58 protein-coding genes and 3 pseudogenes (2 of these 61 running past the window's edge) are annotated in these 55,792 nt (G+C 69.4%); 31 read left to right on the forward strand and 30 right to left on the reverse strand.

The features are described 5' to 3' along the window. The 5 genes in view from NF20_RS01690 to purD are tightly spaced (at most 30 nt apart) and all read left to right on the forward strand, a layout consistent with a single transcriptional unit that may run on beyond the window. On the forward strand, nucleotides 1-333 hold the 3' end of the coding sequence (locus NF20_RS01690) for an aldehyde dehydrogenase (RefSeq protein WP_033713078.1). The gene continues 1,137 nt to the left of window position 1, outside the view; the window shows 333 of its 1,470 coding nt (coding positions 1,138-1,470); its start codon lies off the left edge, out of view; it ends in the stop codon at nucleotides 331-333. 30 nt (nucleotides 334-363) lie between these two features. Next, complete coding sequence (locus tag NF20_RS01695; protein ID WP_003875764.1) at nucleotides 364-1,113, forward strand: SDR family oxidoreductase; 750 nt, start codon at nucleotides 364-366, stop codon at nucleotides 1,111-1,113. Further along, a complete protein-coding gene (locus NF20_RS01700; protein ID WP_033713080.1) occupies nucleotides 1,110-1,988 on the forward strand; it encodes an NAD(P)-dependent oxidoreductase in 879 nt (292 codons plus the stop codon). Before NF20_RS01695 ends, NF20_RS01700 begins: the two co-directional genes overlap by 4 nt. Beyond that, nucleotides 1,988-2,425 carry a carboxymuconolactone decarboxylase family protein gene (locus NF20_RS01705; RefSeq protein WP_009974886.1) on the forward strand — a complete coding sequence of 146 codons (438 nt, stop codon included), beginning with the start codon at nucleotides 1,988-1,990 and terminating at the stop codon, nucleotides 2,423-2,425. Before NF20_RS01700 ends, NF20_RS01705 begins: the two co-directional genes overlap by 1 nt. Before the next feature lie 22 nt (nucleotides 2,426-2,447). Continuing rightward, nucleotides 2,448-3,716 carry a phosphoribosylamine--glycine ligase gene (gene purD, locus NF20_RS01710; protein WP_033717191.1) on the forward strand — a complete coding sequence of 423 codons (1,269 nt, stop codon included), beginning with the start codon at nucleotides 2,448-2,450 and terminating at the stop codon, nucleotides 3,714-3,716. On the opposite strand, the gene NF20_RS01715 is transcribed toward purD, so the two are convergent. Further along, complete coding sequence (locus NF20_RS01715) at nucleotides 3,713-5,296, reverse strand: gamma-glutamyltransferase family protein (RefSeq protein ID WP_033713083.1); 1,584 nt, start codon at nucleotides 5,294-5,296, stop codon at nucleotides 3,713-3,715. The genes purD and NF20_RS01715 overlap by 4 nt on opposite strands. Nucleotides 5,297-5,371: 75 nt before the next feature. Further along, the gene (locus NF20_RS01720) at nucleotides 5,372-6,292 is read right to left on the reverse strand and encodes an alpha/beta hydrolase-fold protein (protein WP_033713084.1); all 921 of its coding nucleotides are present in this window, start codon (nucleotides 6,290-6,292) and stop codon (nucleotides 5,372-5,374) included. Nucleotides 6,293-6,365: 73 nt separating this feature from the next. On the opposite strand from NF20_RS01720, the gene NF20_RS01725 reads away from it, so the two are divergent. Continuing rightward, nucleotides 6,366-6,983, forward strand: coding sequence for a TetR/AcrR family transcriptional regulator (locus NF20_RS01725; protein WP_010948907.1), 618 nt, complete (start codon nucleotides 6,366-6,368; stop codon nucleotides 6,981-6,983). Here NF20_RS01725 and NF20_RS01730 read toward each other — a convergent pair. Beyond that, entirely contained in the window at nucleotides 6,937-7,728 is a 792-nt protein-coding gene (locus NF20_RS01730; protein ID WP_033713085.1) for a DUF429 domain-containing protein, read from the reverse strand. The genes NF20_RS01725 and NF20_RS01730 overlap by 47 nt on opposite strands. Nucleotides 7,729-7,831: 103 nt before the next feature. Here NF20_RS01730 and purB point away from each other — a divergent pair, with 103 nt between their 5' ends. Then, nucleotides 7,832-9,250, forward strand: a complete 1,419-nt coding sequence (gene purB, locus NF20_RS01735; RefSeq protein WP_023869782.1) for an adenylosuccinate lyase — start codon at nucleotides 7,832-7,834, stop codon at nucleotides 9,248-9,250. After that, a complete protein-coding gene (locus tag NF20_RS01740) occupies nucleotides 9,247-10,494 on the forward strand; it encodes a cytochrome P450 (protein ID WP_033713086.1) in 1,248 nt (415 codons plus the stop codon). The genes purB and NF20_RS01740 overlap by 4 nt, the downstream gene beginning before the upstream one ends. A 38-nt stretch (nucleotides 10,495-10,532) precedes the next feature. Here NF20_RS01740 and NF20_RS01745 read toward each other — a convergent pair whose 3' ends face one another. Beyond that, on the reverse strand, nucleotides 10,533-11,153 hold the full coding sequence (locus NF20_RS01745; protein ID WP_009974901.1) for a hypothetical protein: 621 nt from the start codon (nucleotides 11,151-11,153) through the stop codon (nucleotides 10,533-10,535). Between the two features lie 52 nt (nucleotides 11,154-11,205). On the opposite strand from NF20_RS01745, the gene NF20_RS01750 reads away from it, so the two are divergent. Further along, nucleotides 11,206-12,096, forward strand: coding sequence for a phosphoribosylaminoimidazolesuccinocarboxamide synthase (locus NF20_RS01750; protein WP_033713087.1), 891 nt, complete (start codon nucleotides 11,206-11,208; stop codon nucleotides 12,094-12,096). Next, nucleotides 12,093-14,255, forward strand: coding sequence for a S9 family peptidase (locus NF20_RS01755; RefSeq protein WP_033713088.1), 2,163 nt, complete (start codon nucleotides 12,093-12,095; stop codon nucleotides 14,253-14,255). The genes NF20_RS01750 and NF20_RS01755 overlap by 4 nt, the downstream gene beginning before the upstream one ends. Here the strand turns inward: NF20_RS01755 and NF20_RS01760 are convergent. Beyond that, nucleotides 14,184-14,630 carry a DoxX family protein gene (locus NF20_RS01760; RefSeq protein WP_033713089.1) on the reverse strand — a complete coding sequence of 149 codons (447 nt, stop codon included), beginning with the start codon at nucleotides 14,628-14,630 and terminating at the stop codon, nucleotides 14,184-14,186. The two genes, NF20_RS01755 and NF20_RS01760, sit on opposite strands and share 72 nt — an antisense overlap. Nucleotides 14,631-14,726: 96 nt before the next feature. Here NF20_RS01760 and NF20_RS01765 point away from each other — a divergent pair, with 96 nt between their 5' ends. Further along, nucleotides 14,727-15,290: a TetR/AcrR family transcriptional regulator gene (locus NF20_RS01765; RefSeq protein WP_033713091.1), complete on the forward strand. Its 564-nt coding sequence runs from the start codon at nucleotides 14,727-14,729 to the stop codon at nucleotides 15,288-15,290. Between the two features lie 5 nt (nucleotides 15,291-15,295). On the opposite strand, the gene NF20_RS01770 is transcribed toward NF20_RS01765, so the two are convergent. After that, a complete protein-coding gene (locus NF20_RS01770; protein ID WP_003875780.1) occupies nucleotides 15,296-16,909 on the reverse strand; it encodes a DHA2 family efflux MFS transporter permease subunit in 1,614 nt (537 codons plus the stop codon). Between the two features lie 119 nt (nucleotides 16,910-17,028). Then, nucleotides 17,029-18,645, reverse strand: coding sequence for a DHA2 family efflux MFS transporter permease subunit (locus NF20_RS01775; RefSeq protein WP_224112913.1), 1,617 nt, complete (start codon nucleotides 18,643-18,645; stop codon nucleotides 17,029-17,031). Between the two features lie 127 nt (nucleotides 18,646-18,772). Between NF20_RS01775 and NF20_RS01780 the strand changes: the two genes are divergently transcribed. Both NF20_RS01780 and NF20_RS01785 read left to right on the forward strand, forming a co-directional pair. Next, nucleotides 18,773-19,477 (forward strand): DUF2334 domain-containing protein, encoded by a 705-nt coding sequence (locus NF20_RS01780; protein ID WP_003875782.1) that lies wholly within the window; start codon nucleotides 18,773-18,775, stop codon nucleotides 19,475-19,477. Nucleotides 19,478-19,522: 45 nt separating this feature from the next. After that, entirely contained in the window at nucleotides 19,523-21,190 is a 1,668-nt protein-coding gene (locus NF20_RS01785; RefSeq protein WP_023866564.1) for an FAD-binding dehydrogenase, read from the forward strand. An 11-nt stretch (nucleotides 21,191-21,201) separates the two neighbouring features. On the opposite strand, the gene NF20_RS01790 is transcribed toward NF20_RS01785, so the two are convergent. Next, nucleotides 21,202-21,840 (reverse strand): MBL fold metallo-hydrolase, encoded by a 639-nt coding sequence (locus tag NF20_RS01790; RefSeq protein WP_009974914.1) that lies wholly within the window; start codon nucleotides 21,838-21,840, stop codon nucleotides 21,202-21,204. On the opposite strand from NF20_RS01790, the gene NF20_RS01795 reads away from it, so the two are divergent. From NF20_RS01795 to purQ, 3 genes are all read left to right on the forward strand, one after another. Further along, on the forward strand, nucleotides 21,817-22,551 hold the full coding sequence (locus tag NF20_RS01795) for an ATPase (protein ID WP_179299262.1): 735 nt from the start codon (nucleotides 21,817-21,819) through the stop codon (nucleotides 22,549-22,551). The two genes, NF20_RS01790 and NF20_RS01795, sit on opposite strands and share 24 nt — an antisense overlap. A gap of 62 nt (nucleotides 22,552-22,613) precedes the next feature. Next, nucleotides 22,614-22,853 carry a phosphoribosylformylglycinamidine synthase subunit PurS gene (gene purS, locus NF20_RS01800; protein WP_003875786.1) on the forward strand — a complete coding sequence of 80 codons (240 nt, stop codon included), beginning with the start codon at nucleotides 22,614-22,616 and terminating at the stop codon, nucleotides 22,851-22,853. Further along, complete coding sequence (gene purQ, locus NF20_RS01805; protein WP_003875787.1) at nucleotides 22,850-23,524, forward strand: phosphoribosylformylglycinamidine synthase subunit PurQ; 675 nt, start codon at nucleotides 22,850-22,852, stop codon at nucleotides 23,522-23,524. The genes purS and purQ overlap by 4 nt, the downstream gene beginning before the upstream one ends. Nucleotides 23,525-23,535: 11 nt before the next feature. On the opposite strand, the gene NF20_RS01810 is transcribed toward purQ, so the two are convergent. The 5 genes and pseudogenes from NF20_RS01810 to NF20_RS01830 form a co-directional block, all read right to left on the reverse strand. Further along, entirely contained in the window at nucleotides 23,536-23,997 is a 462-nt protein-coding gene (locus NF20_RS01810) for a hypothetical protein (RefSeq protein ID WP_033713109.1), read from the reverse strand. An 84-nt stretch (nucleotides 23,998-24,081) separates the two neighbouring features. Beyond that, the gene (locus tag NF20_RS01815; RefSeq protein WP_019733271.1) at nucleotides 24,082-24,903 is read right to left on the reverse strand and encodes a GntR family transcriptional regulator; all 822 of its coding nucleotides are present in this window, start codon (nucleotides 24,901-24,903) and stop codon (nucleotides 24,082-24,084) included. A gap of 121 nt (nucleotides 24,904-25,024) precedes the next feature. Next, nucleotides 25,025-25,492, reverse strand: a complete 468-nt coding sequence (locus NF20_RS01820; RefSeq protein ID WP_009974919.1) for a cupin domain-containing protein — start codon at nucleotides 25,490-25,492, stop codon at nucleotides 25,025-25,027. 6 nt (nucleotides 25,493-25,498) lie between these two features. Further along, a complete protein-coding gene (locus NF20_RS01825) occupies nucleotides 25,499-26,296 on the reverse strand; it encodes a family 1 encapsulin nanocompartment shell protein (RefSeq protein WP_019733270.1) in 798 nt (265 codons plus the stop codon). Beyond that, nucleotides 26,293-27,308, reverse strand: a pseudogene (locus tag NF20_RS01830) (Dyp-type peroxidase). The gene NF20_RS01825 and the pseudogene NF20_RS01830 overlap by 4 nt, the downstream one beginning before the upstream one ends. Nucleotides 27,309-27,345: 37 nt before the next feature. Between NF20_RS01830 and NF20_RS01835 the strand changes: the two are divergent. Both NF20_RS01835 and NF20_RS01840 read left to right on the forward strand, forming a co-directional pair. Next, nucleotides 27,346-28,653: a M18 family aminopeptidase gene (locus tag NF20_RS01835; protein WP_033713110.1), complete on the forward strand. Its 1,308-nt coding sequence runs from the start codon at nucleotides 27,346-27,348 to the stop codon at nucleotides 28,651-28,653. 19 nt (nucleotides 28,654-28,672) lie between these two features. Further along, nucleotides 28,673-29,020, forward strand: a complete 348-nt coding sequence (locus NF20_RS01840) for a VOC family protein (RefSeq protein ID WP_019733919.1) — start codon at nucleotides 28,673-28,675, stop codon at nucleotides 29,018-29,020. Here the strand turns inward: NF20_RS01840 and NF20_RS01845 are convergent, their stop codons facing one another. Further along, a complete protein-coding gene (locus tag NF20_RS01845) occupies nucleotides 29,021-29,242 on the reverse strand; it encodes a hypothetical protein (protein ID WP_003875794.1) in 222 nt (73 codons plus the stop codon). Nucleotides 29,243-29,370: 128 nt separating this feature from the next. Between NF20_RS01845 and purL the strand changes: the two genes are divergently transcribed. From purL to purM, 5 genes and pseudogenes are all read left to right on the forward strand, one after another. Beyond that, on the forward strand, nucleotides 29,371-31,668 hold the full coding sequence (gene purL / locus NF20_RS01850) for a phosphoribosylformylglycinamidine synthase subunit PurL (RefSeq protein WP_033717192.1): 2,298 nt from the start codon (nucleotides 29,371-29,373) through the stop codon (nucleotides 31,666-31,668). A 19-nt stretch (nucleotides 31,669-31,687) separates the two neighbouring features. Next, nucleotides 31,688-32,334: pseudogene (locus NF20_RS27540) on the forward strand (lysostaphin resistance A-like protein). Between the two features lie 12 nt (nucleotides 32,335-32,346). Next, complete coding sequence (locus NF20_RS01860) at nucleotides 32,347-32,736, forward strand: sterol carrier family protein (protein ID WP_023861906.1); 390 nt, start codon at nucleotides 32,347-32,349, stop codon at nucleotides 32,734-32,736. Between the two features lie 137 nt (nucleotides 32,737-32,873). Beyond that, nucleotides 32,874-34,400 carry an amidophosphoribosyltransferase gene (gene purF, locus NF20_RS01865; RefSeq protein ID WP_003875798.1) on the forward strand — a complete coding sequence of 509 codons (1,527 nt, stop codon included), beginning with the start codon at nucleotides 32,874-32,876 and terminating at the stop codon, nucleotides 34,398-34,400. Between the two features lie 60 nt (nucleotides 34,401-34,460). Next, a complete protein-coding gene (purM, locus tag NF20_RS01870) occupies nucleotides 34,461-35,555 on the forward strand; it encodes a phosphoribosylformylglycinamidine cyclo-ligase (RefSeq protein ID WP_003877203.1) in 1,095 nt (364 codons plus the stop codon). Between the two features lie 79 nt (nucleotides 35,556-35,634). Here purM and NF20_RS01875 read toward each other — a convergent pair whose 3' ends face one another. Continuing rightward, nucleotides 35,635-35,820, reverse strand: a complete 186-nt coding sequence (locus tag NF20_RS01875) for a DUF3073 domain-containing protein (protein WP_003875800.1) — start codon at nucleotides 35,818-35,820, stop codon at nucleotides 35,635-35,637. Between the two features lie 146 nt (nucleotides 35,821-35,966). Further along, complete coding sequence (locus tag NF20_RS01880; RefSeq protein ID WP_011723733.1) at nucleotides 35,967-37,061, reverse strand: YgfZ/GcvT domain-containing protein; 1,095 nt, start codon at nucleotides 37,059-37,061, stop codon at nucleotides 35,967-35,969. Between the two features lie 110 nt (nucleotides 37,062-37,171). Between NF20_RS01880 and NF20_RS01885 the strand changes: the two genes are divergently transcribed. After that, entirely contained in the window at nucleotides 37,172-38,041 is an 870-nt protein-coding gene (locus NF20_RS01885) for an aminodeoxychorismate lyase (RefSeq protein ID WP_019732695.1), read from the forward strand. A 271-nt stretch (nucleotides 38,042-38,312) separates the two neighbouring features. On the opposite strand, the gene NF20_RS01890 is transcribed toward NF20_RS01885, so the two are convergent. From NF20_RS01890 to lmeA, 7 genes and pseudogenes are all read right to left on the reverse strand, one after another. Next, nucleotides 38,313-38,975, reverse strand: coding sequence for an FABP family protein (locus NF20_RS01890; protein WP_019732696.1), 663 nt, complete (start codon nucleotides 38,973-38,975; stop codon nucleotides 38,313-38,315). Between the two features lie 145 nt (nucleotides 38,976-39,120). Further along, a complete protein-coding gene (locus NF20_RS01900; protein WP_003877205.1) occupies nucleotides 39,121-39,423 on the reverse strand; it encodes a DUF1416 domain-containing protein in 303 nt (100 codons plus the stop codon). Nucleotide 39,424: 1 nt separating this feature from the next. Then, nucleotides 39,425-40,258: a sulfurtransferase gene (locus NF20_RS01905; protein WP_003875806.1), complete on the reverse strand. Its 834-nt coding sequence runs from the start codon at nucleotides 40,256-40,258 to the stop codon at nucleotides 39,425-39,427. Between the two features lie 36 nt (nucleotides 40,259-40,294). Further along, nucleotides 40,295-40,763: pseudogene (locus NF20_RS01910) on the reverse strand (DUF4395 domain-containing protein). A gap of 103 nt (nucleotides 40,764-40,866) precedes the next feature. After that, on the reverse strand, nucleotides 40,867-40,980 hold the full coding sequence (locus NF20_RS28850) for a putative leader peptide (protein ID WP_350337587.1): 114 nt from the start codon (nucleotides 40,978-40,980) through the stop codon (nucleotides 40,867-40,869). Nucleotides 40,981-40,985: 5 nt separating this feature from the next. Continuing rightward, nucleotides 40,986-41,405, reverse strand: a complete 420-nt coding sequence (locus NF20_RS01915; protein ID WP_009974936.1) for a thioredoxin family protein — start codon at nucleotides 41,403-41,405, stop codon at nucleotides 40,986-40,988. Then, nucleotides 41,402-42,214 carry a mannan chain length control protein LmeA gene (lmeA, locus tag NF20_RS01920; protein ID WP_019732698.1) on the reverse strand — a complete coding sequence of 271 codons (813 nt, stop codon included), beginning with the start codon at nucleotides 42,212-42,214 and terminating at the stop codon, nucleotides 41,402-41,404. Before lmeA ends, NF20_RS01915 begins: the two co-directional genes overlap by 4 nt. A 168-nt stretch (nucleotides 42,215-42,382) precedes the next feature. Between lmeA and NF20_RS01925 the strand changes: the two genes are divergently transcribed. The 6 genes from NF20_RS01925 (at nucleotide 42,383) to pstB (ending at nucleotide 48,194) form a co-directional block, all read left to right on the forward strand. Next, the gene (locus tag NF20_RS01925) at nucleotides 42,383-43,165 is read left to right on the forward strand and encodes a winged helix-turn-helix transcriptional regulator (protein ID WP_019732699.1); all 783 of its coding nucleotides are present in this window, start codon (nucleotides 42,383-42,385) and stop codon (nucleotides 43,163-43,165) included. After that, nucleotides 43,162-44,112: a mycothiol synthase gene (gene mshD / locus NF20_RS01930; protein WP_019732700.1), complete on the forward strand. Its 951-nt coding sequence runs from the start codon at nucleotides 43,162-43,164 to the stop codon at nucleotides 44,110-44,112. The genes NF20_RS01925 and mshD overlap by 4 nt, the downstream gene beginning before the upstream one ends. A 162-nt stretch (nucleotides 44,113-44,274) precedes the next feature. Then, nucleotides 44,275-45,399: a phosphate ABC transporter substrate-binding protein PstS gene (gene pstS / locus NF20_RS01935; RefSeq protein ID WP_009974939.1), complete on the forward strand. Its 1,125-nt coding sequence runs from the start codon at nucleotides 44,275-44,277 to the stop codon at nucleotides 45,397-45,399. A 51-nt stretch (nucleotides 45,400-45,450) separates the two neighbouring features. Further along, entirely contained in the window at nucleotides 45,451-46,494 is a 1,044-nt protein-coding gene (gene pstC / locus NF20_RS01940; protein WP_003877208.1) for a phosphate ABC transporter permease subunit PstC, read from the forward strand. Next, on the forward strand, nucleotides 46,491-47,405 hold the full coding sequence (gene pstA / locus NF20_RS01945; protein WP_009974941.1) for a phosphate ABC transporter permease PstA: 915 nt from the start codon (nucleotides 46,491-46,493) through the stop codon (nucleotides 47,403-47,405). Before pstC ends, pstA begins: the two co-directional genes overlap by 4 nt. A gap of 12 nt (nucleotides 47,406-47,417) precedes the next feature. After that, entirely contained in the window at nucleotides 47,418-48,194 is a 777-nt protein-coding gene (gene pstB / locus NF20_RS01950; protein WP_003875815.1) for a phosphate ABC transporter ATP-binding protein PstB, read from the forward strand. A 129-nt stretch (nucleotides 48,195-48,323) separates the two neighbouring features. On the opposite strand, the gene phoU is transcribed toward pstB, so the two are convergent. The 5 genes from phoU to NF20_RS01975 form a co-directional block, all read right to left on the reverse strand. Beyond that, a complete protein-coding gene (gene phoU / locus NF20_RS01955; RefSeq protein WP_003875816.1) occupies nucleotides 48,324-48,992 on the reverse strand; it encodes a phosphate signaling complex protein PhoU in 669 nt (222 codons plus the stop codon). A 58-nt stretch (nucleotides 48,993-49,050) separates the two neighbouring features. Continuing rightward, nucleotides 49,051-51,063: an LCP family protein gene (locus NF20_RS01960; protein WP_170924237.1), complete on the reverse strand. Its 2,013-nt coding sequence runs from the start codon at nucleotides 51,061-51,063 to the stop codon at nucleotides 49,051-49,053. A 298-nt stretch (nucleotides 51,064-51,361) separates the two neighbouring features. Beyond that, nucleotides 51,362-52,495 carry a tRNA dihydrouridine synthase DusB gene (gene dusB / locus NF20_RS01965; protein WP_023866552.1) on the reverse strand — a complete coding sequence of 378 codons (1,134 nt, stop codon included), beginning with the start codon at nucleotides 52,493-52,495 and terminating at the stop codon, nucleotides 51,362-51,364. Between the two features lie 6 nt (nucleotides 52,496-52,501). Then, complete coding sequence (locus NF20_RS01970) at nucleotides 52,502-53,524, reverse strand: acyl-ACP desaturase (RefSeq protein ID WP_003875819.1); 1,023 nt, start codon at nucleotides 53,522-53,524, stop codon at nucleotides 52,502-52,504. Nucleotides 53,525-53,708: 184 nt separating this feature from the next. Continuing rightward, nucleotides 53,709-54,323: a TetR/AcrR family transcriptional regulator gene (locus NF20_RS01975; protein WP_023861897.1), complete on the reverse strand. Its 615-nt coding sequence runs from the start codon at nucleotides 54,321-54,323 to the stop codon at nucleotides 53,709-53,711. A 68-nt stretch (nucleotides 54,324-54,391) separates the two neighbouring features. On the opposite strand from NF20_RS01975, the gene NF20_RS01980 reads away from it, so the two are divergent. Beyond that, a complete protein-coding gene (locus tag NF20_RS01980) occupies nucleotides 54,392-55,465 on the forward strand; it encodes an oxygenase MpaB family protein (protein ID WP_019732397.1) in 1,074 nt (357 codons plus the stop codon). 16 nt (nucleotides 55,466-55,481) lie between these two features. Here NF20_RS01980 and NF20_RS01985 read toward each other — a convergent pair whose 3' ends face one another. Beyond that, nucleotides 55,482-55,688 (reverse strand): hypothetical protein, encoded by a 207-nt coding sequence (locus tag NF20_RS01985; protein WP_023861895.1) that lies wholly within the window; start codon nucleotides 55,686-55,688, stop codon nucleotides 55,482-55,484. Between the two features lie 53 nt (nucleotides 55,689-55,741). Beyond that, nucleotides 55,742-55,792, reverse strand: the final stretch of a protein-coding gene (locus tag NF20_RS01990; RefSeq protein WP_024636831.1) for an ArsR/SmtB family transcription factor. It continues 351 nt past the right edge of the window; the window shows 51 of its 402 coding nt (coding positions 352-402); its start codon lies off the right edge, out of view; the stop codon is at nucleotides 55,742-55,744.

A 55,792-nucleotide genomic window follows, 5' to 3' on the forward strand; every position in this document is an offset into this window, starting at 1 on the left:
GCGGGCCTGACCAACGATGCCCGGCCGGCCCGTGAGGAGATCTTCGGCCCGGTGCTCACCGTGATCGCCTACGACGGGGAGGAGGACGCCCTGCGGATCGCCAACGACTCGCCATATGGCTTGTCCGGCACGGTGTTCAGCGCCGACCCGGAACGCGCCGCCAACTTCGCGTCCCGGATGCGGGTGGGCACCGTCAACGTCAACGGCGGTGTCTGGTACTCCGCGGATGCGCCGTTCGGCGGCTACAAGCAATCCGGCAACGGGCGCGAAATGGGCCTGGCCGGCTTCGAGGAATACCTGGAAATCAAGACCATCGCCACGGCCGTGCAGTGACCGCGCCGCGCGGCTGACCGAGAGGAAAACATGCGATTCGAGAACAAAGTCGGCATCGTCACCGGATCCGGGGGCGGCATCGGGCAGGCGTACGCCGAGGCGCTGGCCCGCGAGGGTGCGGCGGTGGTGGTCGCCGACATCAACGCCGAGGCAGCCGAGGCCGTCGCCAAACAGATTGTCGCCGACGGCGGTACGGCCATCAGCGTCGCGGTCGACGTGTCCGACCCCGAGTCGGCCAAGGCGATGGCCGACCGCACCCTGGCCGAATTCGGCGGCATCGACTACCTGGTCAACAACGCCGCGATCTTCGGGGGCATGAAGCTGGACTTTTTGCTCACCATCGACCCGGAGTACTACAAGAAATTCATGAGCGTGAACCTCGACGGCGCGCTGTGGTGCACCCGCGCGGTGTACAAGAAGATGACCAAGCGCGGCGGCGGGGCGATCGTCAACCAGTCGTCCACCGCGGCCTGGCTGTATTCGAACTACTACGGCCTGGCCAAGGTCGGCATCAACGGCCTGACCCAGCAGCTGTCCCGCGAACTGGGCGGGCGCAACATCCGGATCAACGCGATCGCGCCCGGGCCCATCGACACCGAGGCCAACCGGACCACCACACCCAAAGAGATGGTCGACGACATCGTCAAGGGACTTCCCTTGTCGCGCATGGGAACTCCCGACGACCTGGTCGGCATGTGCCTGTTCCTGCTGTCCGACGAGGCGTCGTGGATCACCGGGCAGATCTTCAACGTCGACGGCGGGCAGATAATCCGATCATGACGACGAACGCGGCGCACACGACCGAGCAGCTGAAGCTCGGCTACATCGGGCTGGGCAATATGGGCGCGCCGATGGCCACCAGGATGACCGAATGGCCGGGCGGGGTAACGGTTTACGACATCCGGATCGAGGCGATGACGCCGCTGGCCGAGGCGGGCGCCACCCTTGCCGACAGCGTGGCCGACGTCGCCGCCGCCGACCTGATCCACATCACCGTGCTCGACGACGCCCAGGTGCGTGAGGTGGTCGGCGAGCTGGCCGGGCACGCCAAGCCCGGCACGGTGATCGCGATCCACTCGACCATCAGCGACACCACCGCCGTCGAACTGGCCCGGGATCTCAAGGCGCGGGACATCCACATCGTCGACGCCCCGGTCAGCGGCGGCGCGGCCGCCGCCGCCCGGGGTGAGCTCGCCACCATGGTGGGCGCCGACCGCGAGGTCTACGAGCGGATCAAGCCGGCGTTCAAACACTGGGCGGCGCTCGTCATCCACGCCGGTGAACCGGGTGCGGGAACCCGAATGAAGTTGGCCCGCAACATGTTGACGTTCACCTCGTATGCCGCAGCGTGCGAGGCGATGAAGTTGGCCGAGGCGGCCGGGCTGGACCTGCAGGCGCTGGGCCGGGTGGTGCGTCATACCGACGCGCTCACCGGCGGTCCGGGCGCGATCATGGTGCGCGACAACATGAAAGACCTCGAGCCGGACAACTTCCTCTACCAGCCGTTCTTGCACACCCGCGGCCTGGGGGAGAAGGATCTGAGCCTGGCGCTGGCGTTGGGTGAGGCGGTCTCGGTCGACCTGCCGCTGGCCCGGCTGGCGTACGAGGGACTGGCGGCCGGGCTCGGCGTGCCACACACGGAGAAAGAGGCGTGATGGACGAACGGCGGCGCAAGGGCCTCGAGAAGATGAACGAGGTCTACGGCTGGGAGATGCCCAACGTCGAGGGCGACGCGTATTTCGACCTGACCGTCGACCACCTGTTCGGCAGCATCTGGACGCGGCCGGGCTTGTCGATGCGCGACAAGCGCATCATGACGCTGACGGCGGTGACCGCGATCGGCAACCGCGATCTGGCCGAGATCCAGATCAACGCCGCGCTGCTCAACGGCGAGCTCACCGAGACCGAGCTCAAGGAGATGGCCGTCTTCCTCACCCATTACCTCGGTTTCCCGCTGGGCTCGGCGCTCAACGGCGCGGTCGACGCCGTGGTGGCCAAGCGCAGGAAGGCCGCGGCCAAGGGCGCCGGCGAGGACAAGAAGGCCAACGTGGACGCCGCGTTGAAGATGCACTCGGGCGGTGAGCGGGGCTGATCGCCCGCTAGAGTGGCGTGTCGTGCGCGTCCTGGTGATCGGCTCCGGTGCCCGTGAGCATGCGCTGCTGCTGGCGCTGCGCAAAGACCCGCAAGTCACCGGGCTGGCCATCGCCCCCGGCAACGCCGGCACCGCCCGGCTGGCCGAGCAGCACGACGTCGACATCACCTCGGCGCCCGACGTCGTGGCCCTGGCCCGCGCGGTGCGCGCCGACCTGGTGGTCATCGGCCCCGAGGTGCCGCTGGTCCTCGGAGTGGCCGACGCGCTGCGGGCGGCCGGCATCGTGTGCTTCGGACCGGGCAAGGACGCCGCCCGCATCGAAGGCTCCAAGGCGTTCGCCAAAGAGGTGATGGCCGCGGCCGGGGTCCGCACCGCAACCAGTGAAATCGTCGATACCCCCGCGCATTTGGATGCCGCGCTGGACCGGTTCGGCCCGCCGGCGGGCGAGGCGGCCTGGGTGGTGAAAGACGACCGGCTGGCCGCGGGCAAGGGCGTGGTGGTGACAGCCGACCGCGAGGTGGCGCGCGCCCACGCCGCCTCGCTGCTGGAGGCCGGCCACCCGGTGCTGCTGGAGTCTTTTCTGGACGGCCCGGAGGTGTCGCTGTTCTGCGTCGTCGACGGCGAGACCGTGGTGCCGCTGCTGCCGGCGCAGGATTTCAAGCGGGTCGGCGACGCCGACAGCGGACCCAACACCGGCGGGATGGGCGCCTACGCCCCCGTGCCGTGGCTGCCCGATCGGGTGTATCGCGACATCGTGCACCGCATCGTCGAACCCGTTGCGGCCGAGATGGTTGCGCGTGGCTGCCCGTTCAGCGGATTGCTGTACGCCGGGCTGGCGATCACCTCCCACGGACCGGCCGTGGTCGAATTCAATTGCCGCTTCGGCGATCCCGAGACCCAGGCGGTGCTGGCGCTGCTGGAGTCGCCGCTCGGGCAGCTGCTGTACGCGGCGGGCAGCGGCACCCTGGCGGACTTCGGTGAACTGCGCTGGCACGACGGTGCGGCGGTGACGGTGGTGCTGGCGGCGGAGAACTATCCCGGACGGCCCCGGGTGGGCGACGTCATCACCGGCTCGGAAGCCGAGGGCGTGCTGCACGCCGGAACCGCGCGACGCGAGGACGGCGAGATCGTCTCCTCGGGGGGCCGGGTGCTGTCGGTGGTGGGGACGGGCCCCGACCTGGCGGCCGCGCGGGCCAAGGCATACCAGATCCTCGGCTCGATTCGGTTGCCGGGAAGCCATTTTCGCACCGACATCGCACAGTCGGCGGCCGACGGCAAGATCCGGGTCTAAAACGCGGCGGCCTGGCCGTCGCGGCGCGGGTCGCTGGCCGCGACGTAGCCGGTATCCGTCCGCCAGATCGCCTGGCAGCTGCCGAACTGGTTGTAGTCGTCGACCGCCACCAGATCGTGTCCGCGCCGGCGCAACTCGTCCAGCGTCGCGGCCGGGAAACCGTTTTCACAGCTCACCTGCATGCCCTGCACCCAGCGGAACCGGGGGCCGTCACAGGCCGCCTGCGGGTTCTGGCCGTGGTCGGCGATGCGCACGATCACCTGCACGTGTCCCTGCGGCTGCATCATGCCGCCCATCACCCCGAAGCTCATCACCGGCGCGCCGTCCTTGGTCACGAAGCCCGGGATGATGGTGTGGTAGGGCCGCTTGTTCGGGCCGACACTGTTCGGATGACCAAGCCCCGCAGTGAAATTCGCGCCTCGGTTCTGCAGCGAAATCCCGGTTCCCGGCACCACCACACCCGACCCGAAGCCCATGTAGTTCGACTGGATCATCGACACCATCATCCCCGCGGCGTCGGCCGCGGTCAGATACACCGTTCCGCCCGCCGGCGCCCCCGCCGACACCGGCTTGGCCCGGGCAGGGTCGATCAGCGCCGCCCGTCGCTCGAGGTATTCGGTGTCCAGCAGGCGTTCCGGCCGCAACGGCATGTGCTCGATATCGGCGACGTAGGCCTGGGCGTCGGCGAAGGCCAGCTTCACCGCCTCGATCTGCAAATGCACGCTGTCGGCGGAATCGACTGGCAGCGAAGCCATGTCGAATCGCTCGAGGATGCCCAGCGCGATCAGCGCGACGATGCCGTGGCCGTTGGGCGGAATCTCGTGCACGGTGTAGCCGCGGTAGTCGCCGGTGATCGTCTCCACCCAGTCGGCGCGGTGGGCGGCCAGGTCGTCGGCCGTCATGGCGCCGCCGTTGGCCGCCGCGTGCTCCGCGACGCGGGCGGCCAATGCGCCGCGGTAGAACGCCTCGCCGCGGCTTGCCGCGATGGCCTCGAGCGTGTCCGCGTGCGCGGGCAGCCGGAACCGCTCCCCGGGCCTGGGGGCCCGACCCTCAGGCGCGAACGCCTCAGCGAAACCCGGCTGTCCGGCGAACAGCGGCACCTGCGCCGCCCATTGCTCCGCGACCACGGGCGATACCGGAAAGCCGTTGCGGCCGTAGGATATTGCCGGTTCGAACAGCCGCTCGAACGCCAGCTTGCCGAAGCGGGCGTGCAGTTCGGTCCACGCCGACACCGCACCGGGCACGGTGACGGAATTCCAGCCGAGGACGGGAACGGCGTTGCCGCCGAAGTATTCCGGGGTCCACGCCGCCGGTGAGCGGCCGGAGGCGTTGAGGCCGTGCACCTTCTCGCCGTCCCAGACGATGGCGAACGCGTCGGAGCCGATTCCGTTGGAAACCGGTTCCACGATGGTCAGCGTGATGGCGGTGGCGATGGCCGCGTCGACCGCGCTGCCGCCCTCGGCGAGCATCCGCAGACCCGCTTGGGCGGCAAGCGGTTGCGATGTGCACACCACGTTGTCGGCCAGGACCGGCTTGCGGGGCCAGGCGTACGGGAAGTCCCATCCGAACGGTTCGTTCACCTTCGCGAGCGTAACGCCGGCGTGACGCCCGGGGCCCAGCGCCGCGCTGGCGTGACGCTCGCGGGTCCCGTGCGATCAGGCCGTCAGCAGCGGGGCCATCCAGCTCAGCTCGGCCGGCAACTGCGAACTCCAGAATTCCGGGTTATGGCCGCCGGGCGAGAACCCGCCGGCGGGCGGATTGGGCAGCTGTGCAATGAATTGCTTTGTCGCAGCGTAAAACGGGTCGCTGTCGCCGCAATCCACCCGGATCGGGATCGATCCCAGCGCGGGCATCCCGAACACCGAGTTGGCCGCGAAGTCGTCGGGTCCGTCGAAGGCCCCCGGCGCGGCCGCACCCGAGGACAGCCACAGCGCCGGGCTCACCGCGCAGATCGCCGCCGTCCGCGCCGGCCCGAGCCGGCCGCCGAGCAGCAGCGCGCCGTAACCTCCCATCGACCAACCCAGGAACGCCACCCGCGAGGTGTCCAAGCCCTGGTTGCCCAGCAGCGGGATGAGCTCGTCGAGCACCATCGCGCCGCTGTCCTCGCCGGAAGACCGCTTGTGCCAGTAACTGCCGCCGCCGTCGACCGCGACCACCGCGAACGGCGGCAGCCCGGCATTGACGGCCTGGGCCAGCCCCTGCTCGACGCCGCCGGCCATCACGGTCGCGGCGTCACTGCCCTTGCCGTGCAGCGCGATCACGGGCCGCAGCGGTTTGGTCTGACCCGGCGGACGCGCGATGGCCCAGTTGGTGTTGACCCCGCCGCGCGCGGCCGACACGAACGAGCCGGTGACCATGGTGGGGGCGGCCGCCGCCGGCGGAGCCGGATCGCGGGGCGGGCCCGGGGCGGGCGGTGGGGGCGCCAGTGGCGTCCCGGTGCCGGCCGCCGGCATGGCCTGAGATGCCCGGGGTTGTAACAGGATGTCGAGCCCGTAGGCGCCCACCGCGCCCACGGCGGCACCGGCGCCGAGACGGAGCACGGCGCGTCGGCTCATGTCGGGCATGCGGGTCATCATGCCATGTCCGTTCGGCGGGTCGTTTGGTCGAAATGGCAATGCAGTACCACTTTGGCTGGCACGATGGCTACTCGTGACTGCAGCGGTTACTCCAAAAGGAGAACGCCGGCGGTACGCGCTCGTGAGCGCCGCCGCCGAGCTGCTGGCCGAGGGTGGGTTCGAGGCGGTGCGGCACCGGGCGGTCGCCCGGCGGGCCGGATTGCCGCTGGCATCCACCACCTATTACTTCTCCTCCCTGGACGATCTGATCGCCCGCGCGGTCGAGCACATCGCCATGATCGAGGTGGCCCAGCTGCGGTCCCGGGTCAGCGCCTTGTCGCGGCGCCGCCGCGGACCGGAGACCATCGCCGAGGTGCTGGCCGACCTGCTGGTCGGCGACGTCTCCGGCCCGGGCCTGACCGAGCAGCTGATCTCGCGCTACGAACGGCACATCGCCTGTACCCGGCTGCCCGCGCTGCGCGAGACCATGCGCCGCAGCCTGCGCCAGCGCGCCGAGGCGGTGGCGGAGGCCATCGAACGCTCGGGCCGCTCGGTGCACATCGACTTGGTGTGCACCCTGATCTGCGCCGTGGACGGCTCGGTGGTGTCGGCCCTGGTGGAGGGCCGGGATCCGCGGGCGGCGGCCCAGGGTGCGGTGGTCGACCTCATCGAGGTGCTGGCCCCGATCGATCAGCGGCCGGTGCAGATCTGAGCGATTGCCGGCGGGCCGCCGGCAGCGACGGCGTCACGATGCAGCCGGTGCCGGGGTCGCCGTAGCGGGTCACCGCGTCCGGGCGGCGCTGGGCGAACAGCGCCACATAGGCGCAGACGACGGCGTCGACGGGATCCTCGGCGCGGCGCAGCTCGCTCTTGCGCTGCGCGCATTCGACGGCCCGGCGCAGCGCGCGCCAACCGGCGTGGCGGCCGGCCCGCACCGGGACCGGGGCGTGCGCCAGCCGCTCCACGCCCGCCATCAGCAGCAGCAGCTCGGACTTGAGCCGCTCCAGGCTGCGGCCGGGCTTGGCCTTGTATTTCAGGGTTTGCTGCAACCCGAACAGGGCGACGGTCGCGGCGTGCGGGTAGACCTCGATGGCGCGCCGGGGCCGCGGCGAACGCGGGTCCAGCGCGAGGCCCAGCGCCGCGGCCAGCCGGGCCGCCCGCGGGCCGTCGGCGAATTCGGGTTTCCCGGTGTTGCACGGGTGGGTGCCGGCCTGGAACCTGCGGAAGTCGCGGTTGAGCGCGGTCTCGGCGGGACGCTGGCCGGTCGGGTTGTTCACCACCAGCGGCGCGTCGAAGGCGACCAGGCACTCCCCGCGCACGTACGGGTCGAGCGCGGCCAGGATCTCGTCGTCGTCGCGGACCGCGCCCACGCTCACCAGCTCGCCGCCGGAGTCGATGACGGCGACGCCCGTCGGGTTCCGCCCCGCCCAGGCGAGGTCGACGCCGGCGAAGTACATGGGTCCAGACTGCCGCCAAACCGCGACCGCGGACGCCGTTACCCGGTGAATCCGTTGCCCGCCGCGGTCTCGCGGTGCTCGACGAACCGTAAGCTCTATGTCTGTGAGCATTCCGAATGTGCTGGCTGCCCGGTACGCCAGTGCCGAGATGGTTGCGATCTGGTCGCCGGAAGCCAAGGTGGTCGCCGAGCGGCGGCTGTGGCTCGCGGTGCTGCGCGCGCAGCAACAGTTGGGTGTCGCGGTTCCCGCCGAGGCGATCGCGGACTACGAGCGGGTACTCGAGGACGTCGATCTGGCCTCGATCGCGGACCGCGAACGCCTGCTGCGCCACGACGTCAAGGCCCGCATCGAGGAATTCAACGCGCTGGCCGGCCACGAGCACGTGCACAAGGGCATGACCAGCCGGGATCTGACCGAGAACGTCGAGCAGCTGCAGATCCGGCGCTCCCTGGAACTGGTCTTCGCCCACGGCGTCGCGGTCGCCGCGCGGCTGGCCGAACGGGCGGTGGCCTACCGCGACCTGGTGATGGCCGGGCGCAGCCACAACGTCGCCGCCCAGGCCACCACCTTGGGCAAGCGATTCGCCTCGGCCGCCCAGGAGACGCTGATCGCGTTGGCCCGGCTGCGCGAGTTGATCGACCGTTACCCGTTGCGCGGCATCAAGGGCCCGATGGGCACGTCGCAGGACATGCTCGACCTGCTCGGCGGCGACCCGGCCAAGCTCGCCGAACTCGAGCGGCGGGTCGCCGAATTCCTGGGTTTCTCAACGGTTTTGACCAGCGTCGGGCAGGTGTACCCGCGGTCGCTGGACCACGACGTGGTCTCCGCGCTGGTGCAGCTGGGCGCCGGCCCCTCGTCGATGGCGCACACCATCCGGCTGATGGCCGGGCACGAACTGGTCACCGAGGGATTCGCGCCGGGTCAGGTCGGGTCGTCGGCGATGCCGCACAAGATGAACACCCGCAGCTGCGAACGGGTCAACGGCCTACAGGTGGTGCTGCGCGGCTACGCCTCGATGGCCGCCGAACTGGCCGGCGCGCAGTGGAACGAGGGCGACGTGTTCTGCTCGGTGGTGCGCCGAGTTGCATTGCCGGACAGCTTCTTTGCCATCGACGGGCAGATCGAGACGTTTCTGACGGTGCTCGACGAGTTCGGCGCCTACCCGGCGGTGATCGGTCGCGAGCTGGACCGCTACCTGCCGTTCTTGGCCACCACCAAGGTGTTGATCGCCGCGGTGCGCGCCGGGATGGGCCGCGAGGCCGCGCATCACGTGATCCGCGAGCACGCGGTGGCCACGGCACTGGCGATGCGGGAACACGGCGCCGAGCCCGACCTGTTGGAGCGGCTGGCCGCCGACGAGCGGCTGCCGCTGGACCGGGCGGCCCTGGACGCCGCGCTGGCCGACAGGCGGGCGTTCACCGGCGCCGCCGCCGACCAGGTGGATGAGGTGGCCGCCCAGGTGGACGCGCTGGTGAGCCGCTACCCGGACGCGGCCAAGTACACCCCGGGGGCCATCCTGTGACTCTCGCCGGCGCGCTTTCGCAGATCGACTTCACCGATCTGGACAACTTCGCCAACGGATTTCCGCACCACCTGTTCGCAGTGCATCGGCGCGAGGCGCCGGTGTACTGGCATGAGCCGACGGACAACACCCCGGACGGCGAGGGCTTCTGGTCGGTGGCCTCCTATGCGGAAACCCTTGAGGTGCTCAAGGATCCGGCGACCTACTCGTCGGTGACCGGTGGTGAACGCCCGTACGGCGGCACGCTGCTGCAGGACCTGGCGATCGCCGGCCAGGTGCTCAACATGATGGACGATCCGCGGCATTCCCAGATCCGGCGGCTGGTCAGCTCCGGCTTGACGCCGCGGATGATCCGCCTGGTCGAAGACGACCTGCGGGCCAGGGCGCGCCGGCTGCTGGACGCGGTGGTGCCGGGCGAGCCGTTCGACTTTCTGGTCGACATCGCCGCCGAGCTGCCGATGCAGATGATCTGCATCCTGCTGGGAGTGCCTGAGTCCGAACGGCATTGGTTGTTTCAGGCGATCGAGCCGCAGTTCGATTTCGGCGGCTCCCGCAAGGCGGCGTTGTCGCAGCTGTCCGAGGCAGAAGCCGGTTCGCGGATGTACGAGTACGGCCAGCAGTTGATCGCCGCCAAGCGCGCCGAGCCGACCGACGACATGTTGTCGGTGGTCGCCAACGCGACGCTGGATGACGCTGCGGCGCCGGCCCTTTCCGACCTCGAGCTGTACCTGTTCTTCAGCCTGTTGTTCAGCGCCGGGGCGGAAACCACCCGCAACGCGGTTGCGGGCGGGCTGCTGGCGCTGGCCGAGCATCCGGAGCAATTGCGTTGGCTGCGTGACGATCTGGGGGCGCTGCCGACGGCCGTCGAGGAGATGGTGCGCTGGACCTCGCCCTCGCCGTCCAAGCGGCGCACCGCCACCCGCGATGCCACGCTCGGCGGCCAATCGATCAAGGCCGGGCAGAAGGTGCAGATCTGGGAGGGCTCGGCGAATCGCGACGCCAGCGTGTTCGACCGCGCCGACGAATTCGACGTCACCCGAAAACCAAACCCGCACTTGGGTTTTGGTCAGGGTGTGCACTACTGCCTGGGCGCCAACCTGGCCCGGCTGGAGCTGCGGGTGCTGTTCGAGGAGTTGCTGTCCCGGTTCGGCGCGGTGCGGGTGGTCCGGCCGGTCGAATGGGCCCGCAGCAATCGGCACACCGGCATCCGGCACCTGGTCGTGGAACTCCGCGCAGAACAGTGACGGGCCGGTTCGCCGACGTCGAGGCGCGGGCGCTGCCGCTACATCCCGCGGATCGCGATACCGGCCGACTGTAATTCCAGCGCGGCCAGCGCCCGGATGGTGGCGGGATCCTCGCGTCGCCAACCGCCGACCGGGTCCGCGCTGACGGCGGTCAACTTGCGTGGCGGGCGGTTCGCCAGCGCGCGCAGCGCCAGCAATTGGGCGCCGGCCGGGGTGGCAGCCAACGCGGTGACCGTCAGCTTGCGCCGAAAGAAGCGAAGCCGCAGGAACAACCACGGCCCCACCGCGACCAGGATCGGCAGCGCCACCACTGCCATCGCCAGCAGCACCGCCAGCCAGCTCGCCGCCACGTCCAGGTCGTGACCGGCGCCGGCCATGTCCAGCGCGGCCTGGCTGGCGGAGTTGAGCGGCTTGCTGACCGTGTCGCCCACCACCGGAATGTGCTGGGCGCCGTGACCGGCGGAGGCAAGGTTGCCGGCGACGCCGTGCGCGCCGCTCTCGACCTGCCGGCCGGCGTCGGCGATGGTGGCGATGGCGTCGTAAACCGCCAGCCCGACCAGGATCCACAGTCCGGTCCAGATGACGACGGCGAGGTCGCTGAACAGCTGGGCGGCCAGCCGCCCGGGCCTGGTGGAGTAGGGCAGAAACCGCGGTGTCATAGCCTCGATCCCAGCACACGGCCGGCGTCCCGGTGCCCGATAGGCTGACCGGATGCCTGCACTGTCGGACTACCAGCATCTGGCCAGCGGCAAGGTCCGTGAGCTGTATCGCGTCGACGACGAGCACCTGCTGTTGGTCGCCACCGACCGGATCTCGGCGTACGACTTCGTGCTGGACAGCACCATCCCGGACAAGGGCCGCATCCTGACGGCGATGAGCGTCTTTTTCTTCGGCCTCGTCGATGCCCCCAACCACCTGGCCGGACCGCCCGACGACCCGCGCATTCCCGACGAGGTGTTGGGCCGCGCGCTGGTGGTGCGCCAGCTCGAGATGCTCCCGGTGGAATGCGTGGCGCGCGGCTACCTGACAGGCTCGGGGCTACTGGACTACCAGGCGACCGGCAAGGTCTGCGGCATCGCGTTGCCGCCCGGACTGGTCGAGGCGAGCAAGTTCGCCGAGCCGCTGTTCACCCCGGCGACCAAGGCCGCCCTGGGCGACCACGACGAGAACATCTCCTTTGCCCGGGTGATCGAGATGGTCGGCGGGGTGCGGGCCAACCAGCTGCGCGACCGCACGTTGCAGATCTACGTCCAGGCCGCCGACCACGCGCTACGGAAGGGAATCATCATCGCGGACACCAAGTTCGAGTTCGGCGCCGACCCGGATGGCAATCTTCTGCTGGCCGACGAGATCTTCACCCCGGACTCCTCGCGGTACTGGCCGGCCGACGAATACCGGGTCGGCGTGCCGCAGACCAGCTTCGACAAACAGTTCGTCCGCAACTGGCTCACCAGCCCCGAATCCGGCTGGGACCGGCACGGCACCGAACCGCCCCCACCGCTGCCCGACCACATCATCGAGGCCACCCGCAACCGCTATATCGAAGCCTACGAACGCATTTCCGGGCTGCGTTTCGACGACTGGATCGGTCCGCGCGCGTGACCGAGACCCACCTGGCCACCTCCGTGCCGCCCGTCGCCAAGCGGGTGGACACCCGCCGCGAGCATCACGGCGACGTCTTCGTTGACCCCTACGAGTGGTTGCGGGAGAAGACCGACCCCGACGTCATCGCCCACCTCGAGGCGGAGAACGACTACGCGGACCGGATGACCGCCCACCTGGCGCCGCTGCGCCAGCAGATCTTCGACGAGATCAAGGCGCGCACCAAAGAGACCGACCTGTCCGTGCCGACCCGGCAGGGCCGGTGGTGGTACTACGCCCGCACCTATGAAGGCAAGCAGTATCGCGTCCAATGCCGTTGTCCCGTAGCCGATCCCGATGACTGGAATCCGCCGAACCTGGACGAGGACACCGAGATCCCGGGCGAGCAGATCATGCTCGATTCGAACGTCGAAGCCGAGGGTCACGAGTTCTTCGCGCTCGGCGCCGCCACCGTCAGCCTGGACGGGAACCTGCTGGCGTATTCCGTCGACACCGTCGGCGACGAACGTTATACGTTGCGGTTCAAGGACTTACGGACCGGTGAACTGTATCCGGACGAGATCGCCGACATAGCGGCGGGAGCCACCTGGGCCGCCGACAACCGCACCGTGTACTACCTCACCCTGGATGCGGCACACCGTCCCGACAAGGTGTGGCGGTACCAAGCGGGCTCCGGCGAGGCGCCCGAACTGGTGTATCACGAAGCTGACGAGAAGTTCTGGCTCGGCGTGGGTCTCACCCGGAGCGAGGCCTACGTCATGATCGCCTCGGGCTCCTCGATCACCTCCGAATTCCGCTACGCCGACGCCGCCGACCCGCACGCGCAGTTCACCGTGGTGCTGCCGCGCCGCGACGGTGTCGAGTACTCGGTCGAGCATGCGGTGGTCGGCGGGCAGGACCGGTTTTTGATCCTGCACAACGACGGCGCGGTGAACTTCACCCTCACCGAGGCCCCGGTCAGCGATCCGACCCGGCAGCGCACCCTGATCCCGCACCGCGACGACGTCCGGCTCGACGCGGTGGACGCCTTCGAAGGCCACCTTGTCATCAGCTACCGGCGTGCCGCGCTGCCGCGGCTGCAGCTGTGGCGCATCGACGCCGACGGCACATACGCGCGGCCCGAGGAGATTTCGTTCGACTCCGAGCTGATGTCGGCCGGGCTGGCCGGCAACCCGAACTGGTCGGCGCCCCGGCTGCGGATCAGGGCCGGCTCGTTGGTCATCCCGGCGCGGGTCTACGACATCGACTTCGTCACCGGGGAGCGGAGCCTGCTGCGCGAGCAACCCGTGCTGGGGGATTACCGGCCCGCCGACTACGTCGAACGGCGCGACTGGGCCGTCGCCGACGACGGCACCCGCGTGCCGGTGTCCATCGTGCACCGTGCCGACATTGAATTCCCCGCTCCCGCACTGATTTACGGCTACGGCGCCTACGAGATCTGCATCGATCCGAGCTTCTCCATCGCCCGGCTGTCGCTGCTGGACCGCGGCATGGTGTTCGCGATCGCACACGTGCGCGGTGGCGGCGAGATGGGCCGGCTGTGGTACGAGCACGGCAAGCTTCTGGAGAAGAAGAACACCTTCACCGACTTCGTCTCGGCGGCAAGGCATTTGGTGGAATCGAATGTCACCCGGCCGGATCGGCTGGTGGCGCTGGGCGGCAGTGCCGGCGGCTTGCTGGTGGGGGCGGTGGCCAACCTGGCTCCGGAGCTGTTCGCCGGGATACTCGCGCAGGTGCCGTTCGTCGATCCGCTGACCACCATCCTGGATCCGTCGCTGCCGCTGACCGTCACCGAGTGGGACGAATGGGGAAACCCACTGGCGGACAAGGACGTCTACTTCTACATGAAGTCGTACTCGCCGTATGAGAACGTCGAGGCCAGGCGGTATCCGGCGATCATGGCGATGACGTCGCTCAACGACACCAGGGTGTACTACGTGGAGCCGGCGAAATGGGTTGCCGCACTGCGGCATGCCAACCCGGCCGGCGGCCCGTTCCTGTTGAAGACCCAGATGAACGCCGGGCACGGCGGCGTCAGCGGCCGCTACAAGGCATGGGAGGAAACCGCCTACCAGTACGCGTGGCTGCTAGCGGCCGCCGAGGGCGACCGCTACGGCGGCGGCCAGAAAGACGATCTCCATCCCGATCCGCAGGGGTAGCCGGGTCGTCATCGATTTGGGCGGGTCGGGCATCCGCGAGGCGTGGATGTTGGCCGGGAACATGGCCAGCATCAACACCAGCAGGCAGCCGGCCGCGGCCGCCCGGGTTGCCGGCAGCAACAGGCCGAGCGCGCCCAGCAGCTCGAGCACCCCGGTGAGACTGACCAGCAGGCCGGGTGCGGGCAGCCGGGGCGGAACAATGGCGACCAGGTCCGCGCGCAGCGGCGGCGCGAAGTGCGCGATCCCGGTCAGCACGAACATCGCGGCCAGTCCGACGGCCAGCGCCGGGGCCCAACCGTCGACGTAGCCCACGCCCAGCCGGCCCGCCACCCACGCCACCAGGCTGCCCACCACCAGGGTGATCAACGGCGCCATCCCAACCTCCCGCAATCTAGACACTGACAAGATCTCAGACCACCGAAGCTACTCTCGGTATCTAGTCATTGTCAAGATACGCGGTATGCTGGCCGGATGACGCGCCACAGCTACCACCACGGTGACCTGCCGGCGGTGATCCTGGCCGAAGCCGCGCGGCTGGTGGCCGAGCGCGGCGCCGAGCGCGTCTCGCTGCGCGAGCTGGCCCGCTGCGCCGGCGTCTCGCACGCCGCGCCGGCGCATCACTTCACCGATCGGCGCGGGCTGTTCACGGCGCTGGCCACCCAGGGCTTTGAGCTGTTGACCCAGGCGCTGGCCGACGCGCGGGGTGATTTCGCCGATGCCGCCCTGGCGTATGTGCGGTTCGCCCTCGACCACCCCGGCCACTACCAGGTGATGTTCAACAGGTCGCTGCTCGATGCGTCCGACGGCGGCCTGGCCGCCGCCGAGGGGGCGGCCGGCGCGGAGCTTTCCCGCGGGGTGGCGACGTTGCGCGACCCGCACGCCCGGGCCGACCCGCGCGGCGCCGAACTGGCGGCGTGGTCGCTGGTGCACGGTTTCGCCACGCTGTGGCTCAACGACGCCGTCGACGCCGCGGTCCGGGCGGCCGATCCGATGGACACGGTCCGGCGGATCGCGACGATGCTGTTCGCCGGCTGACCGGGTCAGTCGCCGGCGGGCGGGCTCGGCGGCTTCCGGGGGAGGAAGGACGCCGGAATGATGGTGCAGGCCACCAGCACGACGGCCAGCACGAAGACGGCCGTGTAGGCGTGCGACAGGTGGTGCGACACGTGGCCGGCCAGCTCGGGGGTCATGGCCGGGCGCGGCACGGTCGACGGATCCACCGGCAGGCCCCGCTTGCCGGTGACCGGGTGCATCCCGGCCGCCTCGTTCGCCGCCATCAGGGCCGGGTTGCGGTTGAACTGGTTGGTCAGGATGACCGCCATGAGCGCGGCCCCGATCGACCCGCCGACCTGCTGGTTCACGCTGATCAGCGTGGTGCCGCGGGCGACTTGATGCGGCGCCAGCGCCTGCATCAGCGCCGCCGACAGCGGCGTGGTGGTCAGGCCGATGCCCAGGCCCATGATCGCGAGCCCGCACACCAGGACCGGGGAATACGCGGCCTGCCTGGCCACGCCGTAGGTGAACACCGCCAGACCCACGGCCATCAGCGGCAGACCGGTCAGCACGATCTTGCCGGGCCCGTGTTTGTCCATGACGGCCCCGCCGAGCGGCATGGTCAACACGGCGCCGACACCGATCGGCAGCATGTGCAGGCCCGACTGCATCGGCGTCTCATGGCCGACGATTTGGAAGTAGCTCGGGACCAGCAACCCGACGCCCACCGAGGCGGCCGCGAACACCAGCAGCGTCACATTGACCTGCGTCACCACCGGGTTCCGGAACAGCCGCAGGTCGATCAGGGGGTGCTCGGTGCGATACCAGGCGTGCAGGATGAACGCCGCGATCAAGACCAGGCCGACCAGCGCCGGCACCAGCACATAGCGGTCGGCCACCGTGTGCCGTCCCGGAATGGAACACACCCCGCACAAAAAGATCGCCACGCCCGGTGACAGCAGCAGCGCGCCGGTGATGTCGAGCGCCTCCGAGGGGGCCGAGCGGTCCTTGGGGAACAAGAGCGCCGCCAGCGCGAAGGCGGTCAGCCCGATCGGCAGGTTAATCAGGAAGATCCACTTCCAGCCGTAGGCCCCGATCAGCCAGCCGCCCAGGATGGGGCCCCCGATCGGGCCGAGCAGGATGGGGATTCCGCCGACCGCCATCAGCCGGCCGACCCGCTTGGGTCCGGCCTCCCGCGTCAGGATGACGAAGCTGAGCGGCAACAACATGCCGCCGCCGACGCCTTGCACCACGCGAAACAGGATGAGCAGCAATATGTTTGGCGCCACCGCGCACAGCAGCGAGCCCAGCGTGAAAATCAGCACCGAGCCCATGAACAGGCGTTTGGTGCCGAACCGGTCGGCCGCCCAGCCGGTGATCGGGATGACCGTGGCGAAGGCCAGCATGTAGCCGGCGATCGTCCACGAGACGATGGCCTGGTTGGCGCCGAACTGTGCGATGAACGTTCGTTGGGCGACGGCCACGACGGTGCTGTCCAGCACGGCCATGATGCAGGCCAGCCCGCAGACCCCGGCGATCCGGAACAGCGCGGCATCGAGCTTGTCGGGGTACTCGTCGTCGCGCAGGGACGGTCCCGAGGCGGTGGCCAACGGGACGCTGAAAGCTGCAGAACGGGTCTTCTCCATGGCGCCGCTGAGCATATCCGCAGGGTTGCCCCGGCTGAGGCGTTTTACCCCTATTCGCTTATTCGCACGCGTGTAATTCGTTTTCTGTGGTTAAGCGATAAACGCGCTGGTGCTGATCCGGCGGCGCGGTTATGTCATTTGCCGGCGGTTTCGGTGGCGGGCTTTTTCGGCAGAAACGACGCCGGAATGATGGTGCAAACCACCAGCACAACGGCAATCACGAATACCGCGGTATAGGCGTGCGAAAGGTCGTGCAACACATTGCCCCAAAAACCGGGAGCAAGCGATTGCCGGGGTATTGCGGATTGGTCGATCGGCGTCCCGCCGGCGGCCGCCTTCTGGTGCAGGGCGGCCAGCTTGTTGGCGGCGACGATGTTGGGGCTGCGGTTGAACTGGTTGGTCAGGATCATCGACATCAGCGCGGTGCCCATCGAGCCACCCACTTGATGGCTGACGCTCATCAGCGTCGTCCCGCGCGCGATTTGGTGCGGGGCCAGCGCCTGCACCGAGGCGACGGACAGCGGCATCATGGTGCAGCCCATGCCCAGGCCGGTGATCGCCAGCCCGGCCAGCAGCGTCGGCAGGTAAGGGGCCTGCCTGGCGACCCCGAAGGCGAAGGCGCCCAGGCCGGCGGTGATCAGCGCGATGCCGACCAGCACCACCTTGCCCGGCCCCTGCCTGTCCACCAGCGGTCCGGTCAACCGCATGGTCAGCATGGCGCCGAGTCCCTGGGGAATCATGTGCACGCCGGCCTGCATCGGCGTTTGGTGCAGCACCTGCTGGAAATAGCTCGGCAGCAGCAGCCCGGCGCCGAAGAAGGCGGTGGCGAAGACCAGCATCGTCACGTTGGCGTGGGTGAGCACCGGATTGCGGAACAGCCGCAGGTCGATCAGCGGATGATCGGCGCGATGCCAGGCGTGCCCGACGAACCCGGCGATCAGCGTCAGCCCCATCGCCGCCGGTATCAGCACATGCCGGTCCGCGACGGTGCCGCGGCCGGGGATGGAGGACACCGCGAACAGGAACGTGGCCAGGCCCGGCGAGAGCAGCAGCACGCCCACGGCGTCGAAGGTCTCCGAGCGGGCCGGGTGATCGCGGGGGAACACGACGGCGGCCAGGGCGACGGTGAGCAGCCCGATCGGCACGTTGATCAAGAAGATCCACCGCCAGCTCGAGGTGTCGATCAGCCATCCGCCCAGGATCGGGCCGCCGATCGGGGCGAGCAGCATCGGGATGCTCAGGATCGACATCAGCCGCCCGAGCCGCCGCGGCCCCGCTTCCCGGGTCAAGATCATGAAACCCAACGGCAGCAACATGCCGCCGCCGATGCCCTGAACCACCCGAAAGACGATGAGCTGCAAGATGTTTGCCGCTAGCGCGCACAGCAGCGAGCCCAGCATGAAGGCCAGCACCGAGCCGATGAACAGTCGTTTGGTGCCGAACCGGTCCGCCGCCCACCCGGTGATCGGGATGACGGTGGCCAGGGCGAGCGTGTAGCCGGTCATCGTCCAGGCCACCACGGCCTGCGAGGAGGAGAACTGGTCGATGAAGGTGCGCTGGGCGACGCTGACGACCGTGACATCCAGGATCGCCATCACGGTGGCCAAGATGCACACACTGGAGATCCGCAGCAGCGCGGCGTCCAGCTTGTCGGGGTATTCCCGTTCGGTGGCGCCCGGCTGCCCGGTCGGGGCATGCGGCGGCGTTTTGGCCGCTGCGTACGGGGCCTCATCCATGGCGTTGCTTAGCATATCGAACAGACCGGATTCGCCGGCCCCGGCGGCCGCCAATTCAGTTATCGCGCTGGGTGAGCGCATATACGCCTGCTGTCTGCGTGTCCTTCACCATTCCGACACCTGAGATCGTCAAACTGCTGGTGTGTCTGGAAAATTGATCGTCTCCGTCTCGGGCATCGGCGAACGCACCCTGCCCGACGTGGAGGCGTTCTGCGCACAAATGGACGCGCGCAACGTGCCGGTGTCATTGCTGGTGGCTCCCCGGCTGTCCGGCGACTACCGGCTCGACCACGACCCGCGAACCGTCGAATGGCTGACCGGCCGCCGGGCCGGTGGGGACGCCATCGTGCTGCACGGCTACGACGACGCTGCCACCAAGAAGCGGCGCGGCGAGTTCGCGATTCTGCGTGCGCACGAGGCCAACCTGAGGCTGATGGCCGCCGACCGGGTGCTCGAACATCTCGGGCTGCGCACCCGGCTGTTCGCCGCGCCCGGCTGGGTGGTGTCACCCGGGGTCGTCAAGGCGTTGCCGGGCAACGGATTTCGCTTGCTGGCCGACCTGCACGGGATCACCGACCTGGTCCGGCACAGCACCGTGCGCGCCCGGGTCCTCGGCATCGGCGAGGGCTTCCTCAGCGAGCCGTGGTGGTGCCGGATGGTGGTGCTGTCCGCCGAGCGGATCGCCCGCCGCCACGGCGTGGTGCGGGTGGCGGTCGCGGCTCGCCATCTCCGCAAACCCGGCCCGTTGCAGGCCATGCTGGACGCCGTCGACCTGGCCCTGATGCACAACTGCGAACCGACGGTGTATCGCTGGCGCTCCGACCGGGCCGCCCTGGACGCTGCCTGACCAAGCGAGTCGCGCGCGGCGGCCGGGGCACTACCCTGGTCCGACATGAGCGATTCATCGGTGGCGGGTTTCGGCGCGGATGCCATTGTGGTCGGGGCCGGATTGGCGGGCCTGGTCGCCGCCTGCGAACTGGTGGACCGCGGCCTGCGGGTGCTCGTCCTGGACCAGGAGAACAGCGCCAACCTGGGCGGGCAGGCCTTCTGGTCGTTCGGCGGCCTGTTCTTCGTCGACAGCCCCGAGCAGCGCCGGCTGGGCATCCGCGACAGCCATGAACTCGCGCTGCAGGATTGGCTGGGCACCGCGGCGTTCGACCGCCCCGAGGACTTCTGGCCGCGCCAATGGGCGCACGCCTATGTCGATTTCGCCGCGGGCGAGAAACGCAGTTGGTTGCGTGCCCGGGGGTTGAAGCTTTTCCCGTTGGTCGGCTGGGCCGAGCGCGGCGGCTATGGCGCACAGGGACACGGCAATTCGGTCCCCCGCTTCCACATCACCTGGGGTACCGGCCCGGCGCTGGTCGAGATCTTCGCCCGCCGATTGCGGGATCGCTCGACCGTGCGTTTCGCGCACCGCCATCGGGTCGACGAACTGATCGTCGAGGGCGGCGCGGTGACCGGCGTCCGGGGCAGCGTGCTGGAGCCCTCCGCCGCGCCGCGCGGTGTCGCGTCGTCACGAAACACCATAGCGCAGTTCGAGTTTCGCGCCGACGCGGTGATCGTGACCAGTGGCGGCATCGGCGGCAATCACGAGTTGGTGCGCAAGAATTGGCCGAAGCGGATGGGCCGCGTCCCCGAACAATTGCTCAGCGGTGTGCCGGCACATGTCGACGGCCGGATGATCGAGATCACCCAGCGGGCCGGTGCGCGGGTGATCAACCCGGACCGGATGTGGCACTACACCGAGGGCATCACCAACTACGAGCCGATCTGGCCGCGGCACGGCATCCGCATCATCCCGGGCCCGTCCTCGCTGTGGCTGGACGCCAACGGCAAGCGGCTGCCGGTTCCGCTCTACCCGGGGTTCGACACCCTCGGCACGTTGGAGTACATCACCAAATCGGGCTTCGACTACACCTGGTTCGTGTTGAACGCCAAGATCATCGAGAAGGAATTCGCGCTTTCCGGCCAGGAGCAGAACCCCGACCTGACCGGGCAGAGCGTGCGTGAACTGCTGCGCAACCGGGCGCGCTCCGGGCCGCCCGGACCGGTGCAGGCGTTCGTCGACCGGGGGGTGGACTTCGTCAGCGCGAATTCGTTGCGCGAGTTGGTGACCGCGATGAACAAGCTGCCCGACGTGGCGCCGCTGGACTACGCCACGGTGGAGGCCGAGGTCACCGCCCGCGACCGCGAGGTGGCCAACAGGTTCAGCAAGGACGGCCAGATCACCGCGATCCGCGCCGCCCGCGGTTATCTGGGCGACCGGCTGGGCCGGGTGGTGGCGCCACACCGGCTGACCGACCCGAAGGCCGGACCGCTGATCGCGGTCAAACTACATATCCTGACGCGAAAGACGTTGGGCGGCATCGAAACCGACCTCGCCTCGCGGGTGCTGGGCGCCGACGGCACCCCGCTCACCGGACTGTACGCGGCCGGCGAGGCGGCCGGATTCGGCGGCGGCGGGGTGCACGGCTATCGCGCGTTGGAAGGCACCTTCCTCGGCGGGTGCATCTTCTCCGGCCGCGCTGCCGGTCGCGGCGTCGCCGACGACATCACCTAAGAGGCCGAGCGCTAGAAGGTGACGGCGTCCTCTTCGGGCAGCACCTGGAAGTCGGTGCTGGTCATCTCCGAGAGCCGGCCGTAGTAGATGCCGCGCGCGTCCGGGGCGATGATGCCCTGGTGGATGGGGACGGCGCGGGCGGGCGCCACGGCGCGCAGGTAGTCCACCGCCTCGGACACCTTCATCCACGGGGCCGCGGCCGGGGTGGCCAGCACGTCCACCGGCTCGTCGGGCACGAACAGCGCGTCGCCGGGATGCATCAACCGGGCGCGATGGCCGCCGTCGCCCACCAGAAACGAAATGTTCTCTATCACAGGGATTTCCGGGTGGATCACCGCATGTTTACCGCCGACCGCGCGAACCGTCAGCTCGCCGATCTGCAGCTCGTCGCCGACGTGCACCGCCCGGCAGGGTGCGCCCAGTTGGGCGGTGGTCTGTGGGTCGGCGTACAGCGCGGCATCCGGGTTACCCTCGAGCAATGCCGGCAGCCGGGTGGCGTCGATGTGGTCGGGGTGCTGATGGGTGATCAAGATAGCGGTGAGGCCGGTGATGCCCTCGAAACCGTGTGCGAAGGTACCGGGGTCAAAGAGCACTCGGGTGTGGTCGAACTCGGCAAGTAGGCACGAATGGCCGAAATGCGTCAGTTGCATATCTACGATTGTGCCTTGATGGACAAGCTGCCGATGCGCGTCTTCCTGGCCACCATGGTGGTCGCCGGCAGCTTCGCGGTTGCTCTGATCGTCGTCATTCCTGCGTACGGCGAGCCCGAGACTTGCCCGGCGATATGCGACCGGATCCCCAACACCGCGTGGATCGATCAGCATGCGGTGCCGCTGGATGCGGTGTACCACTGGCCCGCGCTCGCCGGTCAGGCGGCGCACACCACCGGCGCGGCGCCCGGCCCGCGTTTCCGGTTCGAGGAGCTGTGCGGCGCGCCGGCCCTGCCGCAGGACCCGCGCGACTCGGCGGTGGTGGCGCGTTCGACGGTTGCCCATCCCGACGGGCAGTGGCAGCTGCAGGCGCAGGTGCTGCACTGGCGCGGCGACACCGCCCACGGCGGCGCCGTCGCGGCCACGGTGTTCGGCAACGCCGTCGCCGCGCTGCGCGGCTGCCAGCAGCGCGCGCCGCAGGAATCGCCGTCGCTGACCAGCGACGAGCCGACCCGGATGGCCGCCGTGATCAGCGGCCCGGTGGTGATGCACACCTATCTGCTGGCGCACCCGGCCAGCAGCACGATCAGCGAGCTGACGCTGTGGTCGTCGGCGCCGCCGCAGACGCCGTGGCCGGCGATGGCGGACGACCCGGTGCTGGGCGCCATGAACGCGTCGTTGTGCGAGGCCTACATCGCCTCGTGCCCGTGATCCCGAGCTGCGCTTTCGCCGGTAGAGTTGGCGCGGAAAACGCCAACACAGGAGGAGCGCCGGTGGCCCGGGTGATCGTGAGTGTGATGCCCAAAGCGGAGATCTTGGACCCGCAGGGTCAGGCGATTGTCGGCGCACTGGGCCGGCTCGGGCATTCCGGGATCTCAGATGTGCGGCAGGGCAAGCGATTTGAGCTCGAGGTCGATGACAGCGTCGACGATGCGGCGCTCGCCGAGATCGCCGAAACGCTGTTGGCCAACACCGTGATCGAGGACTGGACGATCAGCCGGGAGACGCAGTGACCGCACGCATCGGGATCATCACCTTCCCCGGGACGCTCGACGACGTGGACGCCGCGCGGGCGGCGCGACGGGTCGGTGCGCAGCCGGTCAGCCTGTGGCATGCCGACGCCGACCTCAAGGGCGTCGACGCGGTGGTGGTTCCCGGCGGCTTCTCCTACGGCGACTACCTGCGGGCCGGGGCGATCGCCCGGTTCGCCCCGGTGATGACCGAAGTCGTCGACGCCGCCCGCCGCGGAATGCCGGTGTTGGGAATTTGCAACGGTTTTCAGGTGCTCTGCGAGGCCGGGCTGCTGCCCGGCGCGTTGACCCGCAACGTGGGTCTGCACTTCATCTGCCGCGACGTGTGGCTGCGGGTGGCCTCGACGTCGACGGCGTGGACGTCGAGGTTCGAACCCGACGCGGATCTGCTGGTGCCGCTGAAATCCGGTGAGGGCCGCTACGTCGCCCCCGCCGACGTGCTCGACGAACTCGAGGGCGAGGGACGGGTGGTGTTCCGCTACCACGAGAACCTCAACGGTTCCCAGCGCGACATCGCCGGCGTCAGCTCCGCCGACGGCCGCGTGGTGGGGCTGATGCCGCATCCCGAACATGCCATCGAGGCGCTGACCGGGCCTTCCGACGACGGCCTGGGCCTGTTCTATTCGGTGCTGGACGGCGTGCTCGCCGGCTGAGCGCCGGGACGTCAGCCCGCGTCGCGCAGCAACGGTGCGTGCGCCGACGGTGCGGCGGGGTTCAACTCCTCGAAGAGTTGGGTCGCGTCCGCGATCGTCTCGTCGAGAAAAGCGGCGAAATCGGTGAAGCCGACGCCGTTTCGGATCCATTGCGACTTGCGCGCCGTGACGCCGATCCGCTGCGGATCCGACGAACCGTGCACGATCGCGGTGACGCGCCGGCCCAGACGGTTCCACCGGTCGGAAAAGTAGGTCAGCCACGGGCGGTCGGACGCGGGGAAGTAGCACCCCGGACTGACCCGGATGATCAACACGTCGTCGTGCGCGGGCGAAATCTCGAAGTGGACATGCAGCCGCCGCGGAGCGGCGGTCACGAAGAAGTATTCGCCGTCGTGGTGGCCGCGAAAATACCGCCGGCCGCGCGTGCGCAAGTAGCGCTCCACCAGGTTCGCGCAGCTCTGCTCGTTCGTCATGACGAACATGCTGCCGCCGGCGAATTTGCGGACGCTGGGAGCCAACCGGTGCGCCACCGAAGAATCTGTTGAGAATTCGCTGAGTCAGCGGCTCCGCTCCACGATCCCGGCGCCCGGTCCGGGCACCGTGCGCGGCAGCGTGACCGAAAACCGGTACCGCTCCGGGCGATAGTGGAACTCCACCACCTCAAGGGGCGTGTCGTCATGGCCGTAACTGGTGCGTTCGAGCACCAGCACCGGCGACCCCAACGGCAGATTCAGGGCGCCGGCCACTTCCACGGAGGCGCCGGCGGCGTGGATCTCGTAGCTGGCTCGGGCGATCGGGGTGTCGAGTCGCCGCTCCCACATGGTGTAGGTGCTTTCCATCGCCCGCCCGGTCTGCGTGTCGGTCGCGCTCTTCAGCAACGGTTCGACGGCCTTGCCCAACCCCGGCGGCAGGTAGGCGATCATCAGGGCCAGCGGCTGCTCGCCGTCGCGGAAACGCCGGTGCACGCAAAGGACTTTGGTCAGGTGCAGCGTTTCGGCGATGCGTTGCGGGGCGTCCTCGACGCGATGCGACAGCACGTCGACGTTCGGGGTGATGCCCGAGGCGGCCAGCACCTCGGTGATGGTGCGCACGCCGGGCCCGAGTTCCTGCTTGACCGGGTTGGCCACGAAGGTGCCCAGGCCCTGGCGGCGCACCAGCCAGCCCTGGCGTTCGAGCAGCCCGACCGCCGCGCGCACGGTGACCCGGCTCACCCGGGTGCGATCGACCAGCTCTCGCTCGGTGGGCAGCCGCGCACCGCGAGGCAGCCGCTGTTTGACGATGGCCGCCTTGAGCGCTTCGGCGAGCTGGGTGCTGGCCGGCACGCTGCCCCGGGAGATCCGCAGGTCGGCGGCGTCGAGGTCGAGCTGGTCGGGGACCACGAGATGTATTAAAACGTCTCATTTGCTGGCCGTAAAGCGCGAGCACCGCAAGCACGACCGCCGTCGCCAACCGGGTAGGCGGAAAATATTGGCGTACAACGGGTTTCGGGTCGCCGTGGCGTCAGTCGGGATCGGTCAGCGGATACAGCGCGGGCAGGTTGACCACGATGGCCTCCTGGGTGCTGCGCGCGATTACCACCTCGGCGGTGGTGTGCGGGTCGGGGTTTTCCTCCCGGTGCGGCAGGTAAGGCGGGATGAAGACGTAGTCACCGGGCGCGGTGGCGATGCGGACTTCATGGACACCGTCGTGAAAGACGAACTCCGGGTTGCCGGTTCGCACATAGATCGCCGTCTCGGATTCGCCGTGGTGATGGTTGTCCGACGCCGATCCGGGGAACGCGTGCGTCTCACCCATCCACAGCTTTTCCGACCCGACCGAGTTGCCGGACAGCGCGGCGAAGCGCCGCAGGCCCTCCGACTGTGCGGTATCGGAGCTGAGCTGTGACGCCTTGACGTGATACACGCGGTTGCGCGCGACGTGCGGTGTCGCGTCGTCGAAGTCCGGGTGAAATCCGTCCGCGGTGGCCATTGGTTCTCACGAGGTGAGCGGGACGGCGGCCTCGGCGGTGTAGCACAAGAAGGTCAGCGTCTCCTGCAGGTACAGCTGCACGGTGTCCGCGTCGTGACTGGTGTAGCCGATCGACACGTCGGTCCCGAGTTGCAGGTCGAAGTCGCCGCCGCGGGTGGTCAGCACGAAAGCACCGTCGATGGCCGGCGCCCAGATGATGTCGCCGGGAACCAGCCGGTCGATGTGTTCGAGGATCGGATAGCCGTGTTCGGTGGTCTCGCTGACCTTGGTGTAGACGTCGGCGGACAGCAGCACCGAGTAGGGGCCGTCGACACCGGCCAGCCGGAGTTCGGAGATCGCCTGGGTGATCACGTCCGGAATCTCGCGGGGGTCTGGCGGCAGGGCCAGCGGCTTGTTCGAGCTGGCCGAACGGATGCCGTCGATCGACGCGGCCGCGTAGCCCTCGAAGATGGCCCGGTCTTCCACGAACGCCAACTTCTTGGCGGCCTCCTTGACCGGATCCCAGTCCGAGTCGTTGGCGCCGCGCTCGACGTTGTCGATCTCGTAACGCGACAAGGTGAACGGAACCCGCAGCCGGACAAGGGGTTTGCTGGCCCGCAGGTGGGCCACCACACCGTTGGTGGGTGCCTCGACGTCGATCAGTCGGCCGGTGCTGACCGCCGCGGCGGCCGGACCGCCGGGCTCGCTCACGTCGACCACCCGCCGGCCGGCGACATGGCGCTTGAAGGTCCGGCTGGCCTCCAATTCGATTTCACCCCAAGCGGCTTCGGTGACCGGTGCCAGATCGCGGTAGAGGTTGTTCATCGAGTTGTTCCTTTCAAGCTGCCGATCGACAGTGAGCCGTTCCGCGCCGGGGGTGCCGCCGGCATCGCAGGCGCGGGCAGGGGTGGCGGGTCGTCGAGGAAATCGACGCTGGGAGAGAAGAACAGTCCACCGGTGACCGCGGTGGAGAAATCGAGGATGCGATCGGTGTTGCCGGGCGGGTCGCCGAGGAACATGTTGCGCAGCATCTGTTCGGTGACTCGCGGGGTGCGCGAGTAGCCGATGAAATAGGTGCCGTATTCGCTCTTGCCGAGTTCGCCGAAGGGCATGTTGTGCCGGACGATTTTCAGCTCGGTGCCGTCGTCGTCGGTGATGACGTTGAGCGCGATGTGGGCGTCGGCGGGTTTGACGTCGTCGTCGAGTTCGATGTCATCGAGCTTGGTGCGCCCGATCACGTTCTCCTGCTCGGTGACCGACAGCGCGGTCCACGCCGACATGTCGTGCAGGTACTTCTGCACGTGGACGTAGCAGGAGCCGGCGAAGTCGGGGTCCTCGTCGCCGATCGCGGTGGAGCTGACGGCCAGTGCGCCGTCGGGGTTTTCGGTGCCGTCGACGAACCCGAGCAGGTCGCGGTTGTCGAAGTACCGGAAGCCGTGCACCTCGTCGACGACGGTGACGGCGCCGGCCATCGATTTAAGGATCCGGTCGGCCAGTTCGAAACAGACGTCCAGGCTTTCGGCCCGGATGTGGAACAACAGGTCCCCGGGTGTGGCGGGAGCGGTGTGCCGCGGCCGTGCAGCTCGACGAAGCGGTGCAGCTCGGCGGGGCGCGGCCCGGAGAACAAACGGTCCCAGACGTCCGAGCCGATCGAGGCGATCGCCGACAACCGCTTCTGCGGCTCGCGGAAACCGATCGCGCGCACCAGCCCCGAGATGTCCTGCAGCGCCTCGTGCACGGTCGCCTCGCCGCCGTCGTCGACGGTCAGCACGAGGAAGATCGCCGCCGGGGTGAGCGGCGCGAGGATGGGCTGTGGCTGGACGGGGGGCACGTGGATGACCCTAACGTGAACGCCGTGACGGCGGACAGCCATGATGTTCACCATGTCCGGCGGGCCTCGAAACCAGACGAAGTCCTCAGCGAGTGCGCAAGGGCTCTGCGAGTTCATCGACGCCTCTCCGTCGCCGTTTCACGTCTGCGCCACGGTGGCCGCTCGGCTGATCGCTGCCGGGTACACCGAACTGGACGAGGCTAAACACTGGCCATCGCAGCCCGGCCGCTACTTCACCGTGCGGGCCGGCTCCCTGGTGGCCTGGAATTCAACCGGCGCCGACGGCCCGTTCCGGATCGTCGGCGCGCACACCGACAGCCCGAACCTGCGGGTCAAGCAGCATCCCGACCGGACGGTCGCCGGGTGGCGGGTGGTGGCGCTGCAGCCCTATGGCGGCGCCTGGCTCAACTCGTGGCTGGACCGCGACCTGGGCATCAGCGGACGCCTGTCGGTGCGCGACGGTTCCGGGCTCAGCCACCGGCTGGTCCGCATCGACGAGCCGATCCTGCGGGTGCCGCAGCTGGCCATCCATTTGGCCGAGGACCGCAAGTCGGTGACGCTGGATCCGCAGCGGCACGTCAACGCGGTGTGGGGCGTCGGCGAGTCGGCGCGGTCGTTCGTCGACTACGTCGCGGCACGGGCCGCGGTGGCGCCGGGCGACGTGCTGGCCGCCGACCTGATGACCCACGACCTGACGCCCTCGACGCTGATCGGCGCCTCGGAGAACGGAACTGCCGACCTGCTCAGCGCGCCCCGGCTGGACAACCAGGCCAGCTGCTACGCGGGCCTGGAGGCGCTGCTGGCGACCGAGCCGAGCGGGCCGCTGCCCGTCCTGGTCCTCTTCGACCACGAGGAGGTCGGGTCGTCCTCGGACCACGGCGCGCACTCCGACTTGCTGAGCACCGTGCTGGAGCGAATTGTGTTGGCGGCCGGCGGTACTCGGGAGGACTACCTGTCCCGGCTGCCGGCCTCGCTGCTCGTCTCGGCGGACATGGCACACGCCACCCACCCCAACTACCCGGAGCGCCACGAGCCCGGCCACCCGATCGCCGTCAACGCCGGACCGGTGCTCAAGGTGCACCCGAACCTGCGCTACGCCACCGACAGCCGCACCGCCGCGGCCTTCGCGCTGGCCTGCCGGCAGGCCGGGGTGACGCTGCAGCGCTACGAGCACCGGGCCGACCTGCCGTGCGGGTCGACGATCGGCCCGCTGGCCGCGGCGCGCACCGGCATCCCGACGGTCGACGTGGGCGCGGCGCAGCTGGCGATGCACTCCGCGCGCGAGCTGATGGGCGCGCACGACGTCGCCGCGTACTCGGCCGCGATGCACGCGTTCCTTTCTCCCGGCTAGCGGCATAGGCTCGGCCGGTATGGGGCTCAACGTGGAGATGGTGACCTTCGACTGCCGGGACCCCGCGCGGCTGGCCGGCTGGTGGGCCGAGCAGTTCGGCGGCACGACGCACGACATCCTCGCCGGCGAGTTCACCGCGGTGAGCTTCCCCGAGGGGCTGCGGCTGGGGTTTCAGAAGGTGCCCGATCCCACGCCCGGGAAGAACCGCGTGCACCTCGATCTCGGTGTCGCCGATCTCGACACCGAGGTGTCGCGGCTGACGGCGGCTGGAGCGAACGAGGTCGGCCGGCACCAGTTCGGTGAGAGCTTTCGCTGGGTGGTGCTGGCCGACCCCGAGGGCAATGTGTTCTGCCTGGTGCGCCCGTAGCTAGAGGCGCTTGGCCAACAACTGCTCGGCCATCTGGGCGCCCTTGCGGCTGTCCGACTGCGCTTTACGGAACAGCTCGGCGACGTCGTTGTCCCCGTCGCGCTCGGCGTCCTGAATGTAGGTTTCCAGCCGCAAGGCGTTGTCGAGACACTTCTCGGTGAACCAAATGAGGTTGTAGTTCTTGTCTTTGGTGCCGGTGACATGTCCGGTTTCGACTGTCATTGTCTCCTCCGTTTTGCGTTCGTCCTCGGACACAGGGCGGCTACCCGCCCACCCTGCGGACAAACCTTCGCCGCGGGCTGGCCCCGGCAGCGGCGCCGGCAGGGCCGGTGCGCCATAGACTGGCGGGCGTGACTGTCTCCCCGACGAGTGCGCCCACCCAGGCGATCGACACCGTCGAGCGCGCCGCGACCACCCCCGACGAGCCGCAGCCATTCGGCGAGTTGGGCCTCAAAGACGACGAATACCAGCGCATCCGCGAAATCCTGGACCGCCGGCCCACCGACACCGAGCTGGCGATGTACTCGGTGATGTGGAGCGAGCACTGCTCCTACAAGTCGTCCAAAGTGCACCTGCGCTACTTCGGGGAGACCACCACCGACGAGATGCGCGCCGGCATGCTGGCCGGCATCGGCGAGAACGCCGGCGTCGTCGACATCGGCGACGGCTGGGCGGTCACCTTCAAGGTGGAATCGCACAACCACCCCTCCTACGTCGAGCCCTATCAGGGGGCGGCCACCGGCGTCGGCGGCATCGTGCGCGACATCATGGCGATGGGCGCGCGCCCGGTGGCAGTGATGGACCAGCTTCGGTTCGGCGCCGCCGATGCGCCGGACACCCGCCGCGTGCTCGACGGCGTGGTGCGCGGCATCGGCGGCTACGGCAACTCGCTGGGCCTGCCCAACATCGGCGGCGAGACCGTCTTCGACGCCTGCTACGCCGGCAACCCGCTGGTGAACGCCATGTGCGTCGGCGTGTTACGCCAGGAGGACCTGCACCTGGCCTTCGCCTCCGGCGCGGGCAACAAGATCATCCTGTTCGGCGCCCGCACCGGGCTGGACGGCATCGGCGGGGTATCGGTGCTGGCGTCGGACACCTTCGATGCGGAGAACTCGCGCAAGAAGCTGCCCTCGGTTCAGGTGGGCGACCCGTTCATGGAGAAGGTGCTCATCGAGTGCTGCCTGGAGCTCTACGCCGGTGGGCTGGTGGTCGGCATCCAAGACCTGGGCGGTGCCGGATTAGCTTGCGCCACTTCTGAATTGGCGTCCGCCGGGGACGGGGGGATGGAGGTCCGGCTGGAGGCCGTGCCGCTGCGCACCGCCGGCATGACGCCCGCGGAGGTGCTGTGCAGCGAATCCCAGGAGCGGATGTGCGCGGTGGTCACACCGGAGAACGTCGACGCCTTCCTGGCGGTGTGCCGCAAGTGGGACGTGCTGGCCACCGTCATCGGCGAGGTCACCGACGGCGACCGGCTGCGGATCACCTGGCACGGGCAGACGGTGGTCGACGTGCCGCCGCGCACCGTCGCCCACGAAGGCCCGGTGTACCAGCGACCGCTCGCCCGCCCCGACACCCAGGACGCCCTGAACGCCGACAGCTCGGCACGGCTGCCCCGCCCGGCCACCGGCGCCGAGCTGCGGGCCACTTTGCTTGCGCTGCTTGGCAGTCCGCACCTGTGCAGCCGCGCGTTCATCACCGAGCAGTACGACCGGTATGTGCGCGGCAACACCGTGCTGGCCGAACACGCCGACGGCGGCGTGCTGCGCGTCGACGAGACCACCGGCCGCGGCATCGCCGTGTCCACCGACGCCTCGGGCCGCTACACCATGCTCGACCCCTACGCCGGTGCGCAGCTCGCGCTCGCCGAGGCCTACCGCAACGTCGCCGTCACCGGCGCCACCCCGGTCGCGGTGACCAACTGCCTCAATTTCGGCTCGCCCGAAGACCCCGCGGTGATGTGGCAGTTCGCCCAGGCGGTACGCGGATTGGCGGATGGCTGTGTGGCCCTGGGGATTCCGGTGACCGGCGGCAACGTCAGCTTCTACAACCAAACCGGGTCGGCGGCGATCCTGCCCACCCCGGTGGTGGGAGTGCTCGGCGTCCTCGACGATGTGAGCCGACGGCTGCCCACCGCCCTGGGCGCCGAGCCCGGCGAAACCCTGATGCTGCTCGGCGAGACCCGCGACGAGTTCGACGGCTCGGTGTGGGCACAGGTGACCGCCGACCATCTGGGCGGCCTGCCGCCCAAGGTCGACCTGGCCCGCGAGAAGCTGCTCGCCGAGGTGCTGCGCGCGGCGTCGCGCGACGGCCTGGTGTCCGCGGCGCACGACCTGTCCGAGGGCGGCCTGGCCCAGGCCGTCGTCGAGGCCGCCCTGGCGGGCGAAACCGGTTGTCGCATCGTGCTTCCCGAGGACGCCGACCCGTTCGTGACGTTGTTCTCCGAGTCGGCGGGCCGGGTGCTGGTGGCGGTGCCGCGCACCGAGGAGAGCCGGTTCCGTTCCATGTGCGAGGCGCGGGGACTGCCGGCGGTGCGCATCGGCGTCGTCGACCAGGCCTCCGACGAGGTCGAGGTGCAGGGGCTGTTCACGGTTCCGTTGGCCGAATTGCGGCAGACCTCCGAGTCGGTGCTGCCCCGGCTGTTCGGATGAACACCCGCCGCCAAACCTGATGCGGCCCAGCCTTTTTCGTCGAACCGCCGCGCTGTCGTTGGCCGGCGCCCTGGTCGGCTGGAGCTTCGCCGGCCCGCGGCTGCCGGCCGGGCTCGCATGGTGCTGCAGGCCGGGATGGGTGCCGCGCTGGTGGCGCTGACGCGGCGCCGCTGGGCCTGCACCCGCCGCGGCTGTGGCCGGGTTGCGGTGCGGGCGGCGGTCGCCGGCTGTGCGGCGGGCGCGGTCGCCGCGACCACTCTGGTGCCCGCGGTGCGCGAGTCGATGGCCGGGCGCGAGCCGCCGGCCCCGGCGCCGGACTGGCTGCTGCTGCGCATACCGGTGGGCACCGTCTGGTCGGAAGAGGCCGCCTTTCGCGCGGCGCTGACCGCCGCCGGCTCCGCCGCGTTCGGCAGACGCGGCGCAATGTTGTTGCAGGCCATAGCCTTTGGGCTCTCACACATCGCCGACGCCCGTGCCATCGGCGAGCCGGTGGCCGGCACCGTGTTGGTCACTGCCGTCGGGGGCTGGTTCTTCGGCTGGCTCACCGACCGTTGCGGCAGCCTCGCCGCCCCCATGCTGGCGCACCTGGCCGTCAACGAGGCCGGGGCGATCGCGGTGCTCGCGGTGCGGCATCGTTCCGGGCGAAACGCGGCCCCACGAATCTGAGACCCTGGGTCTATGGCGCCCCGCGACAAGCCCGACCCGGCCAAGACCCGGCATGCGGTACTGGCCGTCGCGCAGTGGCTGCGGGACGAGTCCGCTCCCGAGCCCGCCCGCGACGAGGTGGCGACGGCCGTTCGGCTCACCGCCCGCACCCTGGCCGCGGCGGCGCCCGGCCGCAGCGTGGAGCTGCGCATCCCGCCGTTCGCCGCGGTGCAGTGCATCCCCGGGCCCGCCCACACCCGCGGCACGCCGCCCAACGTGGTGGAAACCGAACCGCGGACCTGGCTGCTGCTGGTCACCGGCAAGCTGGCGTTCGCCGACGCCAGGCGCACCGGTGCGCTGCGCCTTTCCGGCTCCCGCGCCGGTGAGATCGAACACTGCCTGCCCCTGTTCGACGTGGGCTGAACATAACCCTGAAGTGCAGGTTTACCCCGGCGGGCCGGGATTTCGCCGGTCAACACGCCCGGCGGATTCGGCGGCGCGGCCGCGCTGCCCGTAGACTCCGTTACGTCACCAACCGTTCCCCGGGGAGCCGCCCAATCGTGACCGTCGCCGAACCCGAGCAGGACTTCAACGCACCCCGCGAGGAATGCGGTGTATTCGGGGTCTGGGCCCCGGGCGAGGAAGTCGCCAAACTCACCTACTACGGCCTCTACGCGCTGCAGCATCGCGGGCAGGAGGCCGCCGGCATCGCCGTCGCCGACGGATCCCAAGTGCTGGTGTTCAAGGACCTGGGCCTGGTCAGCCAGGTGTTCGACGAGCAGACGCTGGCCGCGATGCAGGGCCACGTCGCCATCGGGCACTGCCGCTACTCCACCACCGGCGACACCACCTGGGAGAACGCGCAGCCGGTGTTCCGCAATACTGCGGCCGGCACCGGAGTTGCCTTGGGGCACAACGGAAATCTGGTCAACACCGCCGAGCTGGCCGCGCGGGCCCGCGACGCCGGGCTGATCGCCAAGCGCGCGCCGGCCCCGGCGACCACCGACTCCGACATCCTGGGCGCGCTGCTGGCGCACGGCGCCGCCGACTCCACCCTGGAGCAGGCCGCGCTGGACCTGCTGCCCACGGTGCGCGGCGCCTTCTGTCTGACCTTCATGGACGAGAACACGCTCTATGCGTGCCGCGATCCGCATGGGGTGCGGCCACTTTCGCTGGGACGGCTGGACCGCGGCTGGGTGGTGGCCTCCGAGACCGCCGCGCTCGACATCGTCGGCGCCTCGTTCGTGCGCGACATCGAACCGGGCGAACTGCTGGCGATCGACGCCGACGGAGTGCGCTCCACCCGGTTCGCCAATCCCACCCCGAAGGGCTGCGTCTTCGAGTACGTCTATTTGGCGCGACCGGACAGCACCATCGCCGGCCGGTCCGTGCACGCCACCCGGGTCGAGATCGGCCGGCGGCTGGCCCGGGAACGCCCCGTCGAGGCCGACCTGGTGATCGGGGTGCCCGAGTCGGGCACCCCCGCCGCCGTCGGCTACGCCCAGGAATCCGGCATCCCCTACGGACAGGGGCTGATGAAGAACGCCTACGTGGGGCGCACCTTCATCCAGCCGTCGCAGACCATCCGTCAACTCGGTATCCGGCTCAAGCTCAACCCACTTCGCGAGGTGATCCGCGGCAAACGGCTCATCGTCGTCGACGACTCCATCGTGCGCGGCAACACCCAGCGGGCGCTGCTGCGGATGCTGCGCGAGGCCGGCGCCGTCGAGGTGCACGTGCGCATCGCCTCGCCGCCGGTCAAATGGCCCTGCTTCTACGGCATCGACTTCCCGTCGCCGGCCGAACTGATCGCCAACGCGGTCGAGGACAAACACGAGATGCTCGAGGCGGTGCGGCACGCCATCGGCGCCGACTCGCTGGGCTACATCTCGCTGCGTGGCCTGATCGCAGCCTCCGAGCAGCCGGCGTCGCGGCTGTGCACCGCCTGCTTCGACGGCCAGTACCCGATCGAACTGCCCGGCGAGACGGCGTTGGGCAAGAACGTCATCGAGCACATGCTCGCCAACGCGGCCCGGGGCGCCGGGCTCGACGACCTGGCGGCCGACGAAGTGCCCGTCGTCCACTGAGCGGCTCGTTCGCCGACGTTTGATACCGGCGGTCAGCGCCGACCGGTAGCCTTTATCGCGATGACGGATCCCGGAAAAAGCCCCGGACGCCACTCGGGCAGTCAGGGCATCACCTACGCGTCGGCCGGGGTGGACATTGAAGCCGGCGATCGCGCTGTCGAATTGTTCAAGCCGCTGGCGACCAAGGCCACGCGACCCGAGGTGCGGGGCGGCCTGGGCGGATTCGCCGGCTTGTTCGCGCTACGCGGCGAGTACCGCGAGCCGCTGCTGGCGGCCTCCACCGACGGCGTCGGGACCAAGCTGGCGGTCGCCCAGGCGATGGACAAGCACGACACCGTCGGGCTGGACCTGGTGGCGATGGTGGTCGACGACCTGGTGGTGTGCGGCGCCGAGCCGCTGTTCTTGCAGGACTACATCGCGGTGGGCCGCACGGTGCCGGAACGGTTGAGCGCCATCGTCAGTGGCATCGCCGAGGGCTGCGTGCGGGCCGGCTGCGCGCTGCTGGGCGGGGAGACGGCCGAACACCCGGGCCTGATGGAACCCGACCACTACGACATCTCGGCCACCGGCGTCGGCGTGGTCGAGGCCGACGACGTGCTGGGGCCGGATCGGGTCAAACCCGGCGACGTCATCATCGCGATGGGCTCGTCGGGTCTGCACTCCAACGGATACTCGTTGGCCCGCACCGTGTTGCTCGAGATCGACCGGATGAACCTGGAAGGCTATGTCGAGGAGTTCGGCCGCACACTGGGCGAAGAGCTGCTCGAACCCACCCGCATCTATGCCAAGGACTGCCTGGCGCTGGCCGCCGAAACCCACGTGCGCACGTTCTGCCACGTCACCGGTGGGGGACTGGCCGGCAACCTGGCGCGCGTCATCCCGCACGGGCTGGTCGCCGAGTTGGACCGCGGCACCTGGACCCCCGCGCCGGTGTTCGCCATGATCGCCCAGCGCGGCCGGGTGACCCGCGAGGAGATGGAGAAGACGTTCAACATGGGTGTCGGCATGATCGCCGTCGTCGCCCCCGAGGACACCGACCGGGCCCTGGCCATCCTGACCGCCCGGCACCTGGACTGCTGGGTGCTGGGCACCGTGGGCAAAGGCGGCAAGGCGGGACCGCGGGCCAAACTCGTGGGCCAACACCCGAGATTTTGAACGAGATTTTGCAATGGCCGCGCCGCGGTAGAACCAACACGGCGCCGGTGCAGTACGCATCGGCGCCGGATTGTCGCTGTTAGCCTCGCCAGCCGTCCTGGTCGTCCCAGGGTTGGTCGGAGCCGTCGGTGTCCAGGTCGTTGGAGTCGTCCGAACCCGTTCCCGACAGCTCGCGCTGAAGCCGCTGGAAGTCGGTCTGCGGAGAACTGTATTTGAGTTCTCGTGCAACCTTGGTCTGCTTTGCCTTAGCCCGGCCGCGGCCCATGGGGGAACCCCCTCGCGCAATAACGGAGCGGCCTAACGAGTAGGCGGCTCCGATCTCCTGGTGTCGTATTGTCCTGTCGACAGTTTACCGTGCCTCGCCACTGGGCGTCGGCGCCCCCTGCTCGCTGTGGCGGACGTTACCGTTCATTATCCCGCACCGCCCCGCAACCGTTCAACGGCCAACCGCCCGGCGCCGATCTGCTCGGCTGCAGGCAGCGAATCGGGGTCGATCACCGCGGCCACCGCGGCCTGCGGACCGGTTGCCAGCGCGGTGTCGGCGGGCAGCCCGCGCTTGAGCAGCGCCAGGGCGATCGGCCCGAGATCGACGTGGTCGACCACGGTGCCCAGCCGGCCGACCGCGCGCCCGCCGGCCTGCACCGGATCACCCGTCGCGGGCCGATCCACCGAGCCGTCGAGGTGCAGCAGCACCAGCATGCGGGGCGGTCGGCCCAGGTTGTGCACCCGCGCGACGGTCTCCTGCCCGCGGTAACAGCCCTTGTCCAGGTGGACGGCGCCCTGGCCGGGGCCGCCGATCCAACCCACTTCGTGCGGGATCGTGCGCTCGTCGGTGTCCACGCCGAGCCGCGGCCGCCGGGCGGCCACCCGGTGGGCCTCGTACGCCCATACGCCGCCGGGCCGTACTCCGGCCTGCGCCAAGCGATTCCGCCAGTCGGCGGCCTCGGCGCGCGGAACCACGAGGTCCAGTTCCAGCCGGCCGGCGGGGCCGGCCGGCATCCGGCGCAGGAAGCCGCCGCGGGTGGGCACCGCGGCCGCCTCGGCGGGCAGCGCATCCACCCCGAGCGCGTCGAGCACGGCCCGCTCCGCCAGCTTCGGGCCGAGCAGCGAGAGCACCGCCAGATCGGCGGCGGCCGGGGTGACGTCGGACCAGAACACCATCTTGCGCAGGTAGTCCAGCAGCGGCCCGGCCCGCCACGGCTCGGTGTCGAGGTAGGTGGTGCCCGCCAGCTCGGTCTGGATCCAGTGGTCCTCGACTCGGCCCTGGCCGTCGAGGCTCAGGTTCTGGGTGCTGGCCCCCTCGGGCAGGTCGCTGACGTATTGCGTCGAGATGCTGTGCAACCAGGTCTGCCGGTCGGCGCCGGTCAGGGTGAGCACACCGCGGTGTGACCGGTCGATGACCAGCGCCTCGGTCTCGGCCGCGCGCTGCTCGCCCAAGGGGTCGCCGTAATGCCAGACGGCGCCCGCGTCGGGTCCGGTGTCGGGGGCGGGGACTGGGTGGGTCACGAGTCAACTCTACGGACCGCGCGCGGCCCGCCTCGGGTGTGCGGCCGGCTTCACACTCGGCGGGCGACCGCGAGCCGATAGGCTTCACGACCATGGCTGGCCGGACGGGAGTGATCGTCACGCTGGACGGCGAGGTGCATGCGCCGGACGCGCCGCTGCTGCACGCCGACGACCTGGCGGCGGTGCGCGGCGACGGTGTCTTCGAGACGCTGTTGGTGCGCGACGGCCGGGCCTGCCTGATCGAATCGCACCTGCAGCGGCTGACCCAGTCGGCCGCGCTGACCGAGCTGCCGGAGCCGGATCTGCCGCGCTGGCGGAGCGCGATCGAGGCGGCCACCCGGCGGTGGTGTGCGGGCGGCGCCGACGAAGGCGCGATGCGGTTGGTCTACAGCCGCGGTCGGGAGGGCGGTTCGGTGCCGACGGCCTACGTCATGGTCACCGCCGTCCCCGACCGCGTCACCGCGGTCCGGCGCGACGGGTTGGCGGCGATCACCCTCGATCGCGGGCTGCCCGCCACCGGTGTCGACGCAATGCCGTGGCTGCTGGCCGGCGCCAAGACGCTGTCGTACGCGATCAACATGGCGGCCCTGCGTCATGCCGCCCGCCACGACGCCGGCGACGTCGTCTTCGTCAGCACCGACGGCTACGTCCTGGAAGGCCCGCGCTCGACCGTGGTGATCGCCACCGACTCCGAGGCGCCCGGCGGCGGCCCGTGCCTGCTGACGCCGCCGCCGTGGTATCCGATCCTGCGCGGCACCACCCAGCAGGCGCTGTTCGAGGTGGCCCGGGCCAAGGGCTACGACTGCGACTACCGGGCGCTGCGGGTCGCGGATTTGTTTGCCGCCCAAGGTGTTTGGCTGATCTCCAGCATGACGTTGGCCGCAAGGGTGCACACCCTCGACGGGCGCCCGCTGCCGCGCGCGCCGATGGCGGCCGAGTTCGCCGAGTTGGTCGACGCCGCCATCGTCAGCGATCGCTGAGCGCTGAATTCTGTTGTCGGCTCGCCGATCCGCGGGTACGGTCGGCCGTACACAAGGAAGGAGGTGGTCCGCGAAATTGATAGCTTCATGGACATGTGAGGTGGCTGCGCGCTAGCTGCGCCGGCTTTCGAAGAGCCGGCGTTATTTGTGCGCTGGCGAATTCCCCGTAGTCACCCGGCCCCCGAGCTTCCGGTTTTTGTCCGACCAGGAACACGGCTCGGGGGCCGCTCCATGTTCGGGGCGGATGTGCCTGGCCCAGACAGGCCGGCCGCTACCCGGCGAACCGGGACAGTCGCGCCGACAGATGCGGCACCAGCCCGCCGTCGGCATCCACCCGTTCCTCGACGTAGGCCAGATCTCCGCCTTCGACGATGCCGTAGAGCCGTTTGGCGCCGCCCACCAGCACACCGGATCGGCTGCGGGCCAGCGCATCGGTCACCAGCTCCCACGACGACTGGGTGCGCGGGCGCCCGTAGAACAGTTCGACGTAGCCCGCCGAATGCGCCAGCAGCAGTTCGATCGCCTGGGATTCGCTGGGATCGTCGGGATCGCGGACAAACCGCCAGAAACCGGTCTCGCGCAGGCCGCGCTCCTGGTAGTCACCCGTCTCGTTCAGCCGCCAGGACCTGGCCTCCCAGTTCAGGTAGTCGCCGCCGTCGTGGGAGACCACGATCTGCTGCCCGAACCGGTAGTCGCCGTCATGGCCCCGGCCCTCGCCCTCGCCGCGCCACACTCCGACCAGCGGCAGCAGTGCCAGCAGCGCGTCGCTGAGGTTGGCGCCCTCGCGCAGGTTCGCGGTGTCAGCGGGCAGGGGCAGGTCGTCGAAGGACGGGATGTTACGGCCGGCGGTCAGCTTGGCGCGCTCCGCGGCGGCGGCCACCGCCCGGTCGCCGGAGCTCGCCGGCCCCGACGGATCGTCGCCGGCGGGAGTCACGACTCGTCGGTGATGAGCCGGTACAGCGTGTAGAGCGCAAACCAGGAAATCACCACGACCGCCACGACCAGCATGATCTCGAAGAACAACACCACGGGGACAAGTCTATTCGTTCCCCGCTGTCCCGATCGGGTCAGCCGGTGCGTCAGGCGATCTTGACGTCGACCTCGTGGATGCCCGCACCCGACGGGGTGACCACGGCGTTGCCGTTACCGGCCGCCGAGAGTGCGCGCAGCGTCCAGGATCCCGGAGCGGCGAAGAAGCGGAAATCGCCGGTGGCCGACGCCACCACCTCGGCGGTGAACTCGTCGGACGAGTCCAGCAGACGCACGAACGCGCCGCCCACCGCCTGGCCGTCGCTGTCCACCACGCGGCCGGTGATCACCGTTTCCTTCTCCAGGTCGACGCTGGCGGGCAGCGTCACTCCTTGCTTCGGTGCAGAGCACATATCAGCTTCCCAACTCGATCGGGGCACCCACCAGGGAGCCGTATTCCGTCCAACTGCCGTCGTAGTTCTTCACATTCCGATGCCCGAGCAATTCATAAAGAACGAACCAGGTGTGCGACGACCGCTCGCCGATCCGGCAGTAGGCGATCGTCTCCTTGCCGGTGTCCAGGCCGGCCGCGGCGTACAGCGCGGCCAGTTCCTCGTCGGACTTGAAGGTGCCGTCCTCGTTGGCGGCCTTGCTCCACGGCACGTTGATGGCGCCGGGGATGTGGCCGGGCCGCTGGCTTTGTTCCTGCGGCAGGTGCGCCGGCGCGAGGATCTTGCCGGAGAACTCGTCCGGGGAGCGCACGTCGACCAGGTTCTTGACGTTGATCGCGGCGATCACCTCGTCCCGGAACGCCCGGATGCTGTTGTCCGGTGCGGCCGCGGTGTAGGAGGTCGCCGGCCTGCTGACGGGGTCGCTGGACAGGGTGCGGCCGTCCAGCTCCCACTTCTTGCGGCCGCCGTCGAGCAGCTTGACCTTCTCGTGGCCGTACAGCTTGAAGTACCAGTACGCGTAGGCGGCGAACCAGTTGTTGTTGCCGCCGTAGAGGATCACGGTGTCGTCGTTGGCGATGCCCCGCTCCGAGAGCAGCTTGGAGAACTGCTGCGCGTCGACGAAGTCGCGTTTGACCGGGTCCTGCAGATCGGAGCGCCAGTCCAACTTGATGGCGCCGGGGATGTGCCCGGCGTGATAAGCGCTGGTGTCCTCGTCGACTTCGACGAAGACGACGCCCGGGGTGTCGAGATTGCTCTCGGCCCAGTCGGTGGAGACCAGGACGTCGGAGCGTGCCATGGAGTGGATCCTTTCGATCGCTTTGGTTACGGCGGGTCAGGTGGAGCGCGCCGGGCGCCGGAAGCGGGCCACCAGCGGGTAGAGCTGGCAGCCCAGGCAGATGCCGAAGGCGGCGTTGAGGAACGCGGCGGCCAGGCGGCGGCGGTGGCGGCGAGGCCGAACAGCGAAGCGCCCGCGGCGAATCCGGCGGCTCCGAGCACCGCGAAGATCAGGCCGACGAGTTGGGCGAACTTCAACGGCGGGATGGGCTCGCGCTCCCGCACCGGGCCAGCCGCGGCGCGACGACGGCGGCGAATACTCGCCCGTAGGGGTGCTTGCGCGGTCCGCCGACCGCGCCGATCGCGAAGACGACGGCCTGGCCGGCCAGGATCACCGCCGCGGCGGGCGGACTGACCGCGGACACGGCCAGGGTCAGCACCAGCACTGCGGTGGTGACCCAAGCGGCGAATCGCGGTCCACGCACGTCGACCAGGTCGGGCTGCGTGGTGGTGTTGCTGCTCGGCAAGGTACTACTCCTCGATGCCCTGTTGCTCACGGAAACGATGATGGGAGAGACGCCACGGTCGGGATCCGGGGCCGCTCCGAGTGCTACGCGAAAGCGCGGCCACTCAGCAGCAACAGCAACAACAACAGCCCGCGGTGCGGCGCAGGTCGACTACGCGGCGCTTGGTGAGCATGGGCTCGAGGCGGGCTAACACGTCGGTCAGCTTACCTAATGACACCGTGGTCAGGCCAACAGCGGTTTCAGGGCGGAGCGCAGGTCGGCGGCGCCGGGCACTCCGGAGCTGCGGTAGCGCTGCCGGCCGTCGGCGTCGAAGATCAGCGTGGTGGGCAGCGACAGCACCGCATAGCGGCGGGCGGTGTCCGGGTGGGCGTCCAGGTCGATCTCGACGTGCGCCACGCCGCCCAGGTCGGCGCAGACCTGGTCGACCACCCGGCGCACCCGATCGCACGGCCCGCACCACGGCGCGCTGAAGTGCACGACGGTCGGTCCGTCGCGGGACAGCCCCAGCGCGGCGACGTCGTCGCCGGTGTCGCGCTGCGGCCCCGCGTCGATTTCCCGGATGCGTCCGGAGCGACGGGTCAACAGCCAGCCGGCCAGGGTTGCCGCGGCAAGCACCGCGAGGATCACGACGAGGGTGGTCATGATTGTTTGAACCCTTCGAGGGTCACGGTTACTCCGTACGTGATGCCCTCGATGATCACGTCGGAGCCGCGGGCCCCCTCGGTAGTGGGCGCGACGCCGAAGGGCAGCCGCTGATTGGGCAGCCTGCCGCTGAAGGCGTGCAGCACCGCGTCGTGCTTGTCGGCGGGCACGCTCTGGTCGGCGGTGTCCGATCCGGTCAGGACACCGGTCGGGGTGAACACCAGGGTCGCGGGGTCGTCGGGGGCGATGGACAGGTCGACCGAAACGCTCACCCGGTGGTCGAAGCCGGCCGATTTGGGGGTGCCGGTGAACACCAGCCCGTGACTGCCGGAGATGCCCGAGGCGGTGATGCCCCCGGTGGCGGTGTTGGTCTCCTTGGGCGGCGCCTCCACCATCAGGTCGCTGATGTTCAGATACCGGCCCAGGTGGGTGGAGTCGATGATGATGCGGCTCTCCAGCTTGCGCACCGCGAGCTTGGCGTCGGGTGCGATCAGCCAGGACGCCTGCGCCAGGTCCACCGAGTACATGGTGGCTTCCAGGGTGGCCTTGCCGGTCATCGCATGGCTGACGGCGTTGGCCTTGATCTCCAGCTGGTTGTAGTTGCCGCGCAGGGCCTGCGGAAGGAACGGAAACGCCACGATCGCCACGAACGGGTCGGTGCCCAGGTCGGCGGCCCTGCGCACGCTGGACGACAGCCGGTATTCGGCGTAGATGCTGGTCCCGTAGTCGACGCCGATCGCGCCGAGGGCGACCACGGCCACCAGGATCACCGTCGCGGCCACACCGATCAGCACCTTGCGCACCCGCATATTGTGGCGTAATCCCCGGGAGACGGTCGCCGGCGGACCGCCGGTGGCAGGGCTCACACCGGCTCATGTGCCACGCGAAAAAACCAGGTGACACGTTATCGTTAGATGACCTGGTCATGATGGCGTTGAGAATTGGGAGATGCCGTTCCCCCGAACTGGAGGGACTAGTTGGAGCTACTACTGCTGACCCCGGAGCTGCATCCCGATCCGGTCCTGCCGTCGTTGTCGCTGCTGGCGCACACCGTGCGAACCGCGCCGCCCGAACCTTCCTCGCTGCTCGAGGCCGGAACGGCCGACGCCGTCATCGTCGACGCGCGCACCGATTTGTCGTCGGCGCGCGGGCTGTGCCGGCTGCTGAGCACGGCCGGCCGGTCGGTTCCGGTGTTGGCGGTGGTCAGCGAGGGCGGGCTGGTGGCCGTCAACTCGGACTGGGGTCTGGACGAGATCCTGCTGCCCACCACCGGGCCCGCCGAGGTCGATGCGCGGCTGCGGCTGGTGGTCGGGCGCCGGGGCGGGCTGGCGGACCAGGAAAGCGCCGGCAAGGTCACCCTGGGCGAGTTGGTGATCGACGAGGGCACCTATACCGCCCGGTTGCGCGGCCGCCCGCTTGACCTCACCTACAAGGAATTCGAGTTGCTCAAATACCTGGCCCAGCACGCCGGCCGGGTGTTCACCCGCGCTCAGCTGCTGCACGAGGTGTGGGGATACGACTTCTTCGGCGGCACCCGCACCGTCGACGTGCACGTGCGCCGGCTGCGGGCCAAGCTGGGGCCCGAGTACGAGGCGCTGATCGGCACCGTGCGCAACGTCGGCTACAAGGCCGTGCGCCCGGCCCGCGGCCGTCCGCCGGTGGCCGAGGACGACGACGCCGAGTCCGAGTCCGACTCCGCGTCCGAATCCGACGCCGAGGACGTCCACGATCCGCTGGTCGATCCGTTGCACACTCAGTGACCGCGGCTGACTGGCGCCGCACGCTGAATCCGCAGGAGCAGCTCGAGGTGCGCGAACTCGTCGGTGCGGCAACCGAATTCGATGCGGTGGCGCCCGTCGGCGAGCAGGTGCTGCGCGAGCTCGGGCACGACCGCACCGAGCACCTGCTGATTCGCGGACCGGTGTCCGGCGGCGCCGCCGACGCCGTCGTCGGCTACCTCAATCTCACCCCGCCCCGCGACGCGCAGCCCCAGATGGCCGAACTCGTGGTGCACCCGCGGGCCCGTCGGCGCGGCATCGGATCCGCCTTGGCGCGCGCGGCGTTGGCGAAAACCGGTGCGGCCAACCGGTTTTGGGCGCACGGCACGCTCGAGCCGGCCCGGGCGACCGCGGCGGCGCTGGGCCTGTCGCCGGTGCGCGAACTGATGCAGATGCGACGCTCGCTGCGCGACCTCCCCGACAGCGTGCCCGCGGTGCCCGGGGTGCGCATCCGCACCTACGCGGGCCCGGCCGACGACGCCGAGCTGCTGCGGGTCAACAACGCCGCGTTCGCCTACCACCCCGAGCAGGGCGGCTGGACCGACGTCGAGCTGGCCGAGCGGCGCGCGGAACCGTGGTTCGACCCGGCGGGCCTGTTCCTCGCGTTCGGCGACGACGACAGCGATCGGCCGGGCCGGCTGCTGGGCTTCCACTGGACCAAGGTGCACCTCGACCAGCCCGGCCTGGGGGAGGTGTACGTCGTCGGCGTCGACCCCTGCGCGCAGGGCCGCGGGCTCGGGCAGGCGCTGACGGCCGTGGGGATCGAATGGCTGGCGCGACGGCTGGGTGCCGGCGACTCCGCGGCCGACCCCAGCGTGATGCTCTACGTGGAGGCGGACAACGTCGCCGCGGTGCGCACCTACCAGCGCTTGGGCTTCACCGCCTACAGCGTCGACACCGCATACGCGGTCCCACCGGCGGCCCACTGACCGCGGGTACGAACCCCGGCCGCCCAGATCGTTAATCTGGTCCTTACTACCCAGACGTTGCTGTGCGCCGCGTCGGCGCATATTTTCGCCGCGAGTTGGCAACCTGACAGTCATGCCCGCGGCGCCCGCACGCGTCGGTGAACGTGTCAAGAAAGCGAGATCGTGAGGCTGGACAGGCAGGGCGGGGCGCTGGCCGCCGCGGCGTTGGCGACGGCACTGGGCGCCGCGGCGCTGACCGGCTGCGGGAGCGACGAGAACCACCGCGGGACCGCCGCGCCGAGCATCAGCGGAACCACCGGCACCGCGGGCTGCGGCGGCAAGAACAAGCTGACCGCGGAGGGCTCGACCGCGCAGGAAAACGCGATCACGATGTTCAACCAGGTGTGGGGCCAGTACTGCCCGGGCAAGGGCCTGGCCTACAACCCGACCGGGTCGGGCGCCGGCCGCGAGCAGTTCATCGCCGGGCACGTGGATTTCGCGGGCGCGGACTCGCCGTTGGTCGCCGACCAGATCGGCCCGGCCGCCCAGCGCTGCGGCGGCAACCCGGCGTGGGACCTGCCGCTGGTGTTCGGGCCGATCGCGATCACCTACAACCTGCCCGGCAACCCGGCCCTGGTGGTCAGCAGTGACGCGGTGGCCAAGATCTTCACCGGCAAGATCACCAACTGGAACGACCCGATCCTGGCGGCCCTCAATCCCGGGGTGGCACTTCCCGACACCAAGATCACCCCGATCTACCGGACCGACTCGTCGGGAACCACCGATAACGTGCAGAAGTATCTGACCGCCGCCGCGCCGCAGAGCTGGGCCAAGGGCGTCGGCACCGAATTCCAGGGCGGCGTCGGCGAGGGCGCCGCGAAGTCGGCGGGAGTCATCCAGGCGGTGCGGGCCACCACCGGGGCCATCGGCTACGTGGAGAAGGGCTTCGCCGACCAGGCCGGCATGCCCTACGCCAAGATCGCCACCCGCGGTGGGGTGGTCCCGCTGACCAACGAGACCGCCGGAAACGCCGTCAACGCGGCCAAATTCCTGTCCGAGGGCGACGACCTGGTGCTCGACCTCCACGCCATGTACGCCTCCCAGGAGCCGGGCGTCTACCCGTTGCTGCTGGTGACGTACGAGATCGTGTGTTCGAAGGGGTACGACCCCGAGACGCTGGCGGCCGTGAAATCGTTTCTCGGCGTGGCCGCCACCAGCGGGCAGGACGGCCTTTCCACTGCCGGCTACATCCCGCTGCCCGATAAGGTCAGGCAACGACTGGTGACCGCGATCAATGCGTTGCAGTAGCCCGCGGGCCGGGGTTTCAGGGAGCGACGGCAGGACTGTGGTGGGCGCACCGTGACGGGGTTTTCCGGGCCGAATCCCACCGACGCGGGCTCGGGCGCGGTGGTCGCCGCGCCGTTCCCGGAGCCGTCGGCGACCCCCATCAGCCCCTGGGGGCAGGGGCGACCGCATGCGGGGGACCGGATTTTCCGCCGGCTGGCGCAGGCCTCCGGGGTGCTGATCGTGCTGGTGATCGCCGCGATCGCGGTGTTTTTGCTCGACCGCGCGGTGCCGGCGCTGCAGCGCAACCGCGAGAACTTCTTCGGCTACGGCGGTAACTGGGTCACCACCGACACCTCGGCGATGCATTTCGGGATCGCCAGCCTGCTGCCGGTCACCGTGTTCGTGTCGCTGTTCGCGTTGATCCTGGCGATGCCGGTGGCGCTGGGCGTCGCCATCTTCATCACCCACTACGCGCCGCGCCGCGCCGCCACCCCGCTGGCCTACGCCGTCGACCTGCTGGCCGCGGTGCCCTCGATCATCTACGGCGCCTGGGGCCTGTACGTGTTGGCGCCGCAGCTTCGACCCGTCGCCACTTGGCTCAACCACTCGATGGGCTGGTGTTTCCTGTTCGCCGACGGCAACACCTCGGCGGCCGGCGGCGGCACCATCTTCACCGGCGGAATCGTGCTCGCGGTGATGATCCTGCCGATCATCACCGCCGTCACCCGCGAAGTGTTCATCCAGACCCCGCACGACCAGATCGAGGCCGCGCTGGCGCTGGGCGCGACCCGCTGGGAAGTGGTCCGGACGGTCACGCTGCCGTTCGGCCGGTCGGGCTACATCAGCGGCGGGATGCTGGGGCTGGGCCGCGCCCTGGGTGAGACGGTCGCGCTGCTGATCATCCTGCGGGGCACCCAGTCGGCGTTCGGCTGGTCGCTGTTCGACGGCGGCTCCACCTTCGCCACCAAGATCGCGGGCGCCGCGGCGGAATTGGACGACCGCTTCAAGGCCGGCGCCTACATCGCGGCGGGGCTGACGCTGTTCGTGCTCACCTTCGTGGTCGACGCCCTGGCGCGCGGCGCCGTCGCCGGGGTGGGCAGGCGGGCGGGCCCATGACCTCGATGCTGGACCGCCCGCTCAAGTCGCGGACGTTCTCGCCGCTGTCCCGACGCCGTCGAGCCGCGAATTCCGTTGCGACCGTGCTGGTTTCGTTGTCGTTGCTGGTCGCGGTGACCCCGCTGGTGATGGTGCTGTGCTCGGTGGTCGTCAAGGGATTCAGGGCGATCACCTCGACCGTGTGGTGGTCGCACTCGCAGGCCGGGATGACCGCCTTCGTGACGGGGGGCGGTGCCTATCACGCGCTGGTCGGCACCGTGCTGCAGGGATTGGTGTGCGCCGCGATCTCCATCCCGATCGGCCTGATGGTGGCCATCTATCTGGTCGAGTACGGCGGCGGCACCCCGCTGGGCCGGCTGGCCTCGTTCATGGTGGACATCCTGAGCGGGGTGCCCTCGATCGTGGCGGCGTTGTTCGTCTATGCGCTGTGCGTGGCCACGCTGGGGCTGCCGCGCTCGGAGTTCGCGGTGTCGCTGGCGCTGGTCCTGCTGATGCTGCCGGTGATCGTGCGGGCCACTGAGGAGATGCTGCGGATCGTCCCGGTGGATCTGCGCGAGGCCAGTTACGCGCTGGGCATCACCAAGTGGAAGACCATCGCCCGGGTGGTCCTGCCCACCGGGCTGTCCGGCATCGTCACCGGCATCTTGCTGGCGATGGCCCGGGTGATGGGGGAGACGGCGCCGCTGCTGATCCTGGTCGGCTATGCACAGTCGATGAACTTCGACATCTTCAGCGGGTTCATGGGGACGCTGCCCGGCATGATGTACAACCAGGCGTCGGCCGGCGCGGGCATCAACCCCATCCCCACGGATCGGTTGTGGGGTGCCGCGTTGACCCTCATCCTGGTGATCGCCACGATCAATATCGTGGCCCGGGTGATAACCAAGTTCCTTGGCGCCAGAAAGTCATAGGCAGGAGCACGAGTGGCCAAACGGTTGGACCTCAAGGGTGTCAACATCTACTACGGGTCGTTTCACGCCGTCGCGGAGGTGACGCTGTCGGTGCTTCCGCGCAGCGTCACGGCGTTCATCGGCCCGTCGGGTTGCGGCAAGACGACGGTGTTGCGCACCCTCAACCGGATGCACGAGGTGGTGCCCGGCGGGCGGGTCGAGGGAAGCGTGCTGCTCGACGACGAAGACATCTACGGCCCCGGTGTCGACCCGGTCGGGGTGCGCCGGGCCATCGGCATGGTGTTCCAGCGGCCGAACCCGTTCCCCGCCATGTCAATTCGCGACAACGTGGTCGCGGGCCTGAAGCTGCAAGGGGTCCGCAACCGCAAGGTGCTCGACGAGACGGCCGAGTACTCGCTGCGCGGCGCCAACCTGTGGGACGAGGTCAAGGACCGGCTGGACAGGCCCGGCGGCGGACTCTCGGGCGGGCAGCAGCAGCGGTTGTGCATCGCGCGGGCCATCGCGGTGCAACCGGATGTGCTGCTGATGGACGAGCCGTGCTCGGCGCTGGACCCGATTTCGACGATGGCCATCGAAGAGCTGATCAGCGAGCTGAAGCAGGACTACACTATCGTCATCGTCACCCACAACATGCAGCAGGCCGCCCGGGTCAGCGACTACACCGCGTTTTTCAACCTGGAAGCCGTCGGAAAGCCGGGACGACTGATCGAGGTCGACGACACCGAGAAGATCTTCTCCAACCCCAGCCAGAAGGCGACGGAGGACTACATCTCGGGCCGCTTCGGTTAACTGAGCCCGGCGACGAAGCAGCTCGCGTAGCGAGGTGTGAGGAGTCGGGCAATCGGACCCAGCCCGGCGACGAAGCAGCTCGCGTAGCGAGGTGTGAGGAGTCGGGCAATCGGACCCAGCCCGATTCGCTTACTGCGAGGCGGGTTTCGTCTCTTCCTCGGGCAGTCTGCCGGTGGCCTGGAAGATGACCCGCCTGGCCACCTCGACGGCGTGGTCGGCGAAGCGTTCGTAGAACCGGCCCAGCAGCGTCACGTCGACGGCCGCCGCGACGCCGTGCTTCCATTCACGGTCCATCAGCACCGAGAACAGATGCCGGTGCAGATCGTCCATCGCGTCGTCCTCTTCGCGGATCCGGGCCGCCTTCTCCGGGTCGCGGGACAACACCACCTCTTGGGCGCTGTTGCCCAATTCGACTGCGATGCTTCCCATTTCGGCGAAATAACCGTTCACCTCTTCGGGCAGCGCGTGCTGGGGGTGGCGTCGACGGGCGATCTTGGCGACGTGCAGCGCCAGCGCGCCCATCCGGTCGATGTCCGCCACCATCTGGATGGCGCTCACGATGGCCCGCAGATCGCCGGCCACCGGCGCCTGTAATGCCAACAGTACGAAGGCGGTTTCCTCGGCGCGCGCGCTCATCGCGGCGATCGCTTCGTGGTCGCTGATCACTTGTTCGGCCAGCACCAGGTCGGCCTGCAGCAGCGCCTGGGTGGCCCGCTCCATGGCGACCCCCGCCAAGCCGCACATCTCGCCGAGCCGCTCGGACAACTCCGAGAGCTGCTCGTGGTAGGCGGTTCGCATGTGGTCCAGCGTACGTTCTTCGCGCCCGAAACAGTCGGCGGAACGCCGTCAAAACCGGTTACTCGCAGGTGGTGTCGGCCGCGTTGGTGACCGTCAGGTCCTCGGGCAGCTTGGCCGGCGCGTTGCTCGAGCCACGTTCGATCTGCAGGCTCATCGTCGAGCCGCTGGGTGAGGGAGCGGTGACCGACTTGAAATCGGGGCCCAGCACCACCTGCACGACCTGTCCGTAGCCGGACACCCGCTGCACCTTCGCGTTGGCGAACGAGGACGCCACCGTCGCCGCGGCCTCCTCGTTGCCCGGCGAGAACAACACCGTCGTCGTGTTCACCGAACTCGGATAGTCATCGGGGGTCATCACGTTGAAGCCGTCGCGCTTGAGCTGGCTGGTCGCCGTGGCCGCCAGTCCGCTCTGCGTGGTCGCGTTGGAAACCCGCACCGTCACACCGCTCGGCGAGGTCGTGGTGACCTGCTCGCGCTGCGGCTCCGGCGTCGGGGTGGGCGACTTGCGGGTGGTGGGCGCCTTCGGCGCGCCGGTGGTCGAACCGGAAGCGCTCAAATTCTGTGCGTTCTGGTCGTTTTCCTCGGGCAGCGGGTCGTCGTTGATGATGGCGTCGAACAGCGCGCGCATGTCCGACATCCGGGGCGGCTCGTCGCCGTTCTGGTCGGTGACGCCGGTCGGCACCGTCACGAAGGTGACGTGGCCGGCCGCCATGCCCTGCAACGACTGGCCGAGCTGGACGAGGTCCTTGGACTTCACGTTGTCGACGACGGTGTCGTTGATCACGAGGTTGACGACGTTGTTGAGCTTGTTGAGGTCGAGCAGGGTGTCCGCGGAGATCAGTGACCGCAGCAGCGAGGACAGGAACAACTGCTGGCGTTTGATGCGGCCGTAGTCGCCGTTGACCTCGGTGGTGACCTGGCGGGCCCGCACGTAGTTCAGGGCCGTGTCGCCGTCGAGGACCTGGCGCCCGCCGTGCTCGAGCACCGTGCCCAGCTCGTAGTCGTGCAGCGGGGTGCTCGAGCACACCTCGACACCACCCAGGGCGTCGACCATCTTCGCGAACCCGGCGAAGTCGACGGCGATGAAGTGGTTGATGCTCAGACCGGAGAGCTTCTGGATTTCCTTCACCAGACACTTGGGGCCGCCGAACGCGAACGCCGAGTTCAATTTGGTCTCGGTGTAGACCATCTTCGGGCCCCAGCTCTTGGTCTTCGGGTCATAGATGGGCCCGTACTTGCCGGTGCTGGGGTCCCACGCCTCGCACTGCATCGGGGTGATCGCCAGGTCGCGGGGGAACGACACCGCCACCACGCGTTTGCGGTTGGCCGGGATGTTGACCAGCATCACGGTGTCCGAGCGGGCGCCGTCGGCGTCGTCGGTGCTGCCGGCACCCATGTTGGCGTTGTCGCCGGCGCGCGAGTCCAGGCCGACGATCAGAAAGTCTTCGTCGCCGTACTGTCCGCCCGGGTCCCGGATGTCGCTGGAGTTGCGGTCGAGCGCGTTGATCGTGTTGAGCCGGGCGTTTTTCGACGCGCTCCACTGCCACGCCCCGCCGGTCGTCGCCAGGGCGAGCACGGCGGCCAGGGCCGCCACCGACCGCCCGGCCATCAGCATCGGACGGCGCCGGCGCCGGGGTTCCCCGGCGGCCGTATCGGCGGCGTCGGCGCTCTGCTGGTCGGAGTCCCCGTCGTTGGGGTAGTCGGTGGCCATCAGCTCGCGAAGCTCGGAGACCGCGTCCACCGAGTAGGCCAGGTCGTCGATCACCTGGGTCTGCTGCAGCTCGAGCGGCAGCCCCGACGCGGGCCCGGGCGGCTCGGGCTCGGGTTCGACAGGCTCGGGTTCGAACGGCTCGGTCTCCTCCCGAGCCGCGCGACGGTGCACGGGCCGGTTCGGGGCGCCGACCTTGGCGATCAGATCGGCGACGGTGACGCCGCCGCCGGTGTGGCATCCGCCCGGCTCGTCGTCGTCCTCGGGTGCGGCGACGGGCTCGAGGGCGGCGTCCGGTCGCCATCGGTGCAGGCGGTCGTCGGGCGGGGGTTCGAAGAAGCGCTCCCAGGGAGCGGCGGCCAAGCTGGGCGACGGGCCGACCGGGATCGGTTGAACGCGAGCCGCGCCCGGTCCGTGCCGACCGTTACGAGTGCCGTCGCTCTCGGCGTCACTCATGTCCTACCGGCCTCCGAAGCTCTGATGCAGACGTCAGCGTGTTGGCGTGCCCTCAGCGCGGCACCGCATCCCCGGTGCCGCCGCTGGTGCCACCCTTTTCGTCGCGTTCGCCCGGTGCGTGCCAACCTCATCCGCCACCCATGCGCATGCAACAAAGCCCACATCGTACTGAGTTCTCGGTCCGGACGCGATTCCGCGCGGTGACTCAGCCGCCGGAGTGCATGACGTCGGCGCCGGCCGGCACCGTGCAGTCGTCCGGGTCGTCGAGCCAGCCCTCCGGCAGCACCACCCGGGCGGGTGAACCCTGCCGCCCCCGGGGCCCGGTCGCCTCGTCCGGGAACGGCACCGAGCCGTCCAACCGGTCGAGCAGGCGGTCCAGCTCGTCGAGCGTCTTGACCATCGCCAGCGCGCGCCGCAGCTCGGAACCGGCCGGGAAGCCGTGCAGGTACCAGGCGATGTGCTTGCGGATGTCGCGCATGCCCTTGTCCTCGCCGAAGTGGGCGGCCAGCAGCCGCCCGTGCCGGCGCACGATGTCGGCCACCTGCCCCAGGGTGGGCGGCGTGGGCGGCGGGCTGCCGGTGAACGCGGCCGACAGCTCGGCGAACAGCCACGGCCGGCCCAGACAGCCGCGGCCGATGACCACGCCGTCGCACCCGGTGGCGGCCATCATGGTCAGCGCGTCGCTGGCGTCGTAGATGTCGCCGTTGCCCAGCACCGGAATGGTGCGCACCTGCTGCTTGAGCAGGGCGATCTGTTCCCAGTCCGCGGTGCCGGAATACCGCTGCGCCGCGGTGCGGGCGTGCAGCGCGACCGCCGCGGCACCCTCGGCCTCGGCGATGCGCCCGGCATCCAGATGCGTGTGGTGCTCGTCGTCGATACCGATGCGGAACTTGACGGTCACCGGTATCTCGGTGCCCTGCGTGGCGCGCACCGCCGCGGCCACGATCTGCCCGAACAGGCGTCGTTTGTAGGGCAGCGCCGAGCCGCCGCCGCGCTTGGTGACCTTGGGCACCGGGCAGCCGAAGTTCATGTCGATGTGATCGGCCAGGCCCTCGTCGGCGATCATCTTGGCTGCCGCGTAGGTGGTGGCCGGGTCGACGGTGTAGAGCTGCAGCGACCGCGGCGACTCGTCGGGGGCGAACGTGGTCATGTGCATGGTGGCCGGGTGCCGCTCGACGAGCGCGCGTGCCGTCACCATTTCGCAGACGTAGAGTCCGCTGACCGTCCCGACCAGCTCCCGCTCCAGCTCACGGCACAGGGTGCGAAACGCGACGTTGGTGACCCCGGCCATGGGAGCCAGCACCACCGGGCTGGCCAGCTCGATGGGGCCGATACGCAACGCTGGTTACCGCCGGCTCATTGTCAGCGTGCCCGCGGTGGTGTGCAGCTCCAGCGCGGTGGTCCGCTTGCCGGTGCGGGCTTCCCGCTCGAGCTGGCGCCGCTTGGAGATCTCGAACTTGTCGCACGTCGTCTCGAGCTCCTTGATCAGCAGCGCCAGGTCGTCGCGCAGCGCGGCGGCCTCGCCGGTGAAGTCCTCGCGCTCGAAGATGCGCCACTTCTTGAGCACCGGCATGACGACGTCGTCGAGGTGGATGCGCGGGTCGTAGACGCCGCCGACGGCGATCATCACGGCCTTGCGCCGGAACTCGGGCACCTGGTAGCCGGGCATCTGGAAGTTGCGCAGCACCTTGTGCAGCGACTTCATCGCCTGGTTGGGCGCGATCGCGAAGCCGGCCTCGCTGACGTCGCGGTAGAAGATCATGTGCAGGTTCTCGTCGGCCGAGATCTTGGCCAGCATCTGGTCGGCGATCGTCTCGTTGCAGGCCTTGCCGGTGTTGCGGTGCGAGATCCGGGTGGCCAGTTCCTGGAAGGTGACGTAGATGACCGAATCGAACAGGCTCTCGGCGAACAGGTCCTCGCGCACCTGGTGGTTCTGGCCCGGGCTGAAGCCACGGTTGACCACCTCGATGCGCAGCTTCTCCAGCTCGACCGGGTCGACCGCGCGGGTGACCACCAGGTAGTCGCGCAGCGCGATCCCGTGCCGGTTCTCCTCGGCGGTCCAGCGGTTGACCCACTGCCCCCACGGGCCGTCCATGCCGAAGTTCATCGCGATCTCGCGGTGGTACGACGGCAGGTTGTCCTCCGTCATCAGGTTCTGCACCATCGCCACCTGGGCGACGTCGGAAAGCTTGGACTGGCCGGGTTCCCAGTCCTGCCCACCGAGCGCGTAGAAGTTCTTGCCGTCCGACCACGGGATGTAGTCGTGCGGGTTCCAGTTCTTGTGCATGCTCTCGTGCCGGTTCAGGTATTTCTCGACGAACGGCTCGAGCTCCTGCAGCAGCTGTAGGTTTGTCAGCTCGGCTGACATAAGGCCTCCAGTTATCTGTGTCGATGGGTAGCACTCAATATATCTGTGTACCTCAGTAGCATCAAGTTCCTCGTCCGGCGCGGCAAACGGCGATTTTGGTGCCGGTTTCCGGGCCAGTCCGGCCCCGTGCGGCCGTGCCGGGCCCAGCGATACGGCTTGCCGATCCGGCCGAGATGCAAACCCGCTACTGCGATTTGCCGAGCTCGCCGGCCGACACGTACGGGGCGGCGGTGATGTAGAGCATGTTGGTGCAGTAGTCGATGAACTGCTTGCGGGTGGCTCCGAGCTGACCGTGCAGGTAGGCGGTGAACAGGCTGGACAGCCCGCCCACCAGGCTGGTGGCGATCATCTTCTGCAGCACCGCGTCGCCGATCCGGGACAGCTTGCGCTGCAGCAGGTCGATGAAGTTGGGCATCCACTCCGCGCCGGAGCGGGTCAGCACCGGTTCCACCGCCGGCGCCAGCAACAACACCCGGCCGCGCACCGGGTCGTCCACCATCAGCTCGACGAACCGTTCGACCGCCTCCCGCGGGGTGGTCGCCGACGTCAGGGTGTTCATCGCGCGGGTGCACACGTCGTCGTAGACCGCGCGCACGAACTCGTCACGGTCGGTGAAGCTTTCGTAGAAGTAGCGCTCGGTCAGCGCCGCCTTGCGGCACACCGCGCGCACGGTCAGCGCCGGGCCGCCGGAACCGCCGAGCAACTGCACCCCGGCGTTGATGAGGTTGTCGCGGCGAAGCGCGAGGCGACTCTCCAGGGGCACGCCGGTCCAGCGGCCCCGTCGTTGACCCGTCTGCACATCGCTCCTAAGCTGAAAACTTGACAACGGTTGTAGTCAAAAATTCACATACCCACAGGAATCCAATAGTGACTCAAGATACGTCCGCATCGCGCCCCCTGACCAGCGACGTAACGGGCAGCGATGCGGCCGGTCGCACTGAGCAGTCGATTCCGGCCCGGCCGGCGGATGCCGGCGCCGCGCTCGCCGGCGGCTGCCCGGTTTCGCCGCTGGGCTATGAGGCCCCGCCCTCGCCGCTCGGCCCTGACTCGCTGACCTGGAAGTACTTCGGGGACTGGCGGGGCATGCTGCAGGGCCCGTGGGCCGGTTCGATGCAGAACATGCACCCGCAATTGGGCGCGGCCGTGCTGGACCATTCCACCTTCTTCCGCGAGCGCTGGCCGCGGCTGCTGCGCTCGTTGTACCCCATCGGCGGCGTCGTGTTCGACGGCGATCGCGCTCCGATCACCGGCGCCGAGGTGCGCGACTACCACACCGACATCAAGGGCGTCGACGAGCAGGGCCGGCGTTATCATGCGTTGAACCCCGACGTCTTCTACTGGGCGCACTCCACCTTCTTCGTCGGCACCATCCATGTGGCCGAACGGTTCTGCGGCGGCATCACCGAGGAGCAGAAGCGGCAGCTGTTCGACGAACACGTGCAGTGGTACCGGATGTACGGCATGAGCATGCGCCCGGTGCCCAAGTCGTGGGAGGAGTTCCAGGAGTACTGGGATCACATGTGCCGCAACGTGTTGGAGAACAACGAGGCGGCCCGGGCCGTGCTGGATCTGACCGAGTTGCCCAAACCGCCGTTCGCGCAATGGATTCCGAACCGCCTGTGGGCCGCGCAGCGCAAACTGTTGGCGCCGTTCTTCGTCTGGGTGACGGTCGGCCTGTACGACCCGCCGGTGCGGGAGCTGATGGGCTACCGGTGGTCGGCCCGCGACGAGTGGTTGCACCGGCGCTTCGGCGACCTGGTTCGTATCGTGTTCGCCTTGGTGCCCAGCAGATTCCGCAAGCACCCGCGCGCCCGCGCCGGACTGGACCGCGCCAGCGGCCGGATCCCGCTCGACGCCCCGCTGGTGCAGACCCCGGCGCGCAACCTGCCGCCCGAGGACGAACGCGGAAATCCCAAGCACTACTGCCCGATGGTGTCGTAGCCGGGCGCCGACGGGCTTAGGCGTGGGCGTGCTGGTGCACGTCCTCGAGGCCCGCCTGATGCACGTGCCGATGGGTGTGTTCGGTGCCGTCGGTGTGCGCGTGGGCGTGCTCGTGCTCGACGTGGTCGTGCTCGTGCGTGGTGTGCGCGTGCGCGTGCGTCACGCCGCTGTGCTGATGTTCGTGCGTGTGCGGTGCGTCGTGGGTGTGCTGTTCGCTCATCATGTTCTCCGTTGCGTGAAATACCTTGCGTGAAATACGTTGTGCCGCCGGCTGACTCAGCGCACGGCGCCGCGCGGCCGGTGGCGTGACGATGCGGCCACCGACTT

Origin of the sequence: Mycobacterium sp. MAC_080597_8934 (assembly GCF_000523975.1) — a bacterium.
Classification (GTDB): Bacteria; Actinomycetota; Actinomycetes; order Mycobacteriales; family Mycobacteriaceae; genus Mycobacterium; species Mycobacterium avium.

Bases quoted from the DNA above. Each gene is read 5' to 3' on its own strand.
- NF20_RS01695 (WP_003875764.1), top strand. From the start codon at position 364: ATGCGATTCGAGAACAAAGTCGGCATCGTCACCGGATCCGGGGGCGGC.
- NF20_RS01700 (WP_033713080.1), top strand. From the start codon at position 1,110: ATGACGACGAACGCGGCGCACACGACCGAGCAGCTGAAGCTCGGCTAC.
- NF20_RS01705 (WP_009974886.1), top strand. From the start codon at position 1,988: ATGGACGAACGGCGGCGCAAGGGCCTCGAGAAGATGAACGAGGTCTAC.
- NF20_RS01720 (WP_033713084.1), bottom strand. From the start codon at position 6,292: ATGATGACCCGCATGCCCGACATGAGCCGACGCGCCGTGCTCCGTCTC.
- NF20_RS01730 (WP_033713085.1), bottom strand. From the start codon at position 7,728: ATGTACTTCGCCGGCGTCGACCTCGCCTGGGCGGGGCGGAACCCGACG.
- NF20_RS01745 (WP_009974901.1), bottom strand. From the start codon at position 11,153: ATGACACCGCGGTTTCTGCCCTACTCCACCAGGCCCGGGCGGCTGGCC.
- NF20_RS01750 (WP_033713087.1), top strand. From the start codon at position 11,206: ATGCCTGCACTGTCGGACTACCAGCATCTGGCCAGCGGCAAGGTCCGT.
- NF20_RS01760 (WP_033713089.1), bottom strand. From the start codon at position 14,630: ATGGCGCCGTTGATCACCCTGGTGGTGGGCAGCCTGGTGGCGTGGGTG.
- NF20_RS01765 (WP_033713091.1), top strand. From the start codon at position 14,727: ATGACGCGCCACAGCTACCACCACGGTGACCTGCCGGCGGTGATCCTG.
- NF20_RS01770 (WP_003875780.1), bottom strand. From the start codon at position 16,909: ATGCTCAGCGGCGCCATGGAGAAGACCCGTTCTGCAGCTTTCAGCGTC.
- NF20_RS01775 (WP_224112913.1), bottom strand. From the start codon at position 18,645: ATGCTAAGCAACGCCATGGATGAGGCCCCGTACGCAGCGGCCAAAACG.
- NF20_RS01785 (WP_023866564.1), top strand. From the start codon at position 19,523: ATGAGCGATTCATCGGTGGCGGGTTTCGGCGCGGATGCCATTGTGGTC.
- NF20_RS01795 (WP_179299262.1), top strand. From the start codon at position 21,817: ATGGCCGAAATGCGTCAGTTGCATATCTACGATTGTGCCTTGATGGAC.
- NF20_RS01790 (WP_009974914.1), bottom strand. From the start codon at position 21,840: ATGCAACTGACGCATTTCGGCCATTCGTGCCTACTTGCCGAGTTCGAC.
- NF20_RS01810 (WP_033713109.1), bottom strand. From the start codon at position 23,997: ATGACGAACGAGCAGAGCTGCGCGAACCTGGTGGAGCGCTACTTGCGC.
- NF20_RS01820 (WP_009974919.1), bottom strand. From the start codon at position 25,492: ATGGCCACCGCGGACGGATTTCACCCGGACTTCGACGACGCGACACCG.
- NF20_RS01825 (WP_019733270.1), bottom strand. From the start codon at position 26,296: ATGAACAACCTCTACCGCGATCTGGCACCGGTCACCGAAGCCGCTTGG.
- NF20_RS01835 (WP_033713110.1), top strand. From the start codon at position 27,346: ATGTTCACCATGTCCGGCGGGCCTCGAAACCAGACGAAGTCCTCAGCG.
- NF20_RS01840 (WP_019733919.1), top strand. From the start codon at position 28,673: ATGGGGCTCAACGTGGAGATGGTGACCTTCGACTGCCGGGACCCCGCG.
- NF20_RS01845 (WP_003875794.1), bottom strand. From the start codon at position 29,242: ATGACAGTCGAAACCGGACATGTCACCGGCACCAAAGACAAGAACTAC.
- NF20_RS01860 (WP_023861906.1), top strand. From the start codon at position 32,347: ATGGCGCCCCGCGACAAGCCCGACCCGGCCAAGACCCGGCATGCGGTA.
- purM (WP_003877203.1), top strand. From the start codon at position 34,461: ATGACGGATCCCGGAAAAAGCCCCGGACGCCACTCGGGCAGTCAGGGC.
- NF20_RS01875 (WP_003875800.1), bottom strand. From the start codon at position 35,820: ATGGGCCGCGGCCGGGCTAAGGCAAAGCAGACCAAGGTTGCACGAGAA.
- NF20_RS01900 (WP_003877205.1), bottom strand. From the start codon at position 39,423: ATGTGCTCTGCACCGAAGCAAGGAGTGACGCTGCCCGCCAGCGTCGAC.
- NF20_RS01905 (WP_003875806.1), bottom strand. From the start codon at position 40,258: ATGGCACGCTCCGACGTCCTGGTCTCCACCGACTGGGCCGAGAGCAAT.
- NF20_RS01915 (WP_009974936.1), bottom strand. From the start codon at position 41,405: ATGACCACCCTCGTCGTGATCCTCGCGGTGCTTGCCGCGGCAACCCTG.
- lmeA (WP_019732698.1), bottom strand. From the start codon at position 42,214: ATGCGGGTGCGCAAGGTGCTGATCGGTGTGGCCGCGACGGTGATCCTG.
- pstA (WP_009974941.1), top strand. From the start codon at position 46,491: ATGACCTCGATGCTGGACCGCCCGCTCAAGTCGCGGACGTTCTCGCCG.
- phoU (WP_003875816.1), bottom strand. From the start codon at position 48,992: ATGCGAACCGCCTACCACGAGCAGCTCTCGGAGTTGTCCGAGCGGCTC.
- NF20_RS01970 (WP_003875819.1), bottom strand. From the start codon at position 53,524: ATGTCAGCCGAGCTGACAAACCTACAGCTGCTGCAGGAGCTCGAGCCG.
- NF20_RS01985 (WP_023861895.1), bottom strand. From the start codon at position 55,688: ATGATGAGCGAACAGCACACCCACGACGCACCGCACACGCACGAACAT.